The organism is Paenibacillus mobilis, assembly GCF_058267595.1.
Window position 1 is genome coordinate 517,274 of the sequence record NZ_JBZCMS010000001.1, and the last position, 57,671, is coordinate 574,944.

General features: G+C 51.5%; 50 protein-coding genes (2 of these 50 running past the window's edge). 40 read left to right on the top strand and 10 right to left on the bottom strand.

Translation table 11 applies throughout. The features are described from left to right. Window positions 1-857 carry the 3' portion of a DNA-3-methyladenine glycosylase family protein gene (locus AC3ZPD_RS02435; RefSeq protein WP_490982666.1) on the top strand. The gene continues 64 nt to the left of window position 1, outside the view, so the window shows 857 of its 921 coding nt (coding positions 65-921); the start codon falls outside the window, past its left edge; it ends in the stop codon at window positions 855-857. Between the two features lie 128 nt (window positions 858-985). On the opposite strand, the gene AC3ZPD_RS02440 is transcribed toward AC3ZPD_RS02435, so the two are convergent. After that, entirely contained in the window at window positions 986-2,341 is a 1,356-nt protein-coding gene (locus AC3ZPD_RS02440) for an amino acid permease (protein WP_490982667.1), read from the bottom strand. Between the two features lie 307 nt (window positions 2,342-2,648). Between AC3ZPD_RS02440 and AC3ZPD_RS02445 the strand changes: the two genes are divergently transcribed. The 3 genes from AC3ZPD_RS02445 (at window position 2,649) to AC3ZPD_RS02455 (ending at window position 5,144) form a co-directional block, all read left to right on the top strand. Then, window positions 2,649-3,587 carry an aldo/keto reductase family protein gene (locus AC3ZPD_RS02445; protein ID WP_490982668.1) on the top strand — a complete coding sequence of 313 codons (939 nt, stop codon included), beginning with the start codon at window positions 2,649-2,651 and terminating at the stop codon, window positions 3,585-3,587. Between the two features lie 25 nt (window positions 3,588-3,612). Next, window positions 3,613-4,461, top strand: coding sequence for an NAD-dependent epimerase/dehydratase family protein (locus AC3ZPD_RS02450; RefSeq protein WP_490982669.1), 849 nt, complete (start codon window positions 3,613-3,615; stop codon window positions 4,459-4,461). Between the two features lie 227 nt (window positions 4,462-4,688). Next, window positions 4,689-5,144, top strand: a complete 456-nt coding sequence (locus AC3ZPD_RS02455) for a GNAT family N-acetyltransferase (protein WP_490982670.1) — start codon at window positions 4,689-4,691, stop codon at window positions 5,142-5,144. 94 nt (window positions 5,145-5,238) lie between these two features. On the opposite strand, the gene AC3ZPD_RS02460 is transcribed toward AC3ZPD_RS02455, so the two are convergent. After that, on the bottom strand, window positions 5,239-5,550 hold the full coding sequence (locus tag AC3ZPD_RS02460; protein ID WP_490982671.1) for a cupin domain-containing protein: 312 nt from the start codon (window positions 5,548-5,550) through the stop codon (window positions 5,239-5,241). 183 nt (window positions 5,551-5,733) lie between these two features. On the opposite strand from AC3ZPD_RS02460, the gene AC3ZPD_RS02465 reads away from it, so the two are divergent. Beyond that, window positions 5,734-6,990, top strand: a complete 1,257-nt coding sequence (locus tag AC3ZPD_RS02465) for a DUF438 domain-containing protein (protein ID WP_490982672.1) — start codon at window positions 5,734-5,736, stop codon at window positions 6,988-6,990. Window positions 6,991-7,014: 24 nt separating this feature from the next. On the opposite strand, the gene AC3ZPD_RS02470 is transcribed toward AC3ZPD_RS02465, so the two are convergent. Together AC3ZPD_RS02470 and pdxR are read right to left on the bottom strand one after the other, a co-directional pair. Beyond that, a complete protein-coding gene (locus AC3ZPD_RS02470; RefSeq protein WP_490982673.1) occupies window positions 7,015-7,518 on the bottom strand; it encodes a Crp/Fnr family transcriptional regulator in 504 nt (167 codons plus the stop codon). 22 nt (window positions 7,519-7,540) lie between these two features. Further along, window positions 7,541-8,992, bottom strand: coding sequence for a MocR-like pyridoxine biosynthesis transcription factor PdxR (pdxR, locus tag AC3ZPD_RS02475; protein ID WP_490982674.1), 1,452 nt, complete (start codon window positions 8,990-8,992; stop codon window positions 7,541-7,543). A gap of 141 nt (window positions 8,993-9,133) precedes the next feature. Between pdxR and AC3ZPD_RS02480 the strand changes: the two genes are divergently transcribed. The 6 genes from AC3ZPD_RS02480 to cysK all read left to right on the top strand — a co-directional run bounded on the left by AC3ZPD_RS02480 (window position 9,134) and on the right by cysK (window position 17,599). Then, window positions 9,134-9,763 (top strand): LysE/ArgO family amino acid transporter, encoded by a 630-nt coding sequence (locus tag AC3ZPD_RS02480; RefSeq protein ID WP_490982675.1) that lies wholly within the window; start codon window positions 9,134-9,136, stop codon window positions 9,761-9,763. A 110-nt stretch (window positions 9,764-9,873) separates the two neighbouring features. Continuing rightward, window positions 9,874-11,229: a sodium-dependent transporter gene (locus tag AC3ZPD_RS02485; RefSeq protein ID WP_490982676.1), complete on the top strand. Its 1,356-nt coding sequence runs from the start codon at window positions 9,874-9,876 to the stop codon at window positions 11,227-11,229. 157 nt (window positions 11,230-11,386) lie between these two features. Next, window positions 11,387-12,988, top strand: a complete 1,602-nt coding sequence (locus AC3ZPD_RS02490; RefSeq protein ID WP_490982677.1) for a TerB N-terminal domain-containing protein — start codon at window positions 11,387-11,389, stop codon at window positions 12,986-12,988. Beyond that, the gene (locus AC3ZPD_RS02495) at window positions 12,985-14,394 is read left to right on the top strand and encodes an ATP-binding protein (protein WP_490982678.1); all 1,410 of its coding nucleotides are present in this window, start codon (window positions 12,985-12,987) and stop codon (window positions 14,392-14,394) included. The genes AC3ZPD_RS02490 and AC3ZPD_RS02495 overlap by 4 nt, the downstream gene beginning before the upstream one ends. After that, a complete protein-coding gene (locus tag AC3ZPD_RS02500) occupies window positions 14,391-16,610 on the top strand; it encodes a DEAD/DEAH box helicase (protein WP_490982679.1) in 2,220 nt (739 codons plus the stop codon). The genes AC3ZPD_RS02495 and AC3ZPD_RS02500 overlap by 4 nt, the downstream gene beginning before the upstream one ends. A 65-nt stretch (window positions 16,611-16,675) precedes the next feature. After that, window positions 16,676-17,599 carry a cysteine synthase A gene (gene cysK / locus AC3ZPD_RS02505; RefSeq protein WP_490982680.1) on the top strand — a complete coding sequence of 308 codons (924 nt, stop codon included), beginning with the start codon at window positions 16,676-16,678 and terminating at the stop codon, window positions 17,597-17,599. Between the two features lie 182 nt (window positions 17,600-17,781). Here the strand turns inward: cysK and AC3ZPD_RS02510 are convergent, their stop codons facing one another. Next, complete coding sequence (locus tag AC3ZPD_RS02510; protein ID WP_490982823.1) at window positions 17,782-19,215, bottom strand: DHA2 family efflux MFS transporter permease subunit; 1,434 nt, start codon at window positions 19,213-19,215, stop codon at window positions 17,782-17,784. Between the two features lie 285 nt (window positions 19,216-19,500). On the opposite strand from AC3ZPD_RS02510, the gene AC3ZPD_RS02515 reads away from it, so the two are divergent. Beyond that, window positions 19,501-20,109 (top strand): TetR/AcrR family transcriptional regulator, encoded by a 609-nt coding sequence (locus AC3ZPD_RS02515; protein ID WP_490982681.1) that lies wholly within the window; start codon window positions 19,501-19,503, stop codon window positions 20,107-20,109. A 221-nt stretch (window positions 20,110-20,330) separates the two neighbouring features. Here the strand turns inward: AC3ZPD_RS02515 and AC3ZPD_RS02520 are convergent, their stop codons facing one another. Together AC3ZPD_RS02520 and AC3ZPD_RS02525 are read right to left on the bottom strand one after the other, a co-directional pair. After that, window positions 20,331-20,882, bottom strand: coding sequence for an HPP family protein (locus AC3ZPD_RS02520; RefSeq protein WP_490982682.1), 552 nt, complete (start codon window positions 20,880-20,882; stop codon window positions 20,331-20,333). Between the two features lie 154 nt (window positions 20,883-21,036). Beyond that, on the bottom strand, window positions 21,037-21,618 hold the full coding sequence (locus tag AC3ZPD_RS02525; protein WP_490982824.1) for a CGNR zinc finger domain-containing protein: 582 nt from the start codon (window positions 21,616-21,618) through the stop codon (window positions 21,037-21,039). A 296-nt stretch (window positions 21,619-21,914) separates the two neighbouring features. Here AC3ZPD_RS02525 and murB point away from each other — a divergent pair, with 296 nt between their 5' ends. The 3 genes from murB (at window position 21,915) to AC3ZPD_RS02540 (ending at window position 25,424) form a co-directional block, all read left to right on the top strand. Next, window positions 21,915-22,805 (top strand): UDP-N-acetylmuramate dehydrogenase, encoded by an 891-nt coding sequence (gene murB, locus AC3ZPD_RS02530; RefSeq protein WP_490982683.1) that lies wholly within the window; start codon window positions 21,915-21,917, stop codon window positions 22,803-22,805. Window positions 22,806-22,989: 184 nt separating this feature from the next. After that, window positions 22,990-24,465, top strand: coding sequence for an aminotransferase-like domain-containing protein (locus tag AC3ZPD_RS02535; RefSeq protein WP_490982684.1), 1,476 nt, complete (start codon window positions 22,990-22,992; stop codon window positions 24,463-24,465). Next, window positions 24,465-25,424, top strand: a complete 960-nt coding sequence (locus AC3ZPD_RS02540) for a D-alanine--D-alanine ligase (RefSeq protein ID WP_490982825.1) — start codon at window positions 24,465-24,467, stop codon at window positions 25,422-25,424. Before AC3ZPD_RS02535 ends, AC3ZPD_RS02540 begins: the two co-directional genes overlap by 1 nt. Window positions 25,425-25,521: 97 nt before the next feature. Here AC3ZPD_RS02540 and AC3ZPD_RS02545 read toward each other — a convergent pair whose 3' ends face one another. Then, complete coding sequence (locus AC3ZPD_RS02545; RefSeq protein ID WP_490982685.1) at window positions 25,522-26,928, bottom strand: amino acid permease; 1,407 nt, start codon at window positions 26,926-26,928, stop codon at window positions 25,522-25,524. A 291-nt stretch (window positions 26,929-27,219) separates the two neighbouring features. Between AC3ZPD_RS02545 and alr the strand changes: the two genes are divergently transcribed. The 15 genes from alr to AC3ZPD_RS02620 all read left to right on the top strand — a co-directional run bounded on the left by alr (window position 27,220) and on the right by AC3ZPD_RS02620 (window position 44,038). Further along, window positions 27,220-28,383, top strand: coding sequence for an alanine racemase (gene alr, locus AC3ZPD_RS02550; protein WP_490982826.1), 1,164 nt, complete (start codon window positions 27,220-27,222; stop codon window positions 28,381-28,383). Between the two features lie 97 nt (window positions 28,384-28,480). Then, a complete protein-coding gene (locus AC3ZPD_RS02555; protein ID WP_490982686.1) occupies window positions 28,481-29,116 on the top strand; it encodes an FMN-dependent NADH-azoreductase in 636 nt (211 codons plus the stop codon). A 396-nt stretch (window positions 29,117-29,512) separates the two neighbouring features. After that, window positions 29,513-32,044, top strand: coding sequence for an EAL domain-containing protein (locus AC3ZPD_RS02560; protein WP_490982687.1), 2,532 nt, complete (start codon window positions 29,513-29,515; stop codon window positions 32,042-32,044). Window positions 32,045-32,255: 211 nt separating this feature from the next. Continuing rightward, window positions 32,256-32,834 (top strand): GTP cyclohydrolase I FolE, encoded by a 579-nt coding sequence (folE, locus tag AC3ZPD_RS02565; protein WP_490982688.1) that lies wholly within the window; start codon window positions 32,256-32,258, stop codon window positions 32,832-32,834. A gap of 55 nt (window positions 32,835-32,889) precedes the next feature. Next, entirely contained in the window at window positions 32,890-33,714 is an 825-nt protein-coding gene (locus AC3ZPD_RS02570; protein ID WP_490982689.1) for a 6-carboxytetrahydropterin synthase, read from the top strand. Beyond that, window positions 33,707-34,435: an SDR family oxidoreductase gene (locus AC3ZPD_RS02575; RefSeq protein WP_490982690.1), complete on the top strand. Its 729-nt coding sequence runs from the start codon at window positions 33,707-33,709 to the stop codon at window positions 34,433-34,435. Before AC3ZPD_RS02570 ends, AC3ZPD_RS02575 begins: the two co-directional genes overlap by 8 nt. Window positions 34,436-34,452: 17 nt before the next feature. Then, on the top strand, window positions 34,453-35,376 hold the full coding sequence (locus tag AC3ZPD_RS02580) for an ATP-binding protein (RefSeq protein WP_490982691.1): 924 nt from the start codon (window positions 34,453-34,455) through the stop codon (window positions 35,374-35,376). After that, a complete protein-coding gene (locus AC3ZPD_RS02585) occupies window positions 35,360-36,424 on the top strand; it encodes an alpha/beta hydrolase (RefSeq protein WP_490982692.1) in 1,065 nt (354 codons plus the stop codon). Before AC3ZPD_RS02580 ends, AC3ZPD_RS02585 begins: the two co-directional genes overlap by 17 nt. A gap of 3 nt (window positions 36,425-36,427) precedes the next feature. Continuing rightward, window positions 36,428-38,005, top strand: coding sequence for a HAMP domain-containing protein (locus AC3ZPD_RS02590; protein ID WP_490982693.1), 1,578 nt, complete (start codon window positions 36,428-36,430; stop codon window positions 38,003-38,005). A gap of 51 nt (window positions 38,006-38,056) precedes the next feature. Continuing rightward, the gene (locus tag AC3ZPD_RS02595; protein WP_490982694.1) at window positions 38,057-38,371 is read left to right on the top strand and encodes an STAS domain-containing protein; all 315 of its coding nucleotides are present in this window, start codon (window positions 38,057-38,059) and stop codon (window positions 38,369-38,371) included. Window positions 38,372-38,374: 3 nt separating this feature from the next. Then, the gene (locus tag AC3ZPD_RS02600) at window positions 38,375-39,166 is read left to right on the top strand and encodes a PP2C family protein-serine/threonine phosphatase (protein ID WP_490982695.1); all 792 of its coding nucleotides are present in this window, start codon (window positions 38,375-38,377) and stop codon (window positions 39,164-39,166) included. A gap of 57 nt (window positions 39,167-39,223) precedes the next feature. After that, window positions 39,224-41,287 (top strand): flagellar assembly protein A, encoded by a 2,064-nt coding sequence (locus AC3ZPD_RS02605; RefSeq protein ID WP_490982696.1) that lies wholly within the window; start codon window positions 39,224-39,226, stop codon window positions 41,285-41,287. 17 nt (window positions 41,288-41,304) lie between these two features. Further along, the gene (locus AC3ZPD_RS02610; protein WP_490982697.1) at window positions 41,305-41,643 is read left to right on the top strand and encodes an STAS domain-containing protein; all 339 of its coding nucleotides are present in this window, start codon (window positions 41,305-41,307) and stop codon (window positions 41,641-41,643) included. Beyond that, the gene (locus tag AC3ZPD_RS02615) at window positions 41,640-41,948 is read left to right on the top strand and encodes a hypothetical protein (RefSeq protein WP_490982698.1); all 309 of its coding nucleotides are present in this window, start codon (window positions 41,640-41,642) and stop codon (window positions 41,946-41,948) included. The genes AC3ZPD_RS02610 and AC3ZPD_RS02615 overlap by 4 nt, the downstream gene beginning before the upstream one ends. Beyond that, window positions 41,945-44,038 carry a putative bifunctional diguanylate cyclase/phosphodiesterase gene (locus AC3ZPD_RS02620; RefSeq protein WP_490982699.1) on the top strand — a complete coding sequence of 698 codons (2,094 nt, stop codon included), beginning with the start codon at window positions 41,945-41,947 and terminating at the stop codon, window positions 44,036-44,038. The genes AC3ZPD_RS02615 and AC3ZPD_RS02620 overlap by 4 nt, the downstream gene beginning before the upstream one ends. 232 nt (window positions 44,039-44,270) lie before the next feature. Here AC3ZPD_RS02620 and AC3ZPD_RS02625 read toward each other — a convergent pair whose 3' ends face one another. Next, window positions 44,271-44,498 carry a hypothetical protein gene (locus AC3ZPD_RS02625; RefSeq protein WP_490982700.1) on the bottom strand — a complete coding sequence of 76 codons (228 nt, stop codon included), beginning with the start codon at window positions 44,496-44,498 and terminating at the stop codon, window positions 44,271-44,273. 171 nt (window positions 44,499-44,669) lie between these two features. On the opposite strand from AC3ZPD_RS02625, the gene AC3ZPD_RS02630 reads away from it, so the two are divergent. The 9 genes from AC3ZPD_RS02630 (at window position 44,670) to rpsN (ending at window position 56,109) form a co-directional block, all read left to right on the top strand. Further along, a complete protein-coding gene (locus tag AC3ZPD_RS02630) occupies window positions 44,670-45,353 on the top strand; it encodes a response regulator transcription factor (RefSeq protein ID WP_490982701.1) in 684 nt (227 codons plus the stop codon). Further along, on the top strand, window positions 45,346-46,644 hold the full coding sequence (locus tag AC3ZPD_RS02635) for a sensor histidine kinase (RefSeq protein ID WP_490982702.1): 1,299 nt from the start codon (window positions 45,346-45,348) through the stop codon (window positions 46,642-46,644). Before AC3ZPD_RS02630 ends, AC3ZPD_RS02635 begins: the two co-directional genes overlap by 8 nt. Before the next feature lie 161 nt (window positions 46,645-46,805). Then, entirely contained in the window at window positions 46,806-47,549 is a 744-nt protein-coding gene (locus AC3ZPD_RS02640) for a polyphosphate polymerase domain-containing protein (protein ID WP_490982703.1), read from the top strand. Next, window positions 47,546-48,226 carry a DUF4956 domain-containing protein gene (locus tag AC3ZPD_RS02645; protein WP_490982704.1) on the top strand — a complete coding sequence of 227 codons (681 nt, stop codon included), beginning with the start codon at window positions 47,546-47,548 and terminating at the stop codon, window positions 48,224-48,226. The genes AC3ZPD_RS02640 and AC3ZPD_RS02645 overlap by 4 nt, the downstream gene beginning before the upstream one ends. A 19-nt stretch (window positions 48,227-48,245) precedes the next feature. Beyond that, window positions 48,246-50,513: a carbohydrate-binding domain-containing protein gene (locus AC3ZPD_RS02650; protein WP_490982705.1), complete on the top strand. Its 2,268-nt coding sequence runs from the start codon at window positions 48,246-48,248 to the stop codon at window positions 50,511-50,513. A 224-nt stretch (window positions 50,514-50,737) separates the two neighbouring features. Beyond that, a complete protein-coding gene (locus AC3ZPD_RS02655; RefSeq protein WP_490982706.1) occupies window positions 50,738-51,316 on the top strand; it encodes a TetR/AcrR family transcriptional regulator in 579 nt (192 codons plus the stop codon). Window positions 51,317-51,481: 165 nt separating this feature from the next. Next, on the top strand, window positions 51,482-54,631 hold the full coding sequence (locus AC3ZPD_RS02660; RefSeq protein WP_490982707.1) for an MMPL family transporter: 3,150 nt from the start codon (window positions 51,482-51,484) through the stop codon (window positions 54,629-54,631). A gap of 341 nt (window positions 54,632-54,972) precedes the next feature. Continuing rightward, window positions 54,973-55,812, top strand: coding sequence for an AAA family ATPase (locus AC3ZPD_RS02665; RefSeq protein ID WP_490982708.1), 840 nt, complete (start codon window positions 54,973-54,975; stop codon window positions 55,810-55,812). A gap of 27 nt (window positions 55,813-55,839) precedes the next feature. Further along, window positions 55,840-56,109 carry a 30S ribosomal protein S14 gene (gene rpsN / locus AC3ZPD_RS02670; protein WP_490982709.1) on the top strand — a complete coding sequence of 90 codons (270 nt, stop codon included), beginning with the start codon at window positions 55,840-55,842 and terminating at the stop codon, window positions 56,107-56,109. A gap of 60 nt (window positions 56,110-56,169) precedes the next feature. On the opposite strand, the gene folE2 is transcribed toward rpsN, so the two are convergent. Further along, window positions 56,170-57,120, bottom strand: a complete 951-nt coding sequence (gene folE2 / locus AC3ZPD_RS02675; protein WP_490982710.1) for a GTP cyclohydrolase FolE2 — start codon at window positions 57,118-57,120, stop codon at window positions 56,170-56,172. Window positions 57,121-57,456: 336 nt separating this feature from the next. Here folE2 and AC3ZPD_RS02680 point away from each other — a divergent pair, with 336 nt between their 5' ends. Then, window positions 57,457-57,671, top strand: partial view of a glycoside hydrolase family 43 protein gene (locus AC3ZPD_RS02680; RefSeq protein ID WP_490982711.1) — the 5' portion only. The gene runs 1,297 nt beyond the window's last position; the window shows 215 of its 1,512 coding nt (coding positions 1-215); its start codon is at window positions 57,457-57,459; its stop codon lies beyond the right edge, outside the window.

Here is a 57,671-nt window from a genome sequence, read left to right on the forward strand (position 1 = left end):
ATTTTGGACTTTGCCTGGATTATTTGGCCCGGTCTACAGACGAATGCCTGTATGAAATCCAGGGATCTGCCGTCAGAAAGCCGTTTGCTGTTGGGGAACGTATTGTTCTGCTGGAGGTGAGCAACGCCGCCGATGAAGTCTTGAAAGTCTTCGTTCTTGCCGGCGGGCCGCTTGGGGAGGCGGAGCTTCAGACCGTAACCCGTTATGTGCGGGAATGGTTTGATCTCGACCGCAGCCTGACGCCTTTCTACGAGCTTGCGGCTGAAAATGCCGTTCTGGGTCCCGTAGCGGGCCGGTTTAATGGTTTGCGGATGATCGGGATCCCGGATTTATTCGAGGCCCTTTGCTGGGCCGTTCTGGGCCAGCAAATCACTTTGTCTTTTGCTTATGTGCTAAAAAAAAGTATTACTTATGCCTATGGGCAAAAGCTGGAGCGGAACGGCTCCGTTTACGTTTGTTTTCCGACGCCCGAACAATTATTGGAGGCAACCCTGGAGGAGTTAGGAGCGATGAAGGTATCCCGCGCGAAAAGCGCCGCCCTGCTGGAAATCGCCAGGAGGATGCAGGGAGGGGGGCTGTCCAAGGAAGGGCTGCTTGACCTGAAAGACTACGACCGGATGGGCGAAGCCTTGATGAGCATTAAAGGCGTCGGTCCCTGGACGGCCCACTATGTCCGGATGCGCTGCCTGGCAGATGCAGGCGCTTTCCCTATCGGGGACGCGGGGCTCCTGAATGCCGTCAAGGCGGCGACAGGGCTTGGCGAAAAGCCCACCGAGGCCTTCATGCGGGAGCTGTTTGCGCCGTGGAGGGGCTGGGAGGCTTACGCTACTTTCTATTTGTGGCGCACCTTATATTGACAGCCTGACAGCGCTGCGGGAAACCCGGCGCAGGCATGCAAAAAAGCCGCTATTATGCGGCTTTTATATTTCGCGTTCGCTTCCATTTGGGGCTTTGTAAGGGAGGAAGCTCTCTTTTTTATTATCGTTTAAGCTTTCCTGCCGCCAAATTTCCAAATCGAGCCGACCACAAGCACAGCCAGTACAACCAGGCAAACGCCAATGCTCAGCCGGTTCTGGGCGTCAAACAGAAACAGCAGCGCGATAACGGCCAGACAGGCAACGGCCAAATAGTTGATGTAGGGAGCTCCCCACAGCTTAAAGGTCGGCTGAACCGGATAAACCTTCCGCAGCTTTAGCTGGGCTAGGCAAAACGTCATCCAGACGAGCAGCACCACAAAACCCGGAACGGCCATTAAAACCCGGAACAGCTGATCCTGCGCGAAAAAGCCCAGCAAAGCTCCGGCGATCAAAACGGCCGAAACCAGCTTCAGCGTCTGCAGCGGAACGCCGCGTTTGGAGACCTGCGCCAGCACCGGCGGGGCTTCGCCGGCCGCCGCCATCGCATGCAGCATGCGCGATGCCCCGTAAACGCCGGAGTTTGCAGCGGACAAAACGGCCGTCACCAGAATAAAGTTCATGACATGCGCCGAGCCCCGCAGACCCGTATAATTCAATACCTGCACAAACGGGCTGCTGGTACCGCCAAGCTCATTCCAGGGAATCAGGGCGCAAATGACAAGAATAGGCAGCGTGTAGAACAAAATCACCCGCAGAATAAAGCTGCCTACGATGCGCGGCAAAATTTTTTCGGCATTTTTGGTTTCCGTCAGCGTCAGGCCGATAAGCTCAGAACCCCCGTAGGAGAACGTAACTACGAGCAAGGCGGAGAAAATGGCCGACCAGCCGTTCGGAAGAAATCCGCCGTGTGCCGTCAGGTTTTGCAGACCGGGAGCTTCCGAAGCCCCGGCTCCTTTAATGATGCCAAAGAGGACCAATGCACCAAGGATAACAAAAAGAATGATCATGGCAATTTTAATGCCCGCCAGCCAAAATTCAACTTCGCCGAAGCTGTTTACGCTCATCATATTGATCAGAATGATCAGGGCTGCGCAGGCAAGGCTAAGCACCCACAAAGGAACGGATGGAAGCCAATACTGCAGGAAACTTCCTGCCGCTATGATCTCAATGACGCAGACTGCAAGCCACATAAAGCAGTAAAGCCAGCCCAGGATAAAGGACAACCGCTCTCCAAAAGCTTCCCGCACGAAATCCTTCATATTTTTCCCCGGATAAACGGTGGCCATTTCGGTCATCGCCGCCATCACGACCAGCAGCAGAAGACCGGCTAGGACATAAGTAATTACGACACCGGGTCCGGCGAGGCCTATCGTTTCCGCACTGCCCTTAAAAATGCCGGTGCCGATGACGCCCCCCATAGCCATGAAAGTGATATGCCTCGGCTGTAATTTTTTCTGTAAATTACGCTGTTCGTTGCTGCTCATAAACGCCCTCCTGCCAAAACCTCAAACTTTTATTTAGTATTTTCCAGTATACAACCTATTTTCTAAAAACAACATGACTTTCACACGATAAGGGAGTTTATGACGCCGATCCCGCCTTTTTTCTTTCAAAATGAAGCCGCTACTCCTTATTAAACAAGTATACTCAAGTATAGTATCTATCCTGGATATAATTAAGTGAATATCTTTTCACTTCTTTAAAAGCCGGCCTGTCTTTTATAAAATGTAAGCGTAACAAACCATAGGTCTTAACATTGATACGGAGCAAAGAAACGGGGAGGAATGTAATATGAAATACCGTAAATTAGGCGGCAGCGGCCTCAAGGTCAGCGAAATCAGTTTGGGAAGCTGGCTTACATACGGAGGTTACGTCGAACGTGAAAATGCGGTGAATTCAATCAAAACCGCATATGAGCTCGGCATCAATTTTTTCGATACGGCCAATGTTTATGAAAGAGGAGCGGCGGAAGAGCTGGTCGGCAAAACCCTGAAGGCTTATCCGCGAGAATCCTATGTGCTGGCCACCAAAGCCTTCGGTAAAATGGGTGAAGGTCCCAACGACAAAGGGCTGTCCCGCAAACACATTATCGAGCAGGCAAATGCCAGCTTGAAACGGCTGGGTCATGATTACGTGGATATTTTCTACTGTCACCGCTACGATCAGGACACGCCGCTTCACGAAACGCTTCGCGCGATCGATGATCTTGTCCGCCAGGGCAAGGTGCTGTACGTCGGCGTAAGCGAATGGCAGGCGTCCCAAATGGCCGAAGCGCTGGCGCTTGCCGACCGTTATCTGCTGGATCGCATCGTCGTAAACCAGCCGATCTATAACCTGTTTAATCGATACATTGAAAAAGAAGTGATTCCGCTCGGCGAACGCTCCGGGATTGGACAAGTGGTGTTCTCGCCGCTGGCTCAGGGCCTGCTGACGGGCAAATACACCTCGTCCTCCGATATTCCGCAGGACAGCCGTGCCGCAAAGCTGGAAAACATGCGTAATGGCATCACTGAAGAGAAGATCGCTAAAGTACGCAAGCTTGAAGCGGTAGCCAAAGATGAGAGCATCAGCGTCAGCACGCTGGCCCTGGCCTGGATTTTGCGCCAGCCGAATGTGGCCAGCGCATTGATCGGAGCGAGCCGTCCGGAGCAGGTAACCGAAAACGCCAAAGCTTCGGGAATCGAATTAAGCGAAGAGACCCTTAACCGGATCGAGGAGATTTTGAAATAGTTTTTGATGGGGAGGAGGAGTAACGGTGGCAAAAGTAGTGATTACGGGCGGCAGCGGCATGCTTGGACGCTGGGTCGTCAAACATTTTGTGGAGCAGGGCTACGAGGTGCTTAACGTCGACACCCGCCGCCCGGAGGAAGAGCTTTGCCGGACGCTGACAGCCGATCTGGAAAATCTGGGCGAAACCTACAGCGTATTGGCCGGCGCGGATGCAGTCGTTCATTTGGCGGCCATTCCGGCAGCGCATATCCGGACGCCTGAGGTAACCTTTCGCAACAATGTGATGTCCACCTACAATATTCTGGAGGCAGCCGCAGGCCTGGGGATCCGGAAAGCGGTAATTGCCTCGAGCGAATCCTCTTATGGCATCGTATTTGCGGTAAATCCGTTTGCACCGCAATATGTTCCGCTCGACGAAGAGCATCCGCAGCTTCCCCAGGACAGCTACGGGCTCTCCAAAATCGTGAACGAAAAAACGGCGGAAATGTTTAACCGCCGGACCGGCATGCAGGTCGTCTCCCTGCGTCTTGGCAATGTTATCCCTCCGGAGTGGTATTCGCGTTTCCCTTCCTTTATCGATAAGCCGGAGGAACGGGATCGGATTCTTTGGAGCTATATCGATACCCGCGATGCGGCGGCGGCCTGCCGGCTGGCGATTGAAGCGGATGGATTGGGCGCGGTTGCCTTAAACATTGCGTCGGACGACTCCAGCATGAATGTCCGCAGCCGCGAGCTGATGGCCGCCCGTTATCCGGGCGTAACGGATTTCCGTGCTCCGATGGAGGGCTATGAATCGTTGTTCAGCAACGAAAAAGCCAAAAAGCTGCTGGGCTGGCAGCCGCAGTTTAAATGGCGTGAAGAGGTCAAGAAATAAAAGCGGCGGCTTCCGGAATTAGAAAGCTCCAGGTTTAAAAGCTGTAGAAGGGCTTTACTAGCCGTTCTGGAATCGAATATTTATTCATAGGAAGCCCCCATTTCGGGGGCTTTCTTTTCGTGGAAAAGGCAAGTTTAAGGCTGATCCTGATCTTTTTGCTGAGGAAGGATTGCCCGCTGCCCGCTGAAACTCTATACTAGGAGCATTACATAGGGAGGAGCAGGGTTGTGGAAATTAAAATCGATGATTTGACTGGCACGGCCATTATCGGGTTATTGGAAGAACATCTGCAGGATATGTATGCCACATCCCCGCCGGAAAGCGTGCACGCGCTTGATCTTGAAGGGTTAAGAAAACCGGAAATTACGTTTTGGACGATTTGGGAGAACGGAGAGCTGCTGGGCTGCGGAGCTTTGAAAGAGCTGGACGCCGGACACGGAGAAATCAAATCGATGCGTACCGCGTCCCGCCACAAACGCAAAGGGGTAGCGGAAACGATGCTGGACCACATCGTTCGGACTGCCCGGGACCGGGGCTATAAACGCTTAAGTCTGGAAACAGGGTCCATGGCGTTTTTTGAACCGGCACGCAGGCTTTATGAGAAGCTGGGTTTCGAATACTGTGGTCCATTTGGCACGTATACGAATGATCCCAACAGCACTTATATGACCAAAGAACTGTAGTTAGCAGTCAGAGCCGGTATCAAATCGGCTTGAAAAAAAGAGACGTCCGGCAGGCCCGCCGAAACGTCTCTTTTTGTTTTATCCACTTGTTTGTTTATTGTTTAATTAAGGCGGCGTACAGGCGGGATCCGGTTTGTTCGCTGCTTCGGTAAGAGAAATCTTCCTCGCCAGACACCTGAACGACGTCTCCGTGTTTCATAGCAGCGGCCTTGCCGTCGGCATAAACCGTTCCTTCGCCTTCCAGCAGCGTTACATATAAAGTGGCACCGGGATGTTTATGGGTGGGCAGCTGCTGGCCGGGCCCGAAAGTAAGCACAAACACCGAATAACCCGGTTGCTGGAACAGTATTTTTTTCGTAAAGGTGCTGGCTGGTTTTTGATCCGCAAAAATGTTTTGAAAGTCCATGTGCATTCCCCTTCCTTTTCTTCTGTACCTTTATCCTATAAATCTCCTGACTCATCTATTGTGATTGAAATCACAAGTTTGTGGATAACCAGATGTTACTTTTTAAACAGAATCAGTAGGGAAAATCTGAGGGAAGAAATGGAAAGATCAGATGGAAAGATCACCGACCAGGAGGGAATAAACATGAGCGAGCTTATCAATAACCGCGAACAATACAAGGAAGACAACGGCAAACGGTTGGAGCTGCTGAAGGAAATTATAAAAGAGCTGCATAACGGGACGGGCGTCGAAGAGGTTCAGGCGCGGTTTTCCCAGGCTGCCGGCGATATTTCGGTGGCTGAAATTTCAGCCCTCGAGCAGTCGCTGATGGAGGAAGAGGGTATTCCGGTAGAAGAGGTGCAGCGGTTGTGCAGCGTACATGCGGCCGTTTTTAAAGGTTCGATCCAGGACATTCACCGTGCGCCGGGCAAACCGGAAGAGCAGCCGGGGCACCCGGTCCATACTTTTAAGGCGGAAAATCAGGAAATCGACCGGCTGGTGCGTTTTACGATTTCCCTGCACGCGGATCAATTCCGCAAAGACGATTCGGAAAACAGCCGCCTGAAGCTGCTGGCCGACCTTAATTTGCTGTACGATCTCGATAAACATTACAGCCGCAAAGAAAATCTCCTGTTCCCGTTTCTCGAAAAATACGGTATCTATGGGCCTACAAAAGTGATGTGGGGCGTAGATGACGGCATCCGCTTAGGCATTAAGGAGCTTAAAACCAAGCTGACCGATTACAACGGGAACAAAGAAGAGCTGTTTGGACTTCTAGAGCGGGTGATGAACGAAGTGACGGATATGATTTTTAAAGAGGAGCACATTTTGCTGCCTATGGCCTTGGAAAAATTAACGGAAGACGAATGGCTCAAAATTGCCGCCGAAAGCGAGGAGATCGGCTATTGCCTCGTTTCGCCGCAGCAGCGGTGGGTGCCGGAACGGGCCCTCGAGCCGGAGGCAGCGGAAGAGCCTGCCGCAGAAACCACCCTGCCGCAGGGGATGATCCGGATGGAGACGGGCATTCTTTCCCTGCATCAGCTGGAAACGATGCTGAACCATCTACCGGTGGACTTGACCTTTATCGACGAGCAGGATGTCGTCCGGTATTTCTCCCACGGCAAAGAACGGATTTTCGCACGCACCAAAGCCGTTATCGGCCGTACCGTACAGAACTGCCATCCGCCGCAAAGCGTTCATATCGTCAACAAGCTGCTTGAGGATTTCAAGTCAGGCGTAAAAGAGGTTGAGGACTTCTGGATTCCTTTTAAAGATAAGTTCGTTTATATCCGTTATTTTGCGGTACGGGACGAAGAAGGGAAATACCTCGGCACGCTGGAGTTTACCCAAAACATTGAACCGATTCAAAAGCTGGAGGGCCAGAAACGGATCATGTCCTGAGAGGATGTCCTGATTAAACAGCGTTTATTCGTTCGTCTGCTGCCGGAGGAGGCGGTTAATCGTCTCTCTTCTTAAGCCGATCAATTGGCCGATTTCGCTTTGGGTCAAAATATCCGTTATAGACGCAGGCTGAATATAAGCCTGAAACCAGGCCTGCAGCTGCTTGAGCTTATCCGCCGGGGCCACTTCGGTCAACTGGTCGATGCGCTGCTGCATCATCCGGAGTTTGTCCTGCAGCTGCAGGGCGACCGAACGGTACAGCTCCGGATTTTGTTCCAGATTCTGATACCATTCCGAGGCCGGAATCCTTTCCACCTCGCAGGGAATGAGGGCTACAGCCGTTCCGTAATAAGGATTGGGACTGATCAGGGAATGATGGGGGATCGTTTCGCCGGGCGTGATGACGTTCACCAGGAACTCGGAGCCGTCCTCATGCACGCGGACGATTTTCAGCATCCCGCTTTTTATGCGGTATAAAGGGCCGGATTCCCCTTGACGGAACAAAGTATCGTTTTTTTGCAGAATCATTCGGATTACCTCCAATATATCGTTATTCCATCAGCTGTCTGATAATTAGCGCCAGGCGTTTTAATCCCTGCTCGAATCCAGACATCGGGGCGTAAGCGAAAGACAGCCGGAGATTGCGGTTGTGCTGCTGGTCATAGATATGGCCGGGGTTGAGCAGAATGCCCTGCGCCAAAGCCGTTTCGAACAGCTTGTGCATGGACAGGGAAGGGAGCAGGCGCAGCCAAATGTAAAACCCGCCCTGAGGAATGCTCCACTCCGCCAGCCCTGTCAAATGCCGTTCAAGCAGCTCAAGCATGTAGTCCCGGCGTGCTTTCAGCTTGTGGCGCAGCTCTGTCAGATGCTTCTGATAGAATCCGCCGGACATCCATTCGGCCACGGTCAGCTGGGACAACGAGCTTGAACCGTAGTCGGTCTGCATTTTAATATCGGCCAGACGGTCGATGACAGACTCGGGTCCGGCCACCCATCCGATGCGGAGACCGGGGCTTAGCGTCTTGGAAGTGCTGCCCAAATAAAGCACAAGCCCGTTTTTGTCCATCGCCTTAAGCGTAGGCGGAGGAGGGGCATCGAACCACAAGTCCCGGTATACGTCGTCCTCTATAATAGGGAGCCGGATTTGCTCGCACAGCTTCAGCAGCTCCCTGCGTCTGGATTCCGGCATCATAAGCCCTGTGGGATTTTGAAACGTCGGAATCGTGTAAAGCAGCGAAACTTGCTGCTTCTTTTTTTGTTCCGCGTTCAGCCCGGGGAGAAGGCCGCTTTCATCCATCGGCAGGCCGAACAAACGGATTCCCGCAGACTGAAAAACATTCAGGGAATACAAATAGGACGGGTTCTCCAGCCAAACGGAGGTTCCCGGCTTCAACAGGCCGACCGCTACCAGCTGCAGCGCCTGAAGCGCTCCGGACACGATCAGGATTGAAGATGGGGAGACGTCCATGCCCGCCGTTTTCAGGTGTTTGCTGATTTCCTCTCTTAAGGCGAGGAGACCTTTGGGTTCCTCGTAGCCCAGCGGACCGATACGTCCAGAAAGCTTGCTTAACGCCTGCCGCATTTTGTCCTGCGGGAATAATTCAGGGGAAGGTTCTCCTGTTCCCAGACGTAAAATACCCGGATAAAACTCCGCTTTGTTAATGACCTGTATGGTCGGCAGATTCGGGGCATGGCTGCCGGATTGAACATAGGAAGGCCAGTCGGGCGGAGGAGTGGAGCTCAGCAGGGACCAGCTGTTGTTGGCGATCAGCGTGCCGCTGCCTCTTTTTCCCTCGAGAAGCCCTTCGGCAACCAGTTCGTCCACAGCGGTTACGATGGTGCTCCGGTTTACCTTCCAGCCGGCTGCCAAGGACCGCTGCGGCGGAATTTTGCCTCCGACGGGCCACTCGCCGCTTTCGATTTTTTGTTTAATAAACAGCTTGATCTGGACATATAAAGGAATCGTTGACAGCTTGTCCGGCTGCCAGTCGGGAATAAACAAGTTCAGCCACTTCCTCGGATGCCGTTTTTTCCATTGTACCCTTTGGTTGGGTTGGCGGCAATCCAATTGGTTGGATACGGAGCTGCGGATTGCGGTTACAATGAAGCCCATCCTTAAACTTGGTATTGGAGGCTGTTTCTTGTGTTGACCGCATTTCTTCACGGTTTTATCCTGGCTTTCGGGCTTATACTCCCGCTGGGGGTTCAAAATGTTTTTATTTTTAACCAGGGGGCGCGGCACAGCCGGTTTCTGCATGCCCTTCCGGCTGTGCTGACCGCCGCTATATGCGACACCGTATTAATTTTTGCCGCGGTGATGGGCATCTCTTTGGTGATTCTGGACATCGCTTGGCTAAAAAGTGTTCTTTTAGCGGCAGGATTTATATTTTTGCTGTACATGGGCCTGCAAACCTGGAAAAGCGGGGCTGCTTCGGCAGAAGCCGGCGGATTCGAGACGGAAAAAGGGCTGCCGATGTTGCCGCGCAAGCAAATGATTTTTGCAGCCTCGGTTTCACTGCTGAATCCCCATGCCATTTTGGATACGATCGGCGTGATCGGCTCCGGTTCGCTTGCCTATTCGGGAATGGAAAAAGTCGCCTACGCCGGGGCCTGTATCCTGGTCTCCTGGATTTGGTTTGCCGCTCTGGCTTATGTGGGTAAAAGATTAGGAGAGCTCGACGCCAGCGGGCGCCTGATGGCCTTGGTCAATCAAATATCCGCACTGATCATTTGGGGAGCGGCTCTATTCATTGGATATTCATTTTTGAAATAGCTCTTTCATGAATATACAGAAATAAATTACTGACATCTGACATGACATGAAATATAATGAGGAAACTTATACAGATTTGGCATTTCATATGCAAGGAAGGGTGTTAGAAGTTGAAAAACAACAACCAGACCGGAGCTTCAAAAGGGGACCGCTTTTCTTCCGCCGGCTTTATTTTGGCCGCGATCGGCAGCTCGGTGGGACTCGGCAACATGTGGAAATTTCCTTACATAACAGGGGAGTATGGCGGAGCCGCCTTTTTTCTGCTGTTCATCGTCTGTCTGATCGCGATCGGCCTGCCGGTACTGCTTGCCGAGCTGGCCATCGGCCGGGCAGGACGGGGCAGCGCCTCCACTTCGTTCGTAAAGGCGGGAGGCGGTAAGCTCTGGCAGCGCTTCGGCCTGCTGCAGGTCCTTTCTCCGTTTATTATTTTGTCCTTTTACGTTATTGTGACGGGCTGGACGCTTCATTACGCGGTGCTGTCCTTCAGCGGACGTTTGTTTGATACGAATGATTTTTCAGGAAAATTTGCCGGTTTTACCGGAGGTTATCTGACGATCGTGTGGCAGATCGTGGCGATTGCACTGACCGGGCTGATTGTAGGCGCCGGCATTTCCAAAGGGATTGAACGTTTTAATAAAATCGTCATTCCCGGGCTTGTGATTTTGCTGCTGGTTTTGCTGGTGCGTGCAGTCACGCTTCCCGGGGCGGGAGAAGGGGTTTCCTTTTTCCTTAATCCGGATTTCTCCAAGCTGACGTCCGAATCCGCGCTCGTTGCGCTGGGACATGCCTTTTTCTCTTTGTCGCTGGGGATGGGGGTACTGATTACTTACGGCGCCTACGTGGACAAGCGGCAGTCGCTTGGCACGGCTACGCTTGCTATCGGAGCGGGCGACCTAATTTATGCGCTTATCGCCGGACTGATTATTTTTCCGACAACCTTCTCTTTCGGAATTGACCAGACGCAGGGACCCGCGCTGATCTTCATCGCGCTGCCCGCAGCCTTTTCGGCTATGCCGCTGGGCGCTTTTTTCGGCGGTTTGTTTTTCATCCTGCTGGCGATTGCAGCGCTGACTTCCGCCGTCTCGCTGCTGGAGGTTCCAGTCGCTTATTTCATGGACCGCTGGGGCTGGAGCCGCAACGTATCGGTGGTAGTGCTTTGCGTGATCTGTTTCCTTCTGGGCGTACCTTCGGCCTTGTCACTTGGCATGGTGCCGGCGCTTGGAGATATGGGGGGCAAAGCCTTTTTCGACTGGATGGATTTCGTCGCTTCCAATATTCTGCTGCCGCTCGGCGGACTGATGACGACGATCTTTGCGGGCTACTTCTGGAAAAAAGCCGGGGAGTCCGCCGGCCTGACCTCCGGCTGGTTCCGCGTATGGGTGTTCACGCTCCGTTACATCGCGCCGGTCCTCGTCGTGCTGGTTCTGCTGCATACTTCGGGCATCATCAAATTCTCAAACGAATAATCTTTAAATCCTTATGGGCTAAGAGCCTGCCGGATAGTCCGGCGGGTTTTTTTGCGCTCGCTAGAATGCGAACGTAAGTTTCTAATTTCACCATAAACAGCCGGAAATTATGCTATAATACGGAAATAAGAAACTGCCGCCAGGGGCTGATAGAGGAATGATGAAAGATCCAATTCAATTTGCAGTGATAGATTTGTTCGAAGAAGAGCCGGGAATGGCCATTCCTTCCCGCGAAGAGGCCGGACTGCCTGCCGAGGTGACGGATGCCGACCCTTTAGAGGCGCTGAAACGCGAACGGAAATTTGTGAAGGAGGCGGAAGCTCGGGTTTTTGAACAGGGGAAAGAAACGCCGTTTGTGCCCTTCATGAGTTATTGGCCGACTTATGACCAGATGAGCGGGGCTCAGCGCTCCTGGTATTTTTATTGGCGTGCGGAGGTTCGTTCAGGCCGCTATCCGCGCACCGATCTGTCCTATTTGTTTGTGCACATTTATGAGCTGATCAACGGCGTTGGCTTCACCGATTCTGCTGACGGCTTCGAACAGCTGAACAGGCTGTGGGATGCATATGCGGCGGATTATCCCCGGCTGAGTCATTACATGAAGGACTGGCTGTTTGATTTTGCGCTGGTCCACCGGCTGGAGGTTCCATTGTCCGGTATTCTGGAACGGGCCGGCGGTCAGGCTCCGGCTGAACTGGCGGCGTTGGAGCTTATGCGGGGCCTTGGCGATCCGCCGGGTCCGCTACCGCTTGCCCTGCTGCTGCAGGCGAGCGATTACGACGTGCGGCGCAGCCGTTTTTTTCAGGCGGAGGGGCAGGAGGAAATGACCGTTTATCTCCCGAAGGCGGTATCGCTCGCGGATGCTTACCTGCGCAAAACAGCCGGCTCCTCGCTTGAGGACCGGTATGGCGACGTAGAGAAGAAGGCGTTCCGCCGATATCTTTTCCGGAGTGCGGTTTATGATCAGTCGCTTTATGGAAGCACGGTGGAAGTTTATACGAAACCTTTACTAGGCCATCCGCCATTTCGAAATATCATTACCGCAATTATCCGTTATACGGAAAATAAGCTGCGGGAGCTGCGGTCGTTTAAAGGCCGGTTGAAAGACGTAGAGTTGGACTCTGGACTGGCTAAAGTCATCGGACGTTATCTGGAACAGGAGATAAAGGGGATTGACGCTGTCAGCCGTCCGGAGCCTATCCGGATTGATCCGCAAAGGCTGTCGGTTTTGCAGCAGGACACGGAGCTCGTTCAAAATATGCTGACCCTCGAGGAACGGCAGAATGAAGAATCGACTGAAACAGGAGAGTGGTCCGAAGGGGAAGAAATCGGGACACCGGATGTGCCGGAAAATCGGGCTTTGACTGTGGGGGAAGGAGTATCGGAAAATCGGGATTTGACTGCAGCTGAAGAGGTTGCTGCAAATCACGCCGGTACGTTCGCAGCGGAACCAAGTTTTTCTGCCGAGGTTTCAGTTGCTGCTCTGCTATGGGATACAGACGGGCTGGACGCAGAGTGGAAGGACTTTGCGGGGATGCTGAACGTATGCCAGATCAAGGCGCTTCAGGTTTTGCGGGAAGGGGCCGCCGCACAGGAGCTGGTCCGGATTGCCGGCGAATACGGCACGATGCCGGAGCTGATCATCGATGAAATTAACGACGCAGCGATGACGGCAATCGGAGATCTGGTCATTGACGGTTTGGCGATTGTTGAGGAATATAACCCGAATTTCGAAGGGTTGAAAGGATGGGCGGAATGAACGAAAGAGAAATGAACTTGACTGCGGGAGCAGCAGGAACGACGGAAGCAGCAGGAAGGACAGGGGCCGCCGCTGCGGCACCGTCTGCGAGCGCCTCGAAAATTCCGAAACGCCTGACCACCGCACTGGTGAATTCCCTGACGGCCGGGGTTGTGCCGCGCGTCGGTTTGGAGCATATCACGGTCGGGCGGCGTACCGAAATCGAAGCCGTGCTGCGGGACATGGAGAACATCGAGGAAGGCGGGGCCGCCTTTAGGTTCATTACCGGACGTTACGGCAGCGGAAAAAGTTTTCTGCTCCAGACGATTCGCAACTACGCGCTTGACCGTGATTTTGTAGTCGCCGATGCCGATCTTTCGCCGGAGCGCAGGCTGGTCGGCACCAAAGGACAGGGACTGGCGACCTACCGGGAGCTGATGACCCATTTGTCCACGCGGACCCGCCCGGACGGCGGCGCGCTGGAAGCCATGCTGCAGCGATGGATCGCCGCCATTCAGCAGGCCGCCATGCAGGAGAAGGGCCTGCGGCCCGAAGATCCGGCCATGCAGCTGGAAATGGAGCAGCGGATCTTTGCCGTGATTACGGAGATGCAAAGCATGGTGCACGGCTTCGATTTCGCCAAGGTTCTGGCCGTTTACTGGAACGGCTTCCGGCTCGGCGATGACGACAGGAGGCAGTCCGCGCTGCGCTGGCTGCGCGGGGAATACGCCACCAAAACCGAAGCGCGCAAGGCGCTGGAGGTGGGCGTAATTATCGACGACGACAATTGGTACGATTATATGAAGTTATGGTCGGAGTTTACCGCTAGGATCGGATACAAGGGGCTGCTTTTGTTTGTGGACGAGGCGGTGAATTTGTACAAAATCACCAACAGCGTTTCCCGTCAAAGCAACTATGAAAAGCTGCTGACGATGTTTAACGATACGATGCAGGGCAAAGCGGGTCATTTGGGCATTTTTGTCGGCGGGACCCCTCAGTTTATAGAAGATGAACGAAGAGGGCTGTTCAGCTATGAAGCGCTGCGTTCACGGCTGGTGGAGGGCCGTTTCGCGGGCAGCGGTTTCGTAAACTATACGGGACCGATTTTAAAGCTGGAGATGCTTTCCCATGAGGAGATTTTAATCCTGCTGCAAAAGCTGGTCCGGATTCATGCGCTTCATTTCGGTTACACGCCGCGGCTGAGCGACGGGGAGCTGGTGGATTTCATGCAGTCGGCCGTTAACCGGCTTGGCGCCGACGAACTTTTGACGCCTCGTGAAGTCATCCGCGATTTTATGGATGTGCTGCATACGCTGCATCAAAATCCGGGTTTGTCGTTCCGGGAGCTTACCGGCGAGTTGGCCCGGCAGCCGGTGAGCCGGCAGACGGATGAAACGGACGATTTTCTGGCGGAGTTTGAGTTATGAGCGGAAATCCGTTTTATCGGCTAGCGCCCTTTATCCAGGAGTACATTTATAAGAAACGCTGGGACAAACTCCGTATGGCGCAGGTGGAGGCCTGCCGGATCGGCTTTGATACGCTGGATCACCTGCTGATTGCCGCCGGGACGGCGTCGGGAAAAACGGAAGCGGCTTTTTTTCCGGCTCTGACCGAGCTTTATGAAAGACCCTCCAGGTCCGTCGGGATTTTGTACATCGGTCCGCTCAAGGCGCTGATTAACGACCAGTTCGAGCGGATCAAGGATTTGCTGGCGGAGTCCGGCATTCCCGTCTGGCATTGGCACGGCGACGTGTCCCAAGCCGAAAAAACGAAGCTGATGAATAAACCTTCGGGCATTCTCCAGATTACGCCGGAATCGCTGGAAGGACTGCTGATGAACCGGCCGAATGCGATTCCGGCTTTATTTCAGGATTTGCGTTACGTGATTATCGACGAGGTTCACGCTTTTATGGGAGTGGACCGGGGCATTCAGGTATTAAGCCAGCTTGCGCGCATAGAGCGGATGGCCGGCGCCCGTCCGCGCCGGATCGGCTTGTCAGCCACGCTCAGCGATTATGACGCCGCCAAGGCCTGGCTCGGAGCCGGCACCGAAAATGCCGTATCGGTAGTTGCGCCGCCCGGCGGGCGGAAGCTGAATCTGCGGATCGACCATTTTTCGTTCCCGGACGCGCGGGACGAAGAGCAGGCGGAGCAGCTGCAAAACGCACGCAAGGCTTATTATGATTTTATTTACGATGCGACGCATTTGAAAAAGGCACTTATCTTTACCAACAGCCGCACCGATGCCGAAGTGACGACGCTGGAGCTTAGGCGGACAGCAGCCAAACGCCAGCAGCCGGATGTTTTTTACGTGCATCACGGGAGCATATCGGCCATGCTCAGGGAAGAAGCGGAAAATGCGCTGCGAAGAGGACCCGGTCCTGCGGTTGCGGCGGCTACATTAACCCTGGAGCTGGGCATTGACCTAGGGGAGCTGGAGCGTGTCGTTCAGCTGGGCGCTCCCTACAGCACCTCAAGTTTCGTCCAAAGAATGGGAAGATCGGGACGGCGGGAGGATACGGCTTCCGAAATGCTGTTTGTCGTCCATGAAGAAGAGGACGAGGAAGCGCCTTTGCCGGCGCGGATGCCTTGGACGCTGCTGCGGGCCATTGCGGTGATCGAGCTGTACGTCCGAACCCGATGGGTGGAGCCTGTGGAGGTCCGCTCCCTGCCGGTCGGCACCTTGTATCACCAAACTATGAGTTCGCTAAAAAGCATGGGGGAAGCGGAGCCGGCCGACCTGGCCCGGTTTGTGCTGTCACTGCCCCCGTTTTGCGAGGTGAGTGCCGACCAGTACAAAATCTTTTTGAATTACCTGTTGCAAACGGACCATCTCCAGTGGACGGAAGACCAAACGCTGATCATCGGGCTGACCGGCGAAAAAATCGTTAACAACTTCCGGTTTCTGGCCGTTTTTAAAGATGACGAAGAACACGCAGTGTATAACGGTTCCGAGGAAATCGGATCGATTACGACGGTGCCGCCGCCGGGATACTGTTTCTCCTTGGCCGGAAAGCTCTGGAAAGTCGTCGAGGTGGATACGAAACATAAAGCCGTTTATGTAAAAGCTGCCAAAGGCAAGGTGGATACACTCTGGCTTGGTTCCGGCGGGGATATCCATACCGAGGTTGTCCGCAAAATGAAGGAAGTGCTAAGCGAGTCCGCGATTTATTCCTATTTATCGCCGCAGGCGGTCAACCGCCTGGAGCGGGCGCGCCGGCTGGCCAGGGAAAGCGGGCTGCTCAAGCAGACGGTTATTCCGGCCGGGGGCGATTCCGTGTTTATTTTGCCCTGGGTCGGAAGCAAGCCGTTCCGGACGCTGGAAAGGCTGATTAAACACAACCTGATGGAACGTCTATACCTGAGATCCGTCGTGCCTATGGAGCCCTATTATATGACTATTTCGGGCTGCCGCGACCCGCAGCTGCTGCAGAATGAAATCCTCCAGATCTGCGCGGAATCCAATGAGGAACAGCTGCTGGACCCGGAGGATGCGCCTTATTTGGGCAAATATGATGAATTTGTAGCGCCGGAGCTGGTGCGGCAGGCTTATGCGGCGGACGGGCTGGATCTCCGGGGGCTCAGGGAGGGTTTGGCCTTGAACCTGAAGCGTAGCGCAGACTTTGCAGAATCTGCGGAATAGTTCGGGAAATAGAGGCGGAACCTTTTCATAAAGCTTTTATTATTTACCTAAGGAGGGTTAGAGCATTGGCTGTCAAAATAGTGAACCGGATCACCGACCTGATCGGCGACACTCCTGCCGTAAAGCTGCGGCACCTTACAGGAGAACAGGATGCCGAGGTTTACGTCAAGCTGGAGTATTTTAATCCGAGCGGCAGCGTCAAAGACAGGGCGGCAAGAAACCTGATCGAGCAGGCGGAGAAGGACGGGCGGCTGCAGCCTGGTGCCACGATCATCGAGCCGACCAGCGGCAATACAGGCATAGGTCTCGCCATGAACGCTGCGGCGCGCGGTTACAAGCTGATCATTACAATGCCTTCGAATATGAGCAGGGAACGGATCAATATCATGAAGGCCTACGGTGCGGAAGTGATTTTGACGCCGGCTGAGGAAAGAATGCCGGGGGCAATCCGCAAAGCAATGGAGCTGCAGGCAGCTATTCCCGGCAGCTTTGTGCCGCAGCAGTTTGAGAATCCGGCCAACCCGGATGCGCACCGCGGCACCACCGCCCGTGAAATTCTCGAGCAGATGGACGGCCGGCTGGATGTGTTTGTGGCGACTTCAGGTACGGGCGGGACCATTACCGGAACAGGGGAAGAGCTGCGCAAAAATCTGCCGGGCGTCCGTGTGGTTGTCGTGGAACCGAAAGGTTCGCCGGTTTTGTCCGGCGGGGAGCCGGGCCCGCATAAGCTGGTAGGGACAAGCCCGGGATTTATTCCGACTATCCTGAATCAGAAGGTGTATGACGAGATCGTCCAAGTAGCGGACGAGGACGCGATCCAAACCATCAAGCAGCTGGCCAGGCTTGAAGGTCTGCTGCTGGGCCCGTCTTCGGGCGCTTCCGTTTGGACCGCGCTCCAGGAAGCCAGACGCCTGGGTCCCGGCCATAGAATTTTGTGTATCGCCCCTGATAATGGGGAGCGGTACTTAAGCTCCGGCATTTTTGACTAACGCAGCGCAAATGAGGTGCTCCGCAGGCTGCCTTCCATTCGTTTGTTGATCCCAAAGCCAGTTGCCAGAAACTAACAGCGCCAACTGCCAGCCTGGATCAAAGCTAAAGCCCCTTGCTCATCCAGGTGGAGAGTAAGGGGCTTTTTTGAGTCACGATGGAATATTTATAGTGCGGGCTGCTATTAAACTTCCGTTTTGGCGACGTTTTGTACCCGGATTTCAGATTTTTCCTCATCCGCAGGTTTAACCCGTTTAATGAAGAAGGAAAGCAGCAGACCCAGAAGGCCGATCCCTAAGATGACCAGATAGGCATCGTTAATCCCTTGAATGGTTGCTTCCATAATCAAATGCTGCTGGTCTGTACCGGCGGTGCCGGAGGCCATCATGTCCGTCAAATGCGTTTTCGTGCGGCTTGTCATAACGGTAACCAGAAGTGACGTGCCGACAGCACCGGCCACCTGTCTTACTGTATTGGAAATCGCGGTGCCGTGCGCGTTCAGCTTGGCCGGCAGCTGGTTCAAGCCGGCGGTTTGAATCGGCATCAGGAACAGCGCCATGCCGATTCGGCGACCGGTGGACATCAAGATTAGGTATACATAACTGGTTGAATCGGACAGATGGGTAAAACCGAGTGTCGTGAGCAGCGTAATGGCCAGACCGATCACGGACAGCCATTTTGCGCCAAACCGGTCAAACAGCCGGCCGGTAACAGGCATCAGGAAGCCCATAATTAAGGCACCCGGCAGCATCAGCAGGCCGGATTCCAAAGCGGTGAAACCGCGCGCATTTTGCAGATAAAGCGGGAGCAGCATCATGTCCGCATACATCATCATCGTAGCCGCAATGTTAATGATGATCGTCAGGGAAAACATATTGTACTTGAACGCCCTGAGATCAAGCAGCGGAATTCGGGAAACAAGCTGCTTCCAGGTGAACACCGCCAGGGCGGCGATACCGGCTACGATCGACCAGATCACTTCCGCGCTGGACCAGCCTTCGCTTCCTGCCCGGCTGAAGCCGTAAAGCAGTGCCCCGAAACCGATGGTAGAAAGAACGACGCTTAACAGGTCAAGCTTGGATTTTTGCGTTTCCGAGACGTTTTTTAAATAAATAAAGCCGCAGGCAATGACGATCACCGCGAACGGAATCATGCCGTAAAACATCGTTTCCCAAGCGTAGTTCTCCAAAATATAACCGGCAAGCGTCGGGCCGATCGCCGGGGCAAAAATGATCGCAAAGCCGACCATGCCCATGGCCGCGCCTCTTTTTTCTACCGGAAATATGGTCAAAATGACATTCGTCAGCAGCGGCATGATGATGCCCGCGCCCGCGGCCTGGATCAGACGGCCGGTCAGCAGGACGGAAAAGCTGTCGGAGAAAGCCGAAACGATTGTCCCGATCAGGAACACGATCATGGAAACCTGGAACAGCTGCCGCGTGCTGAATCTCAGCATCAGATACGCCGTAATCGGGATCAGAACGCCGTTCACCAGCATGTAGCCGGTGGTCAGCCACTGAGCCGTTGTCGCCGAGATATTAAAATCACCCATCAGCTCAGGGGTGGCAACGCTCATGATAGTCTGGTTCAATGTAGCCAGGAAGGCGCCCAGAATCATGACAAACAAAATGGGGCCCCGCTTGACGGAGCTGTTTTGGGCTAGGTCGCTTTTACTCAAGTACAATCATCCTTTCAAATCTCGAGACTAAATTTACAGACTGTTGTATACTTAACAGGGTATGAATTAGATTATAGCGGGGAGCCCCGCTTTTACAAGCGACGGATTTTTGCAAATTGTAAATTAGATAACGAAAATTTCAAAAACTGTCGTTCATGCGACAGTAAATCAACAGATTATTTAAAATTGTAGTTAATTCAAGGAAAAAGAAAGGAACGAGGCGGCATGGAGAATAAACCGAACCGGGTGGACCCCCGTGTTCTGAGGACGCGGCAGTTAATCAAAGAAGCTTTTATCGACCTGCTGCGCGAAATGGATGTTGAAAAAATATCGGTGAACCGGATTGCCGAACGGGCTACCATTAACCGGGTGACTTTTTATTTGCATTATCAGGACATTCCGGATATGCAGGAAAAGCTGGCAGCCGAAATGAGGGAGGAGCTCAGCCGGATTCTGCTGAAGCCTCGGGCCTCCGAAACAACTGCGACTGACGACCATTCCGATTGGCCGATGATGGCCGATTTACTGGAGCATATCGCGGAGAATGAAAAATTTTACAAGGTGATTCTCGCCTCCAAACGAATTCCTATCTTTTTGGATGCTTTGCTGAATCCCATTGTAGAAATGATTACCGATAAAATCGAAAACATGGAGGACGGTTCTTTTCTGGCCAAAGCGAACATCCCCAAAGATATAGCGGCCTGGTTTTGCTCGTCGGCCCTCATGGGAACGATCAGTGCCTGGCTGCGCCAGGGCATGCCTTATTCGCCTAAATATATGGCCAAGCAGTTTTCGCTGCTGCTGCCGTATTATTTTAAGCTGACCGACGAGTAGAAGCGAGTACGGAGAGCGAACACACAAAAGCGGGTACGCAAAAGCGAGCGTGTAAAAGAGGGAGAAAATCCTAAGGTTGTGAGCGACGTTATTGCGGTGAATGGGGAGCTTACAACATGGGGCCTCTCGATTGAGGTTATCCGGCTGGTTAAGCCCTTTTTAGCTTGGACAGGCAATGAAACAGGCAGCTGCATCGCAGCTGCCTGTTTGCTTTTTTACAATTAAAACCAGAAGGTCGGGTACTGCCGGCTGCTCCGCAAATTGTTGATGATTAACGCCAGGAGCACGATCACGACAGAACCGGTCAGCACCGGGAACAATAAATAACCGAACGTAAAGTGTCCGAGAATGACGACGATCGGATCCGCACCTGCCGGCGGGTGCGTTGTTTTGGTCAGCATCATAATTCCGATGGCTAACCCTACGGCCAAAGCGATGGACCAAGGGTGGTCTCCGAAAGCGTAGAGGACAACCAGACCGATCAGCGTGGAAATAAAATGTCCCCCGATCAGGTTCCGCGGCTGGGATAGAGGGGCGTTCCACAACCCGAACGCCAGCACGCAGCTGGCGCCAAAAGGGGCCATCAGCCATTCGGAAGAGGTGAAGTTCGTCAAAAGGATCAAAGCCAGGATGGCCGCAAACCCCCCGATACAACCGGTTAAGGCATCCTTGTAATTGACCTGAAGGGGACTTTTTCCCTTTCCCTTCATTTTTGCAAAAAATTCGATTTGTTTTGCTTCTGTTTTTTCAGCGCCTGCGGCTGTGTTTTCCACTCAGTTGTCCTCCTTAAATCTGCTACAGCCAATTTACAACACCACAAACTAACCTGTCAACATAAAATTAATAGGTTAGTTTAGAAAAACGCAAAAAACGGCTTCCACAAGAAATCGTGAGAAGCCGCAAAAAGACCTAAGAAGACGTTATGTGTCATTGATCGTTTGAGGTTTTCCGGATTTGGAACCGTGCAGCTTTGCTGCGGTTGCCGCATATTTTCATGGAACACCATTTCCTTTTCCCCGTCTCATCCATAAAAAGCAATACGCAATCGGGGTTGGAGCACCGTTTGAGCGTGGTTAGCTTGCGTTTGGCGATCAGCGATAAAGCGTCATAAGCGGTCAGGGCAATCAAGGCGTCCGCAGTCCCGCCAGCCGGGACGGGAACGAGTTTATCCAAGACCAGCTTGTACCGAAAAGGAGCTTGCCGGATCGCATGTTCCAGATAAGCGGTAAACTCGGCGGGAATATCCTGCCCGTCTGCAATCGATTCAAAATGTTCCCTGAGGACGGCCCGAAATTCCAGCATCCGGCTGAACATAACTGTCTCTATATGGAATGCGGGGAGGCTGTCCCTTTGAAGGGTGCCCTCCTCCAGCATCGTTTCCACCCAGCGGTTCAAAGCTTCTTCCGTCTGCAGCAAATCCTGACGCCGGCCCCGCCGGACCAGTTCCGTATTCACCAGATCAAGAGCAAGAGAACCGGAAAGCAGCGGGAATTTAAGGTTTGCGTTCATCATATAATCTCCTGTCTATATTAACGTCGGTCTATCGATTTATAAAAAAGGCCACAATTATATCTTAATATACATCAATAAACGCTCCAAATGAATAAAATGAGTACAAGAGAAGGGTTTATCTGCACCAATGGGGCTGCCGCTACATTTTATATAATGAAAAAGCCCAGGTCTTTTCTTCTCCCCGCTAACAGTGTACTATTGGTGATGCTGTATAATCTTTTTATGACAAGCGGGTAAAACGCAAAAGCTTCCGATGCGGAGCTTAATGAACGAGATTGGGAGTGCGCAAGTGTATGTACGATTTGGAAAAATGGATTCCTCAAGACAAAATCAAATACAATGAACCTTTAAAAAACCACACCTTTATAAAACTCGGCGGACAGGCGGACATCCTGGTTCAGCCTACTGCAAACGAAGAAGTGAAGGCCGTTGTCGATATTGCGCGAGCAAACCGGTTGCCGCTGACCATTCTGGGCAAGGGCTCCAATACGATTATCAAGGATAACGGGATTAGAGGCATTACTTTATCCTTAAGCGAGTTTAAGCAAATCCATGTGAGCGGCCATAAAATCATAGCCCAAAGCGGGGCCGACATTATCGAGGTTTCCAGAAGGGCTTTGGAGTATTCCTTAACCGGGCTGGAATTTGCCTGCGGAATCCCGGGAAGCGTCGGGGGGGCTTTGTATATGAACGCCGGGGCTTACGGCGGCCAGGTTTCCGATGTGCTCGAGAGCGCTAATGTGCTGACCCGGGACGGCGAGCTGCTCGCTTTATCGAAGGAGCAAATGGAGCTGGGCTACCGGAAAAGCATTTTCCGGAGCGACCGTTACGTCATTCTGGATGCGACTTTCCGGCTGGAGGATGGCGATCCGGCAGCGATCGCGGAGAAAATGAAGGAGCTTACCTTGGCGAGAGAGTCCAAGCAGCCGCTTGAGTATCCTTCCTGCGGCAGCGTATTCAAACGGCCGGTGGGGCATTTTGCCGGGAAGCTGATTCAGGACTGCGAGCTGCAGGGAACGCGGATCGGCGGGGCGGAAGTGTCGACCAAACATGCGGGTTTCATCGTGAATGTCGATAACGCGACTGCCCGGGATTATCTGGATCTGATCGAGCTGATTCAGCGCAGGGTCCGCGAAAAATTTAAGGTTGAACTTGAAACCGAGGTTATCACCTTGGGAGAGTAAGAAGTCATTAAAGAACAGCGGGAGCCGGCAAGGCTCCTGCTGTTCTTCTTTTTCTCAGCTAATTCTCACGCTGCCATATTTATGCCAAAGCGGTATGACCACGACTCCGTTTTAACGGACGGTTCGTGGTTCTTTTCATTTTTAGCAGGAATATGTCATGATGGATGGCGGAGGGCGATTCAAGATGTATAACGATTTTATCTTGCTGGACCGGGACCGTCCGGCTCACATTCAGGTCAAGGATTACGTAAAAAGGATGATCACGAAAGGGGCGCTGCAGACGGGCCAAAAATTGCCGGCCACGCGCGAAATGAGCAAGCTGCTGGGCGTCAGCCGGAACACGATCCTTGCCGCGTATGCCCTTTTGGAGGACGAAGGTTTGATCTACGCGGTGCAGGGTAAAGGCAGCTACGTGGCCGACGTGCACGCTTCCGCCGAGCCGGGCACCTCCTGGCAGACCGATTGGCAGACCCGAATAAACGGTTATGCCCAAATGGCCGTGGAGCTGGACCGGATGAAAAACGGCATCCGCGCGGAGAAAGGCGCGATATCTTTCACAAGCATTGCGCCGGATGAGCATTTATTCGATTTGGATAACGTCAAACGGGCGTTTCTGGACCGGATGTCCCTCGAAGGCCATGTGCTGCTTAATTACGGGTACGCCAAAGGATACAAGCCCCTTATCGAATATTTGATGCGGTACATGGAGCAGAAGGGGGTGGACCTGAAGGGGAAAGACATGCTGATCACCAGCGGTTTTACGGAAGGTTTTGATATCGTCCTGTCCGCTCTCGGGAAGAAACACGGCCACATCCTTTGCGAAAACCCAACCCACCAGACGGCGATTAAAAATTTGAAGCTGAACGGCTTCCGGATTACGGGCATCGAAATGGAGCACGACGGCATCCATTTGGGCAAGCTGAAGCAGGCCTTGTCCGAACGCCCGTACGATTGCGCTTATTTGGTCCCTTCTTACCACAACCCGACCGGAATCGTCACCTCGCCCGCCAAAAGAATCGCGCTCATGAAGCTGATGGCCGAATATCAGGTCCCGGTAATCGAGGATGGATTCAACGAAGAGCTGCGTTACTCCAGCTCGCATGCCCTGCCTTTAATGTCCCTTGCCGGGGAAGGGAACGGAGTTGTGTACCTCGGCAGCTTCTCCAAGGTGCTTTTTCCCGGACTCCGGGTAGGCTGGGTGATTGCCGACAGGCAGCTGATCGATTATCTGGAAAGCATCAAACGCGCGCGCAGCATTCATACCTCCACCCTGGATCAGGCCGTTTTATACCAATATTTGCACAACGGGCATCTGGACAAATATTTGAAGAAAGCCCGGTCGGAATATAAAAAGAAATACGAATGGACGCGGCTTTGCTGCGAACGTTTTATCCCTTTTGCCCGTGTATCGGGCGATGGAGGCCTGCATTTGTTTATGGAGTTTGAAAAAGGGTTTGATACGCACAAGCTGCTGAATACCTGCAGCGATCAGGGCGTTATTTTTACGCCGGGTGAAATGTTCTACACGGATGGCGGCGGGAGAAATACGCTGCGGATCGGTTTTTCCCGGTTGGAGAACCACGATATTGAAAAAGGGCTGCGCGTCATTGGTGAAAATGCAGCCAAACAGCTTCAGAACGACAAGGAGGAGCAACGATGATGAAGGTTGGCGTTTTGATGGGAGGGGCTTCGTCTGAACGCGAGGTTTCTTTGTGGACGGGGAACGAAATGCTGGAAAATTTGGACCGCAGCAAATATGAGCCTGTGCGGATTGAAATCGGGAAACCGGAGGAGCTGGCGGCCCAAGTCGAGGATATCGATTTTGCGCTGCTGGCTCTTCACGGGAGCTACGGGGAAGACGGGACCGTTCAAGCCGAGCTGGAGAAATTGGGCATTCCGTATTCCGGCAGCGGGGTGGCCGCCAGCAGGCTTTGCATGGATAAACAGATTTCCAAAACCATGATGCAGGCGAGCGGAATTCCGACGCCTAACTGGCTTCACTGGGAAAAAACAAAGGACTTCCCCGCGGCCGAAGTACAGAAGCTGGGTTATCCGGTGTTTGTCAAACCGAATGCAGGCGGATCAAGTGTCGGAACTCTGCCAGCCCTGGATGAACCCTCGCTTCGTATAGCCGTGGAGGAAGCCCTTTGCTGGGATTCTTCCGTATTGATCGAAAAATATATCGAAGGCCGGGAGATCACCTGCTCCATTCTTGGCGGTGAAATGCTCCCCGTGCTGGAAATCCGCTCAAAAACGTCGTCCGGCTGGTTCGATTACAAGGCGAAATACCAGCAGGATGCCGCGGATGAACAAGTCATTGAACTGCCTGTCGAAACGGCTGAACGGGTTAAAAAAGCAGCGCTGGATACTTACCGGATCCTGATGTGCAGCGTTTATGCGCGCATAGACATTTTGCTAAGGGACGGCATCCCCTACGTACTCGAAGCGAATACGCTGCCAGGCATGACTAAAACGAGCCTGATGCCCAAAAGTGCGGCCGCGGCAGGCATCAGCTTCACCCAGCTGCTCGACCGCATTATCGAGTTGTCCGTCCGGGAACGCATGGAGGAAAAGGGGCTAAAAACGATGTTCATGTCCGGTTATAATACCAGCCTCTAATGCCCCGGAACGATCATCGGGTACCTGCTGGGTTCTCCTCCGTAAGCGACAACTATCCTATCCCTTCTACTTTGCTAGAATAAACGGCTGCTTCTGATCAAACGTTTTTCTCCTGTTTCCTGCCTCGCAGCAGCAGCGGGTAAAACAGAATTCCGACCACAATCAGCGCCAGCCCCAGCAGAAACGTCTTCAAATCCGCCGTACCCGCCACGATCACCCAAAGCGAATAAATGGCCGCAAGAACAGCAATAATCCCTTCCGTCCAACGCTCCTGCTGACGCAAATACGTTTCTCCGGTCACAATCAGCTTTAAATGATAGACGGCTGCAATCAGGTAAGGAACCAAATAAGCCAGCGTAGCAATGTAAATAATGAAATCGAAGGCAGCCGAGATGGAGCCTGAAATCGTGGACAGCAGCAGCATTTGCCCGAGTACATTGGAGACCCACAGGGATACTTTAGGCATGCCGCTGCTGTTTTCTTTGGAAAAAGTGGGCAGGAACACGCCCAGCTTGGCGGCCTGGAACGGGACTTCGGCGCTGAGCAGCACCCAGCCTACCGTCGAGCCCAGCAGACTGATCAGACCCAGCCCGGCAAGCCATTTGCCGCCGGAGCTTCCAAGCACGGCGGAAATTCCGTCTACCAGCGGATTCGGGGAAGCGATCAGCTGCTCCTGCGTCAACAGCCCCATAGTGAGCAGGCTGATCCCGACATACAGCACCAGCGAAATCAGCAGTCCCGCAATCGTTGCCCGGCGGATATCCTGCTTCCGGCGGGCTCTGGCCGCAAACACCATGGCGGATTCAACGCCGATAAAAGCCCAAAGCGTCGCGACTGCCGCGGCATTCACCTGGGAGAGCATGCCGAGCGTCTCCCCGTTTTCGTTGGTGCGCGGCGCTACCATCGGCCCGATGTTGCTCTGCTGAAACGCGAACAAAGCAATGACGATAAACAGCGCAAAGCCGATGACCTTGGTTGCCGTTGCTATAAAGTTCAGACGTCCTGCGCCTTTTATCCCTTTCAGGCAGATGGCGTGCGTTCCCCACAGCAGTACCGAGCAGACGATAAAACTTAGCGCGTTGCCCGCTTTTAAAGATATGCCTCCGGCAGTCTGCCATACCTTGTCACTGGTAAGCATGGGGAAGAAGGTAGACAGATAACTGGTGAAGGTTGTGATGACCGCCACGAACCCCGCGATATTTCCGACCCAATAGCCCCAGGTGGACATAAACCCGGCCAACAGCGAACCGTGCGTTCCTTTACGGAACAGTTCTTTGGCATAAATCTGCGGCCCCCCGCTTAGCTCCGGCTTCCGTACGGCCAGGCTGCCGAAGACCAAGGCCAGCATAAGGACGCCAAAACCGGTGGCGGCCCAAGCCAGCAGGACACCAGCTGGACTGGCCGCTTCCGAGAGGGAGCGGGGAAGCATAAAAATTCCGGAACCGACCATATTCCCTACGACGAGGGCGGTCAAGACCCAGAAGCCTAATTTGTGTCTGGACATGATGCGTAAAAACTCCTTTTACTTAGCTTAATGACTTTACCTTATTAACAGGATAAACCGACAAGTATCTATCATACTCTTTCTTCTGGTAAAGCACCAGAGTATTTTTCATATTTTTTCGAATTGGCAAAAAATACTGAACCACGTCTGCCTTCAATCCGGCCGCCCGTGGTTCTTTTCGCCTGCGCTGCCGTTATGACATGATGGAATGGACCAAAGTCTCGAAGGAAATACAGAGATAGGAAGTGGATGGAAATGGAATCACAAGAGGTAAAGGAAATCATGGACCCGATGGCTGCACGGATAGAAGCCCATATCGAAGCAGCCGGACCTTTCTACAGGGATGCCTGGGTAGAGGTGAATCTGAGCCATATTGCCTGGAATATAGCTCAAATCAAACAGCAGCTGCCCGAAGAGGTGGCTTTTATAGCCGTGGTGAAAGCCAACGCATACGGCCACGGCGACGTACAGGTTGCGGCCACCGCCCTGGAGGCGGGTGCTTCTTATTTGGCGGTTGCTTTCCTGGACGAAGCGCTGGCCTTAAGGGAAAAAGGCATTACGGCGCCGATTCTGGTTTTGGGGGCAACGCGGGCCAAGGATACCCCCTTGGCCGCCGCTCACCGCATTACGTTGACCGTCTTTCAAAAAGAATGGGTGGAAGAAGCGAAAGTTTATCTGCGCGAAGGAGACCGACTGTCCGTGCACGTCAAGCTTGATACGGGCATGGGCCGGATCGGCATCAGAAGCCGAGAGGAGCTGGCCGCTCTCGAACGGAGCCTTCAAAATGACGGCAGGCTGGAATGGGAAGGCATTTATACGCATTTCTCTACCGCGGATGAACCGGACACCTCTTATTTCGAGCGCCAGCTGGGATTGTTTCAGGAGCTGATGAATGGATTAACCCGGCTCCCTAAATATATTCATTGCGGCAACAGCGCAGCGGCGTTAAGGTTCCCGGCAGCCCGGTTTAATGCCGTGAGGATCGGCCTGGCCATGTATGGACTGTCGCCTTCGGAAACCGTTGAGCGAGAGGTCCCGCTAGAGCTCAAAGAAGCTTTTTCCTTGCATGCCAAGCTGATTCACGTCAAGAAGCTCTCGAAGGGCGAAAAAGTCGGATATGGAGCCTCTTATGAAACCCCAGATGAGGAGTGGATCGGCACGCTGCCGATTGGATATGCGGACGGCTGGATCCGGAGACTCCAGGGGCAGGAAGTGCTGGTGGACGGCGAAAGAGCGCCGGTCGTAGGAAAAATCTGTATGGATCAGTGCATGATCCGTCTGTCCGGCCAAGCGGCGCTTGGAACAACGGTTACCCTCATCGGCCATGCAAGCTCCGGCTCCGGGTTCATCTCGGTGAATGAAATTGCGGAGAAGCTCGAAACGATTGCTTATGAAGTTCCCTGCCTGATCGGCTGCCGGGTGCCCCGAATATATAAACGGACGTTTTTTGCATGATCCGCCCTTCAAAGGAACATAATACATCTCGATTTGATCTTGCTGAAATGGAACTTGCGACATACAACTTAAACCTTATGAAGGAGATAAACGATTTATGGCACAAGTGTTATATATTACCGCACATCCGAACGACCATCACAGCTCTTACAGCCTGGCTGTCGGCAAAGCTTTTATCGAAGCTTACAGGGAAGCCCATTCCGGCGACGAAGTGGTTCACCTGGATCTGTATAAAGAAAATATTCCCCATATCGATGCGGATGTTTTCGGAGGCTGGGGCAAGCTGAGATCCGGTTCCGACTTTGATCAGCTGAGCGCCGACGAGAAAGCCAAGGTAAGCCGGCTCGGCGAGCTGGTCGATCAATTTGTTGCCGCCGATAAATATGTATTTGTTACGCCGATGTGGAACTTTTCCTACCCTCCGATTATGAAGGCCTACATCGACTCCATCTGCGTGGCGGGAAAAACGTTCAAATATACGGAAAACGGCCCGATCGGACTGCTCGGCGACAAAAAAGCGCTGCATATCCAGGCGAGCGGAAGCGTTTATACGGAGGGGCCTATGGGCGATTTGGAAATGGCTCACCGGCACTTGAAAGTCATTATGAGTTTTATTGGCATTCCGAACCTGGAAGGTTTATTTGCCGAGGGAATGGCCGCTATGCCGGACAAGGCGGAATCCATTAAGGAACAAGCGATCCAGCGTGCGCGCGAGCTGGCCAAATCGTTTTAATCCATCCCTTTACGCGTTAAAGGAACAAGGCTAGCCCTCTAAACCGGGCCGGAACAAACAACTTGCCTGTCCGTTAATTTTCAGCCCAATATAAATCCTTAATGGCACGTCAGAGATCGATTTCTCGGCGTGCTTTTTTGTTGTTTTTTTAGAAATCATTGGAGAAACCGTCGAAATTCTTGTTTTTCTGGTTTTTCATTCGCTATAATAGCTATCGTGATTTCTAAGGTGGACGGATCCGTCCCTTGTCCGAACGGATATCTTTTTTTATGTTAATAGAATGGAGAATCTTTTATATTCATTATTTATTCGTTTTTGGAAAAAAAGTTTATGTGGATAGTAACCAAGTAATGCGTATGTCGCCGGTACTTTTAAAAGCAGGTAAGGGGGGGTTCCATGGAATGCAAGTCCAAAATTTATATCTTGCTGGTCGATGAAAATCCGATAAGTTTACTTACCTTGCGAGCCATTCTTGAACATGAATTCTATCAGCTGATGTCGGCCCGGACAGGGGAAGAGGCTATTGTTAACGTTCTGAAGCACGATTTTGCGGCTGTTATGCTGGATATTCACCTGTCGGGCATAGACGGCTTTGAAACGGCTAAAATCATTAGGGCCGGCGACAAAACACGCCATATCCCAATCCTTTTTCTTACGTCAGGGGATCTGAGCAAGGAGGAGCTTGTTAAAGGCAATTCCCTGGGTGCCGCGGATTATTTGCTGAAGCCATTGGATCCCCTCATAGTAAAAAGCAAGATAGAGAAGCTGGCGGAGGAATACCGGACGAAGCAGGAAATTCGCAGGCAGGACGAGGCCCTTAGGGAACAGGCGATGGAATTGAAAAAGCTTAACGACGAGCTGGCCGCTGCTTCTTGCGAACTGCAGGAAGCGGACGTTCTGGTGACCGCCGTGTTGGAATCCGCCCAGGACGGGATGCTGATCCTTGATGAGCAAGGGCATATATCGAACGCAAATCCCGCAGCAGAAGAAATGTTCCTTTATTCGCAGGAAGAATTGCTGGATTCCTCCGTTGATCTCTTATTTTCATGCGGCACACCGAGAAAAGGCTTTAATGGTTTTTTTGACCTGTTGGGGAGAATGAGGGACGCTCAGCCTAAAGAAATAACGGCCGTTCGCAAAGGTGGGGAAACCTTTCCGGCGAAGATCCGGGTCGGGACCCGCCTGACCGGAAACAAGACCCATCTGATATGTACGATCCGCGATATAAGCCACATAAAAAGGGCGGAGCAGCTCATAACTCATATGGCTTATCATGATCGGCTGACGGATCTGCCGAACCGATCTTTATTTTTGGAACAAATGCACAAGCAGCTGCATGAAGCCAGACAGAATAACCAGCCGTTTGCGCTTCTTTACCTGGACATAGACCGTTTCAAGTACATTAATGATTCCCTGGGGCACAAAATCGGCGATATCCTGCTTCAGCAAATTTCCAAGAGACTGGCGGGAAACATGAGGCCGGGAGACTTTCTTGCGAATGTTGGCGGCGACGAATTTAACATCATACTGCCGGACACCAACCGGGAACAGGCGATTGCACTGGCCGAGGACATCATGAACGCATTTAAAAATCCGTTCCAAATCGACTCCTATGAACTATACATGACTACCAGCATGGGCATGAGCATCTTCCCGTTTGACGGCGAAGACGTGTACAGTTTGCTGAAAAATGCGGATGCGGCTCTTCACCGTGCCAAGGAGCAGGGGAAAAACAGCTTTAAACTGTATCATTCCGGCATGAACATCCATTCTTACCGGGCCTTCATTTTGCAAAACGACCTCAGGAAAGCGATAGAACGTAAAGAGCTCTCACTCTATTATCAGCCCAGACTCGATCTTGAGACAGGGAATTTAACCAGTGTAGAAGCCCTAATCCGCTGGAACCATCCCAACTGGGGGCTTATCCTTCCGACCGAATTTATCCGGATTGCCGAAGAAACAGGCCTTATCGTCGAAATTGGAGATTGGGTGCTCAGAACGGCCTGTACCCAGATTAAGAAGTGGAGAGATACAGGGTTTCCCAAGCTGAAAGTGTCCATCAATTTCTCGGCAAGGCAATTTATGCAGCGTGATTTCCTGGAGAAGTATAAACGGCTTCTGAACGAAACCGGCGTTACCCCGAATGAACTCGAAGCGGAAATTACCGAGGACACTCTGGTGGACGGAAATAAGCAAATTTTATATGAGCTGCGGATGATGGGAACGGCCATCAGCATGGATGATTTTGGTTCCGGCTACTCGTTCCTGAATGATCTGATTAATTTCCCGATGGACACTCTAAAGATTGACAGGTCTATTATTCAAAGGCTTTCCGAAAAGTCCGCCGAACGGATCACCATGGTTGCCGCCATCATTTCGCTGGCCGGCAGCCTTAAAATGTCGGTCATAGCGGAAGGAATAGAAACCGAAGAACAGTTAGCCATTTTAAAAGGGCTGGGCTGTAAAGTTATTCAGGGTTACTTGTTTTGTCCGCCCGTCCCTTCCGAAGAGTTGGAGCTGTTCATTGAGAAGTATGACAAGCAGCGACATCGAGCCCCGGAACCCTATCCTTATGGGGAAAAAGCCGCATCGGCCCTGTCGCCTGATCGAAAAGCTGTATTTTATTCGCAGCCGGATCTGAATCATACCATCATCAAAGCCGCCATTATGCGCACCAAAGAACGATATGGCATTTCGGCCCGTGAGACGGAGGTGCTGGAGCTGCTGGTAGAAGGCCTAACCAACCGGGAAATTTCGGACAAACTGTTTATCAGCGAGCATACCGTGAAAAACCACATCTCCCGGATATTCCAAAAATTAAACGTGACAGACAGGGTCCAGGCCATGTCCTATGTCAATCAGGCCTGCCTGGAGGAAAGCCAACGCCTCGGCATTGGCGGCAAAACAACAAAAGGTTATTCGATTTAATCCCTATCTTATATAACGGTCTTTTGGACTGGTTTTTTCTTAGGAATATATGACTAGTATTACTAGTTATATATTCCTATTTTATTTGGGGCTATTAAGAAGAGCAGCTGATAGTTTCTTGTCGGATTTAGGAAGATAATGACAAATATCAAGAGAGTTACAAATTTTAAGTAAAATTCAAAACTTTTAGAGTCACCAGGGGGTAGTCTTCATGAAGACAGAAATGAATCTCGGCACAACCAACGAAATGCTGGAACGCTATATACGAGCCATATTAAGCGAAATCGGTGAGGATCCTGACCGCGAAGGGCTGCTGGAAACGCCGAAACGGGTCGCCAAAATGTACCGGGAGGTTTTTGCAGGAGTAGGCGTAAATCCGGACACGGCGTTAACCACCACCTTTGAAGAACATTATGAAGGGACCATCATCGTTAAAGATATAACTTATCACACCTTCTGCGAGCATCATCTCATTCCTTTCTACGGAAAAGCGCATATCGGCTACATCCCGGACGGCAGAATAGTGGGACTCAGCAAGTTTGCCAGGCTGGTAGAGCTGGTTTCGGCCCGCCCTCAAGTGCAGGAAAGAATGACCACGCAAATTGCGGCTTCCATTCTGAATGTGCTGAGCCCGAAAGGGGTTATCGTTTCGGTAGAAGGCACCCACCTATGCATGTGCGCCAGAGGGGTTAAAAAGCCTGGGACCGTCACGGTGACTACGGTGAAAAAAGGGGTTTTTGCGGAAAACGCCGCGCTCTGCGAAGAATTCGAACGTTCCCTGGCCCGATAGTCAAAAGGTTGGACAACCCCAAGAATCATCCGAATTGAAAAAGGAGCGGTATCTAATGCTTTATCTGTCCCGAAAGCTTGATTTCTCAGCCTCCCATGTCTATCAGGTTCCGGATTGGAGCGAGGCGGAAAACCGGCGGGTATTCGGCAAATGCAGCAATATTCATGGCCATGGGCATGATTACAAGCTGGAAGTCATCGTTAAAGGATTGCTGGACGAAACGGCCGGGATTGTAGTGAATACGACAGAGATCAAACAGATCGCCGGATCCTTTCTCCGCCGGGAGCTGGACGGCAAGTTCCTGAACCGCGAGCACGCTTATTTTCAGGAGCACATGCCGACCACGGAAAATCTCGTTCACTATATTTGGGAGTCTCTGGACAACCGTTTTCCGGGATGCGAGCTTCATCGGATCCGATTGCATGAAAATCATTATTTAAGCGCTGAAAAGGAGAGGGATTCCTTGCTAAAGCTAACCAGAAAATATCATTTTTGCGCCTCCCACCGCTTGCACAGTCCCAAGTTGACCCTTGAGCAGAATCAGCAGCTGTTTGGAAAATGCAACAATCCGAATGGCCACGGACATAATTATTACCTGGATGTGACGGTCGAAGGCGAACCCGATCCCGTTACGGGTATGATTTTGAACCTTGCCGAGCTGGATCAGACGGTAGAAAACACCGTATTGGAGAAATTGGACCATAAAAATTTGAATTTGGATACGGAAGAGTTCAAAGAATTAAACCCGACTTCCGAGGTGGTGGCCATGGTCATTTTTGGCATGTTAAAGCCGCACCTTCCCCAGCTCAGCCGGATCGGGTTGTGGGAGACCGATAAAAACTATTTTGAATACGGCGGTCCGGGAGGAAAGCATGTTTGATTATAACCCGGCTGAGCAATTAAAAAATCAAACGATTGCGATCACAGGCGCCAGTAAGGGGATCGGCCTGGAAACGGCGCGCCTTTTGGGGCAGCTGGGCGTCAATCTTGTCTTGGGAGCACGAAATAATAGCAGCTTCCCGTCTCCAGCCGGCGGCTTCCAGACCGAACCTTTGTGGCTGGAGCTGGACGTGATCTCGGAGGCCTCCATAGCGGAGTTTACCCAAGAGGCGGTATCGCGTTTCGGAACAATCGATGCCCTGATTAATTGCGCGGGCGTTGGCGTATTTGAGCCGATCCTATCTTTATCCACGGAGGATTTTGACCGGATGCTTTCCGTCAATTTGCGCGGCACTTTTCTCATGAACAAATATATTGGACGGCATATGGTGCAAAACGGGAAAGGAAAGATCATCAATTTGATCTCCATTGCCGGGTCGACGGCTCTGCCCGGATGCGGCGGTTATTCGGCGTCCAAATTCGGACTTCTGGGCCTATCGAGAGTCATGCAGGCCGAACTCCGCAGCCAGGGCCTGGAGGTCATTTCCGTGCTGCCCGGAGCGGCCGCTACCTCTTTCTGGGACCGGATGGAAAGCAAACCGGATATGGAGCAAATGATTCCCGCCGAATCGCTGGCTAAACACCTCATCTATCTGTTAGGTCAACAGAAAGGGGCATTTGTAGACGAAATCACTATCATGCCGACATTAGGAATCTTGTAGGGGGTCGCCAATACTTTATGAAAACGCTGTTGCATAAAATATTTGGCCAAAACGAGTCTGATGTTCAGCTGCAGGCTCAAACCCAAGGCGAAACCCAGGTCCAGACCCAAATTCATCCCCAAACCCAACACGTATTTGCCCCATCGTTATCCGAGCACCATAAAAACGCGCTTATAAGCTGGATAGCGAACCGTTTAGGGCAGCTTCTCCCTTTGGAGCAGCAGGACCAGGAGGAGTTGAACGGTCTAGCTGTCCGGTTGTACCGGTGGATGGAAAGCGGAATGGATGCCTATTTGAAAATCCGCGGACTGAGTTTAGGCAGCCTGCATACGGAAGCTTTGCTAGCGGTTTACGAAGAAATCCGGGAAGACGCATATCTTTTTACCTCCAGGAAAAACGCAGAGCTGTCCAAAGCGGAATTTGATATCGAAGTCTGGGAAGTGTACCGGGATGTCATCTATGCGGCTACCCAGCAGAAGTTTCTGCTGATTCAGGAAGACGAACTCCTTCCTTACAAGCTGGGAGAGCTGATTTACGAAGCTCCGATCAAGCAGCGCTCGGACATTCCGCAAGCCCGCCAAAAGGCAAAAGAAAGCCTGCTCGGCATCGGGCAGCCCCTTCCCAGGGTAATGAATGAAATTTTGCTCATATCCGAAGCCATTACCAACGTGCTGAAGCATGCCGAGGAAGGAAACCTAAGTATTTTCAAGATGCCGTCAGCCATTCATGTCTGCATTACGGATACAGGACCGGGATTCGAGCTTAAGCTGCTTCCCTATGCCGTTTTGATGGAGGGCTACTCGACAAAAAATTCATTGGGGCAGGGTTTTACTTTAATGATGAAAATGGCAGACCAGATGCTGCTATCTACCTCTGACAAGGGGTCAACGATCATTCTTATTTTCCGTGAAGAAGGTGTACAACTTGAGAACTCCGTTTAATGTGGATGAAATAATAAACAGGACCATGCGGACTTCCGTTTTAATCGATGCCTTTTGGGATCGCTGGGTCGTTCATGGCCTTCCATTAGAAGAAATTGAAGCCGCAAGAAGCACCTTCCATTCCGTGCAGAACTGGCACGAGGCCTGGTCCGGGGCGGCGGCAAAACAGGAGCGGCTTGCGGAACAGCTCAGAGAACAGCATTTTCCGGCTGAAGCGGATTCCGTCTACCGTACCGCTTCCCTGACTTATAATCTTTTGCAGTGGATTTATCCGGAGCGTAATAAAGACAAAATTGACGGATATAATGAATGTCTTCGGCTTCTCCGGTTAGCGGATTCCTGTTCACCGATCGAAACCCGATATGAGGCCATAGAAGTGGACGGCGGTTTATGCCCGGGAAGGATTCGGATACCGGAACGCCCGGTTGGCTGCGTGATCATCATAAACCCCATTGATTCTACCAAAGAGGAGTTATACAAATATGAGCTGGATTTCCTCGAACAGGGTTTCATTACGGTCAGCTTTGACGGACCGGGGCAAGGCGAGAGTTATATTTTAAACGGGTTAAGAGGGACAAAGGAACACTGGGAAACGTTTATGGACAAAGTAATCGTTTATGCGGCCAAGCAATTTCCCGAACTGCCCATCAACTTGTTTGGCACAAGCCTGGGAGCTTCTTGGGCGGTTTACGGCAGCTGCCATCCTCTGGTTCATAAAACGGCTGCGGTCAGCCCGGCCGTGGATTTCGACCGGCTACAGCTGCCGGGTTATTTTCTGGAACGGATGGATTATTCCTGCACGCTGGTTCCTGAGCAAAGGGCGATCCCGAATTTTGACAACATGCGGTTTCGTTCGCCTGTATACATTTTCCATGGTAAAAAAGATTTAATGGTGCCGGCCGCCGACATCGAGGAGTTATTTCAGCGTCTGCCGGAAGGCAGGAAGTGGATGGCGTTTGAGGATGAAGGGCACTGCTGCAATTACCGTCTAGGCGAGATCAGGAGAGAGGTTTCCGGATGGTTCCGCGACACCCAGGGAGGAAACTGAGAAATGATGACTTCAAAAAGCTCGCTTCAGCGGCAATTTTTAATCCGTGTGTTTATTGTCCTTCTTGTCATCATTCTGCTTTCCGGAGCCACCCAATTTTATCTCATTCATCTGCAGATTAAACGGGAAACCCAAAATCAGGCCAACATGGTGGCAAGCAGCGTTAACAATGGGGTTAAAGAAACCCTGGTGGCATCCGATTCGATTGAGCATCAGATTGATCTGAAGCTGGTGGCTTATGCCAAACATATTGCCGAACTGCTGCGCGACAAAAAGATCGGCGATCTTTCCTCGAACGAGCTGCTGAGCATCCAGCGGGAGCTGAATCTTTCGGGAATTACGATTTTTGAGCCCAAAAACGAAGATATCGTAGGCGTCGCCTCCACGGATCCAAACGAAATCGGCTTCAGCATGAAGCAGATCGGATTTTACGAAGCCGGCAAACTTCTGCTGTCAGGCGGAAAACCTCCCATTCCGGGAGCCACGCTCATCGAAAATAACATGGTAGTGCTGCCGATTGCCCAATCAGCCAGCCATAATCAAGAGTCCAGCTTTTATAAATACGCTTATTATCATCCACCGGGAACGAATTATGTCATCAATCCCTTTATTGAAGCGAACGAGGTTAATCAATTTACGGAAGAAATCGGTCCGGATGCCTGGATCGCCAAAATCGAAAAGGAGAATCCGTATCTGGTGGAAGCTGCGGTTTTGACGCCTAAAGTATATGCGGACCCCTCTTTAGAGGAGAAGATTTATCCGCCTTTAAAGAAAGTCGTAAACGGAACCTTTAACTATCAGACGGACTCGGATATCCAAACGCTAGTATCCATGGCTGAGAAACCCGTAAAGCAAAGTGTCGTCGGCAATGTCAAAGGGAAAAAGCTGTATAAGCTTTTTGTACCGATCGAATCGGATCAAGTCATTTATATTGCGCTGGATTACGGAAAAATAAGCGGCCCGCTTTACCGGCATTCGGTCATTTCCCTGCTGTTCGGACTGCTTTCCCTTGTTGCGCTGTTTATGCTGACAGCCCGCTTTTTTACGCAGATATATAAATATATCCAAAAGATCATCTGGCAGATCAAACAGCTGGAAAAAGGGGATCTGACGGCAAAAAGCAGCCTAAAGGACAAAGGGGAGCTCGGGGATTTGTCCAGCTCGGTAAACGCGATGGCGGACTCTCTCCATCAATTTTTGGCGTCTACGCATGAAAAAGCGACAATGATGCAGAGAGTGGCCTTTATTTTGGAAGCCGAAGCCAATCAGTCCGTGGACAAAGCTTTAACCATGTCGATCAACGCAACGACTGAAGCGAGAGTTTCGATAGAGGAGATCGAGTTTTTTCTCGAGCAGGTTAAAGACAGGCTGGAGCTGCAGACAGAAAACATCGAAAGTCAAACCCTGATTCAACAAATCGCCGATATCCGCAAGGTATTCCGCGAGAAAACCAATGATGCCACCTTGATTTCGATCACCTTGTCCGATCTTCTGAAATCCTTGCACGGACAGTCCAGCGAGCTTTCGGGCTTATCCCAGTCGCTGCTCCGTCAGCTGGAGAAATTCACTTATAATAAATAGCTTTATTATCCGAGCCGCTTTCATTTTCGGCTAGATAGGGGAGGGCCAAAGATGACCTTAAAAGTAGAAACCACCGTTAAGGAGTCGGTCTTTACGATCTTCCTCAAAGGACTTATCGATTATTCGACCGTTGACGATTTTTTCTCCTTCGAGATCCCTGAGCAGGTCACACAAATCATCGTTTGCTTTAAAGAATTGGACTTTATTGACTCGACGGGCATAGGCTCCATCTTAACGCTCATTCGTTATGCCAGTGAAAAAAACCTCCGGGTGGAGTTTGCGGATTTGGATGAAAGCACCCGGGAGTTATTCGAAACATTAGGGGTATTCAAAGTCATGGAGGCTCTGTTAAAGGAGGGACGTTAAAAAATGGTAGGTTATGATATGGCGTCTCAAACCCGTAACGAGAGCGATCCGGATTATACAACCCTGCTGAGGGAGATCCATCAGGCCAGGAACATCCAGCGGAAGCTTCTGAACGGAGAGAAACCTGCTCTGGCCAGCGGTGAAATTTCCGGGATTTCCATTCCCGCAAGATTAATTGGGGGAGACTACTTTGATTTCTATCCGCTGGAAGACGGGAAAATCCGCTTTATTATCGGGGATGTCATGGGGAAAGGAATACCTGCCGCCATGCTGATGATTTTAACGAGAGGGGCTTTCCGCAGCGCCGCCGATTCAACCGGCAGCCCCGGAGAAACCTTAACGGCCATGAACAATGCGATGTATAAGGACCTAAGGGTATTGAATTCGTTTGTGACGGTATGCTGCGCGGACTGGGATCCCCGCTCGGGGCAGTTTGTTTATGCCAACGGGGGGCACAATTCCCCGATTCTGATCCGGTCGGAGTCGGAAACGATGGAGCTTCCCAATTCCAAAGGCGTTATGCTCGGCGGATTATCCGGACAGGTTTATATCGAGAAAGAAATCTATCTGAAAGAGGATGACCTGATCTTTTTTTACACCGATGGTGTTATCGAGGCCCAAAACCGGGCCAAACAAATGTTTAAGCTGGACCGGCTTGTGCCTTTATTAAAACAACATGCGGACAAGAAGGTTTCCGAAATCGAACCCATCGTTGTGGAGGAGCTTGAACATTTTACAGAAGGACTGCCGCAACGGGATGATATCACGATAGTCATGCTCAAGATGGGGCAGTGAAAGGACGGAATACCGAATTAAGCGGGATCGGGATGCTTAGCTTGGGAGGAAAAAAGAATGGGGAAAAAAATTATTGCTAAAGGAAGGTCCATTCAGGAAGCCGTCGTGACGGCGCTTGATTTGCTAAGCGCGGACAAAAACGAGGTAGACATCGAGATTTTGGAGATTGAAAAAAAAGGCGTACTCGGCTTCCGGGCCAAACCGGCCGTTGTTCAGGTCACCGTAAAGGATTCAGCTCCCGGTCCGGGCGCCGAAGGACAACCTCCAGCACCTGCTGCGGACCAGCTTCGCGATCTGGTTGCTTCGCTTGAACTGCAGAATCAGACCGCACTGGAAGCAGCAAACGTTTCCGCTCCTCCGGAAGAAGATCTAACAGGCAAAGTATGGGTGCAGAACAGCCTCATCTTCAGCAAGGACGCGGAGGATAAATTTCCGGTCCTTCAGCCCGGCAAAGGAGTAAGGCTGTACAAAAATGGGCAGCCGATTGACCGGGCCATTGTAGTTTATGAAAAAGATCAGCTGCAGGCCGAAACGGAAGATGAAGAAGTGCAGCCGGTTTGGGAAATAAAAATAGCCGACGATAAAATGGAAGCTTATTTAAGTGTGAAACCGGGATACCGGATACGCCGGCGAATCAGGGATATGGAGCCCTCGAATTTTATATTGCTCGAAGCGGAGGAGAAACGTTATCCCCTCCTGCTGGACGACGTTGAGGTTATGCATAAGCTCCGTGAATTGGGGATTGTGCACGGCGTGGACTACGCCCAGATCGCCGGCGCCTGCGTCAGCGAAGAGCAGGACACCTTTTTGATTGCCAAAGGCTCTCCTTATATGGAAGGAAAAAACGGCTTTTTTATGCCCTATCAGCAGATGGAGATTCTTAAGGGACTCAAGGAACGGCCCGATGGAACAGTCAACTACCGGGATATTCAGGAATTTCCTTCGGTGGACAGGGGCCAAATTATCGGAATTGTTGTTCCTGCAGAGTCTGGATATCCCGGGGTAACGGTGACCAACGAACCTTTGTTTCCTCCCGAGGTGTTTCCTCTGATCCTTAAAGGAGGCCATGGTGTCGAACTGGTCGAAGAAGACACGAAAGTTGTGGCCCTCGAGTCCGGACATCCCGACATTAAGCAGGTAGGGCGGGAGGCCAGAATCTCCGTCGTTCCGAAGCTGACTATCGCCAAAGACATTAATCTGGAGACCGGGAATATCCGCTACATCGGAGAAGTGGAGATCAGCGGTTCAGTTCAGGACGGGATGACGGTGCAGGCAGACGGGAACCTGATGATTCGCGGCAATGCCAATATGGCCAACATTATGGCCGGTCAATCGATCATTATCAAAAACAATATCATATCCAGCGAGGTTACCTCCGGCAAAAGCAATTTGGTCAAAACGGAACTTCAGGCGCCGCTGCAGGAATGTATACTGCAAATGAAAAAAATCGTGACGGCGATTCAGCAGCTGTCGCTGGTATCGGCCTTTAAAGTTTCTACCTTTGAGAGAACCGGGCTTGGCCCGCTCCTGAAAATTTTATATGACGGCAAGTTCAAAGCTTTTTCAGCATTAGCTGGTTCCCTGGTTCAACAGTTAAATGAGCACGCAGCCGTGCTTGAACCGGAATGGGAAGATTTCCGCAAGAAACTTTACCGCGGTTTTATAACCTTAAACGATTCAACGCTAAAATCCTCCGATGACATCCTTTCCGTCATTCAGCTTGCGGAGCGTCTTATTTTGTCCGCCGAGGAGACTGCGGAAGAGCAGCTGTTCGTCAGCGCCGGGTTTGTCCAGAACAGCCAGATCTATTCGGCCGGGGATATTTGGGTAACGGGAAACGGCATCTACAATTCAAAAATCTTTGCCCGGGGACATGTAGACGTCAAAGGTCATGTACGCGGGGGCGAGATTTTCGCCGCCAAAGGAGCAACCATTGAGCAGGCCGGAACTAAAGGAGGGATCCTGACTAAAATCAGGGTACCCGAGAACGAAAAAATCCATATTAAGCTGGCGATGGAAGATACTTATATTCAAATCGGCGGCTATCATCACAAATTCGCCTATCCGCAAGTCGATGTGACTGCCTCCTTGAGCAGCGAAGGCAAACTTATTTTATCTTGATGCAAGGGAGACCCGAGATGTTCAATTACAGTCTAAAACATAATGAGTCCATGGCAACCGTGTTATTGTCAGGGGATATGGATATTGAAGTGACAGAGGTGCTGCAGGAGGAAATCGCTCCGATGCTTCACGAGCCGGATAAGATCGAACTAGATTTTGAACAGGTTGATTTTGTTGACTCATCCGGCATCGGGCTGCTGATTACCCTTATTAAGGATTTAAAGGCTCAGGGGAAAAAAGTACTCATCAAAAATTTGAGCGCGGAAGTTGAATATGTATTTTCCCTTTTGCAGCTTTCTTTGATTTTGGGCAACGACGTTTTTGAAAAACCTTTAAAAGCCGGAGACCTGTCATGATGGAAAAACGCAGATTCGAACGGAAGACGATCGAATCATTGGAGGTGGAGATTGAGGAAATTGAATATGGTACAGATCAACGTCTGAAACATGTTATTCTTATACTGAACGAAGTGAGTGAAGAAGGAATCCGTTTTACTTCAACCATCGACTTGAGCGAAGGAGAAGGGGTTCGTTTTCATATCCCCAGCTTAGAGGTTAAATCACTGGTTCATGGTAAAATTGCCTGGAAGAAAGCTTTGGGGCAGAACCATTACGAATATGGACTGTACGTAAAACCAGAAGGGAGGGACCCCGATAAGTGAATTTTGAAGCAGAAGCCCTTCTTCGAAGTTTATTATCCGCTTTGATGGAGGAAACGGGGGCGGTTGTTGGAGATGTGCGGTTAAGCTTACCCGGGAATGAGGTTTTGGCTTATTCCTTTTATCCGGAGGATTTGTTCCAGCAGAAGGGCTGGGAGCGGGCGAGAGCCGCCATCCGGAATCAAGGCATGCATCCCAAAAATCAGGAACAGCCGGCGCACTGGATTGAACTTGAAACGGATCATGCTTTCGAAGAGTTGTACAAGGCAGGGATTCCTGCGGGCGTATGGATTCCCTGCTCCAGCAAATCTTTATTAAACGGATATGTGTTTCTTGGCGGCCCTAAAACCGGCGTGGAAGACCCATTAGAGCTGCTTTCTTCCAAAGCGGGTTTTGTCGTGGAAATGTTAGGCAGAGCCCTCGGAGGCGGTTTGAACCTCCCGCAGAAGTCGAGAAATGAAATGCTGGAAGGCGTCATTAGCGCCTTTATTGCAGTGGATGCCGACTGGAGGATTACGGTCTGGAATTCGGAAGCCGAAAGATTAACCGGAGCCGGCAAAGAGGTCTGCCTGGGGAATAAAATTTTTGAGGTGTTTCCGGACATCGTAAAAACATCGGCTTACAAGAAGCTGAACACGGCGCTGCACGAGCAAAAGCAAGTTCGGTTCGACATCTATTCCCATGCTTGGGATAAATGGTATCTGGTTCATGCTTCTCCTCATCAAGGCGGAATTTACTTGAATATCGAGGATATAACGGGAGCCAAAAAAGCGGAGCAGCAGATCGAATACATGACTTATTATGATTCGATGACCAAGCTGCCTAACCGAAAGCTGTTTATGGACCGGTTGGACCATATCACCCAGCGGGAGCTGACCGTTGAACGCTCCATTGCCGTCATGCTGATCGATCTGGATCAATTCCAAAATGTTAATGATCTTCTCGGATACAGTCAAGGCGACCGGATCCTGATCGAGGTTGCTGAAAGGCTGGCCGCTTTCCTTGGCGAAGAAGATTTGCTGGCCAGGTATGAAGGAACGGTTTTTTCCGTTATGCTTTGTCATGTCAGCCGGGTCCAGGTGCAGCAAACGGCACAGGAGATTCTGGAAAATTTCCAGCTCCCCTTTGTCATGAACAACGAAGAACTGACCTTAACGCCGAGCATAGGAATAACCATGCTTTCCGCGGCGGCTGCAAACAGCGATGAAGTGATGAGACAAGCCAATGCCGCCATGAGGCTTGCCAAACTGAAAGGCAAAAACAATTATCAGTTTTATAGCGAGCAAATAGGCGACCTGAGCAAAAGCATCAAGCTGATTAAAGAACTGCGCAACGCATTAAAACGGAACGAACTGAGTCTGGTTTACCAGCCTAAAGTAGACATCAAAAAAGGCGGTATTACGGGGAATGAAGCTCTGCTGCGGTGGAACAGCTCCGTGTTTGGTCCCGTTTCGCCCGCCGAATTCATACCGGCAGCCGAAGAATCGGGATTGATCGGACCGATCGGAAAATGGGTGCTGGAAACGGCATGCGCCCAGAATAAAGCTTGGCAGCGAGCCGGAATCAAGCCCATGCGGATGGCGGTTAATTTGTCTCCCCAACAATTGATGCAGCCGAATTTTATTCAGGAGGTCCGGGGCGTCCTTGAGAAAACAGAAATGGAGCCGCGGTATCTCGAATTGGAAATTACAGAAAGCATGACAATGGATATTAACCGGGTTCTTCCTATTCTCAACGAGCTTAAGGCACTGGGTATCCAAATTAGTATGGATGATTTTGGGAAAGGCTACAGCTCCTTGTATTATCTAAAGCAATTACCCATCGACACGCTCAAAATCGATCAGTCCTTTGTCAGGGAGTGTACGACGGATGAGAATGGTGCGACTATAGTAAGAACGATTATTTCCATGGCTTTGAACCTCGGTTTAAACGTAATTGCCGAAGGCGTTGAAACTGAGGAGCAGCTGGATTTTCTGCAACGGAATTCATGCCATGAAGTTCAGGGATTCCTGTTTAGCAAACCTCTGCCTGCTGAGGAATGGCTGGAGAGTCTTCCCCGGATCCTGGAAAAATCCCAAAGCCTGGGAGTCTAAAAACATAAGCAAAACCTTACATAATAATACAATTAAGCATGCGGAGAAACCGCCTTGGAAGATACATTTTCCAGGGCGGTTTTACTATTTAAACGGGAATGGAAGTTTGTTAACCAGTGGAAAAGGAGAAGCAGCATGCAGGACGGAACACAAAACCTGGCCTTCTCCTTAAGGCCGAATCGGAAAAAATACGTTTTTCACCAGTTTGGCTTTTTGGTTCTATTACGTTGTATTACGTTGTAGAGGACGAAGCTTTAACGGTTGTTATACCGTTGGTGCGGAATTCCTCGCAGGCCTCTTTCAAATGCCGGATCTCGAGCAGGTTGTGAATACCGGCGCCGAGTCCTGCATACTGGCTGAAAGAGCGTCCCCCGAGCATCCAGCCCAGCCCGATCAGCCCAACAGCACCGGCCGCGGCGATGAGAATACCTCCGATCCTTTTTTCGCCGGATTGTTTCATATAGATCCACCCCCAACCGTTAATGAAACTTAAATGTGCCTGCTAAAGAACGCTATAATGGAGAAGAAATCCGGTTAACGAATATTTAGGGGAATTCTTTAGGAAAGTTAAGGTCCATTAAAGGTTTCCGGTTTAGGATCAAGACAAGACATGAAATGAGGGGCCGCATAGATGAGAATATTGATCGTAGAAGATGAGGCGAATTTGGCGGAGGCGCTTTCCCAGATCCTGAAGAAACAACATTATTCGGTGGATACGGCTTATGACGGGGAGGAGGGGCTGGATCATGCGTTAACCGGCATTTATGATCTGCTGCTGCTGGACATTATGCTTCCCGGCCTCGACGGGATCAGCCTGCTCAAATCGATTCGTGCGCAGGGCATCCAAACGCCCGTCATTCTTCTGACCGCCAAAGGAGAAGAACCCGATAAAATTGCCGGCCTGGATTACGGAGCCGATGATTACGTCGCCAAACCTTTTTCTACCGGTGAGCTGCTTGCCCGAATCCGGGCTGCGCTGCGGAGGAAAGGGCAAGCCGTACAGGAGGACAACCTGAAATTCGGGGATATTGAGCTGAACACCGCCCATCTAAAGCTGACTTGCAGAAACAAGGAGCTAAAGCTGATCTTAAAGGAAAGCGAGCTGCTGGAGTTGTTGATTACGAGAAAGCAGGCGGTTTCGTCGAAAGAGCAGATCATTGAGAAGCTGTGGGGATTCGATTCGGAAGCCGAACACAACAATGTGGAGGTCTATATCTCTTTTTTAAGGAAGAAGCTGGCCTTTCTGCAATCATCCGTCCGGATTAACACGATCCGCGGCGTCGGCTACGTACTGGAGGAGTTCTCTGATGTTTAACCGACTTCGCAGCCGTTTTCTTCTGATGAATATGGTGATCATCTCTGTTATCATGCTGGTGGCCTTCGCCACGATTTACACCATTACGTACCAGAATGTCCGCCGGGACATCGATAATCAGCTGCACCAGGTGGCGGATGTTTCCCGGAAAGACATGGGCATGGGTCAAATGGCCGGCGGGGACGGAGGGCGTGGGAGTGGAGTTTGGGGCGGAGGTTCCCCGATGGGACCCATGCCCCCCGGTGAAGGAGAGGCCGACGATTTCAGGGTCCGGTCTGTATTTTTCGAGCTGGAGACCGACGATCAGTGGAACCTTACGGACACCCATTCGCGTTATGACCTGGATACCGATTTTTACGAATCCGTCGTTAAAAAAGCAGCCGCTCACCCGTCCGAGTCCGGACGTTTCACCTTGGGGGGAACTCGCTGGGCTTATACCGTCTTCAAGATCCCGTCGGGCTACTCCATAACGTATATGGAAATAACCTCCCAGCAAAACATTCTGGTCAACCTGATCTACACTTTTTCCGCAGTAGCGGTAGTGATGTTGATTGTGATCTATTTTGTCAGCCGGTATTTTGCGGGCCGGTCCATCGCTCCTGTCAAAGAGGCGTTCGACAGGCAAAAGCTGTTTATCGCCGACGCATCGCATGAGCTCAAGACGCCGCTGGCGGTCATTAACACCAACGCCGACGTTTTGCTGGCCAACAGGGAGGATACGATAGAGAACCAGATCAAGTGGGTTCAGCACATCAAATCGGAAACCCAGCGGATGAAGACGCTCACAAACGACCTCTTATATTTGACCGAAATGGATGAGGCCCGAGCAAGGACGATCCAGGTTACCTTCGACCTGAGCGAAGCCCTGGAAAGCGTAATACTGACGATGGAGCCTGTTATTTTCGAGAAAAATCTGTCGCTCGATTACCGGCTGGAGCCCGGTCTGACGGTTACGGGCAGCAGCGAGCAGATGAAGCAGGTCTCTATGATCCTGCTGGACAACGCAGTCAAATATGCCGGTCAAAAAGGCTCGATCGAGGTTCATTTGGGCAGGCAGAAAGGACATATACTGCTGACTGTCAGCAATACGGGACCTGGCATTCCGCCCGAGCATCTGGATAAAATCTTCGACCGTTTCTACCGGGTCGATGCCTCTCGTTCGCGGCAGAAAGGCGGTTATGGTCTCGGGCTCGCCATTGCCAAATCGATTGTGTTGCAGCACCGCGGCAAAATTTACGCAAGAAGCACCCCAAACGAGACAACAACTTTTTATGTGCAATTGAACGGATGACTGGAAAAGCCCGAAGAGCTGCCTGCAGGCAGCTTTTTCTTGTGTTCAGCCATTAAAATTTTACACTGCGTTAACCATTTAAGTTTCATTAAAGGTTCGCTTTATAAGATACAGACATGAAAAGCGGGACCAAAACCCGCAGGGGAAGGAGAGTTATAGAAATGGCGATTGAAGTCTTTAACCGTTACGAGAACAAATACTTAATGGACACGGAAGCCTTTAACGGCCTTTACAGCCGGTTGATGGAGCATATGGAGCCGGATTCGAATAACAAAGGCGGCCAGTTTTATGCCATCAGCAATTTGTATTACGACACCGATCAGCATACGCTGGTCCGCAGCAGTCTTTCCAAACCCAAATACAAGGAAAAGCTGCGGATTCGGGCGTACGGCGTTCCGGCTCCTGACGCGAAAGTGTATCTGGAGCTGAAGAAAAAGGTTTTTGGGCTGGTCAATAAACGCCGGACCTCGCTCAATCTGCAGGAGGCTTACGAATTTGTCCATACCGGACAACCTCCGGCTTTCCGGGAGGAGGGGATGAACCGGCAGGTGATGCAGGAAATCGAATATTTCCTGTCCCGGTACCAGCTTCGCCCCATGGCCTATTTGGCTTATGACCGGATTGCGATGTTTTGTAAAGGGAACCGGAATTTGCGGATCACCTTCGACACCAACATCCGGAGCCGCCGTTACGATCTCAGACTGGAGGCCGGCGATCACGGCGAACAGCTGATGGAACCCGGCCAGTGGCTCATGGAGGTAAAGGCGGAGAAGACGATTCCGGTCTGGCTGTCCAGGCTGCTGTCCGAACAGCAGATGTACCGGACCAGCTTCTCCAAATACGGCAATGAATACAAAAAGTCCATCCGCTACGCGAATCAGGAAAAGGAGCGCATTCTCATATGATCGAATCGATTTTTAGTTCTTACGCAGCAAGCACCGAATTAACCCTGGCTCAGGCCCTGCTGACCTTTGTGGCGGCCATTGTGGTCGGAGGCATGATCAGCTTTACTTATATGAAAACCCAGACGGCTTATTCGCAAAGCTTCACCTTGACGATGATGGTGCTGCCGACCATCGTGGCGATCATCATCATGCTGATCGGCAGCAATATCGCGCGGGCCTTCAGCCTTGCGGGCGCCTTCTCGATTATCCGGTTCCGCAGCGCGCCGGGAGATTCCAAAGACATTTCCTATGTTTTGTTCTCCATGGCTGCGGGTCTGGCCTGCGGCGTAGGAGCCTATGGTTACGCCGTGGTCTTCACCCTGCTGCTGTGCGGGCTGATGTTTGTGCTGAAGGCGCTCAAATTTGGCACGAGAAAAGACGCTTTGAAGCTGCTTAAGGTTACGATTCCTGAAAATCTCGGGTACGAGGAAGCTTTTGATGAAATCTTCAAGAAATTTAATGTCGGTTATGAGCTGAAAAAGGTGCGGACCACCGAACTTGGCAGCTTGTATGAAGTGGTCTACGCCTTGCAAATCGGTCCGGATACGAATCAGAAGGAACTGCTGGACGCCGTTCGCACACGAAACGGCAATCTGGATATCACCTTAACCATGAATCCTGTCACGCAGGAAAACTAATAAAGAGAGGTAGATTAATATGAAACGATTCAAGAAAAGCCGGGTAGCCGGAATAATGCTCTTCAGCGCCGTATTGGCGGCGGGCTGCAGCGCCAACTCCACGAATGCCGGAGTGGCCGGCAGCGCTTCTTCAGACTCCGATTCCTCGGCGGCTGTACAATCGAGCGGTGCCGCTGCGGCAGCAGCTGTCAAACTCGCCAGCGTGGACGTCTCCAAGCAGGCCGATTTTGACGACAATGACACTTTGACGGCCTGGAGCACGGACGACTCTACGGCGATAAAGCTTAACGCAACAAGCGCGAGCATCTCAGGGGATGGGGCAAAAGCTGCGGGAAGCACGGTTACGATTACTAAAGCGGGCACTTATGTGCTCAGCGGAACCTTGACGGACGGAGAAATCATAATCGAAGCAGCGGAGGATGCGGTTGTTCATCTGATCTTGAACGGCGTGCAGATCAGCAATGCCAACGGACCGGCCGTCCAAGTGAAGCAAGCCGATAAGGTGATCCTGACCCTCCAGGAGGGTACGGACAATACGCTGTCCGACGGAGCCGCTTATGCGGACACTTCGGACGAAGCGCCTACGGCGGCTGTTTACACCAAAAGCGATTTGACAATCAACGGCACAGGTACTTTGAACGTTAAAGGCAACAACAATGACGGAATGACGAGCAAAGACGATCTGAAAATCATGAGCGGCACGATTAACGTTAAATCCGCCGACGATGGTCTGATCGGCAAGGATCTGATCGCCGTGAAAGACGGCAAAATTACGATTGATGCCGGCGGCGACGGCCTTAAGACGACCAACGATACCGATGAAGAGAAAGGCAGCATAGCCATAGCGGGAGGCACTTTCAATATCACTTCCGTCAATGACGGCATTCAGGCGGAGATTTTGCTTTATATTGCCGACGGCACGTTTAACATCGTATCGGGAGGGGGCAGTGCCGCTTCCACCAAAACGCATGAAGAGCAGCCGGGATTTGGATTTAAGGGTCAGCCGGGAGATATGGGCCAGCCGCCCGCAAATATGAACCCATCCTCAGGAGAGTTGAACCAGCCAACCGGGAATACGGACCAGGATCAGCAGCCTGTGCAGACCAAGCCTTCAGCTTCTGAAGGTAAGGCGAATAACGCTGCCGGCACCACAGGCAGCGGAGATTCGGCGGTGGCAGAAGAAACCGAATCGGTCAGCGAGACCGAATCAACCAGCGCCAAGGCGCTGAAAGCCGGGGGAGACCTCGCGATCCAGGGAGGCGTGTTCACCATCGATGCCGCAGACGATGCTATTCACAGCAACGCAAACGCCGCTATTATGGGCGGGGAGTACACCTTGTCCTCCGGCGATGACGGCATTCATACGGATACCGCGCTCTCCATCTCAAAAGGGACCATAAACGTAGCCAAAAGTTATGAAGGCCTGGAAAGCGCAGATATCGAAATCTCCGGGGGAACGATCCATGTTACAGCCAGCGACGACGGGGTGAATATCGGCGGAAGCAACGACGACGCATCGGCTTCGGAACCGGCCGCAGGAGGACCCGGCGGCGGAGGCGGCGATATGTTCGCCGCAACGGACGGAACGTTGACGATCAGCGGCGGTTACCTGGTCGTGGACGCTGATGGAGACGGGCTCGATTCCAACGGTTCGATCGTGATGTCCGGGGGAATCGCGATTGTGAACGGACCTACGAATTCAGGCAACGGCGCGCTCGACTACAACGGCACTTTTGAACAGTCGGGAGGCACGTTAATCGCAGCCGGCAGCTCGGGCATGGCCCAAGCCCCTTCAACGGATTCCAAGCAGCTTGCCGTGCAGATGACATTTCCGGATACGCTGGAAGCCGGTACGCTTGTTACCTTGGCGGACAGCACCGGCAAAGCGGTAGTGGCCTTTGCACCGTCGAAAACGTTCAACAGCATCGTAATTTCTTCGCCTGAGCTCAAAGCGGGAGAAAGCTACACGATCTCCACAGGCGGAACCTCTTCCGGCACGGAGAAAGACGGGCTTTATGACGGCGGTACAACGAACGGCAGCACTAAAGTAGTTACCTTTACCCTTGGCGACAACGTCACCTATGTGAATGAATCCGGCGTAACAGCGGCCCCATCAGGCTTCGGTGGCGGCGGCCCTGGACAACCTGGACAGCGACAAGGTCAGGGAGGCGGCAGAAGAGGCATGCCGGGTACAGACGGGAACAGTCAGCAGGTGCCTGGCTCCGGAACGGGAGATCAGCAGGGAACTGGAAGCAGCAGCCAGCCTGGGACGAAGGTAAACGGGTAAGCTGTTCTTTATGAAATGAAAGAAATTCAAATTCAATGTATACAGTTCACGTAAACAAGTGTGTACCATGGGGTTCTCATCCTTTCCGGATGAGGGCCTTTTTTTAAGAACAGGGAAAAAAATTCAGCAAATGAGCCTCAAACTTATAACAGATGTTGCATTTTCCTAAAATATAATTATAATGACTTTAGTAGCGGAATGACTATTCATTCCGAATGGAGGAAATGAAATTGGCACAATTAAGCAAGAAAGAAGCCATTTTGGAGGCCGCCTTAAAGCTGTTTGCCGAACGCGGATTCGATGCTACAACCATGCCGATGATCAGCGAACTGGCCGGCGTTGGTGCAGGCACGATCTACCGGTATTTCGAGAGCAAGGAAGTCCTGCTGAACGTGCTGATCGTTGAAAGCATGCAGGCTTTTGCGGAAGCTTTGAATCAGACGGGGACAGGGCAGAGAACAACCGTCAGGGAAGAGTTCCACCTGCTGTTCACCGGACTTTTTCAATTCGGGACACATCAGCCCAACCGCCTGCAGCTGATATGCTCAAACGCTAACGAGCTGTATCTGGACGAACGCAGCCGGGCGGAAGTATCGACTTTCTTGAATCGGATCATGGAGACCATCTCTTGGGGGCAGGAACAAGGGGTCATCCGAAAAATGCCAGCAAACGCACTGATTGCAATCGTGCTGGGCGCTTTTTTTCAAGTCTCGGATGCTTTTCGGAAAGGGCTGCTCGAGGAATCCAAAGAACTGCTGGACGAAATCGAAGATTGCTGCTGGAATGCTGTAAGGATCCATTAGGATGGATCTTTGTCTTAGTAGGAATGAATATTCATTCCCAAGCATTAAATTTAAAGCTTTAAGCAGGTTCGCACGTATCCTTAAAACTCGATCAAACACCTTTGATCTTTCATATACACGGAATGAATATTCATTCCTGATTAATACAGTTGGGGGTTCCAAACGATGAAAAAGCTACTTAATGCCAGAAGTTTATCCTTCTTGGCCTGGATTTTAATTACGATAGCAGCGCTCCTCACAATGCCTGATCTGAATCAGCTGGTGAAAGAAAAAGGGGCAATCACCATGCCGGAAACGGCGCAAAGCAGCAAAGCGGCTTCTTTCATCAAGCAGATGAATACGGACGAAGAAGAAGAACAGTCGATCGTGCTCGTCTTTAACAGCGGGAGCGATAAGGTCTTAAGCGGTCCGCAAAAAAACGAAATCAACCAGGTCCTTCATAAGCTGCAGCAGCAAAAGGCACAGCTTGGTTTAAGGGATCTGGTGACCTACCTGGACGGGGAGGAGCAGGAGAAACGCCTTGTTTCCGAAGACGGGACCACGATCTTGACCCAAATTTCCTTTGTCTTAAACGAAGACAGACCTATTGAACAAATCACCTCGGATTTAGATCAGATGGTCCGAATTTCCGACGTTCCTACTTACCTGACCGGTTCGACGCTGGTCACAAACGATTTCAGCAAATCCGTCGAAGAAGGCGTTAAGAAAACCGAAACGATTGCCATCATTTTTATTCTGGTCATTCTGATTATTGTGTTCCGATCGCCGATCATCCCTCTGGTATCGCTGCTGACGGTAGGTATTTCTTATCTGGTGTCTTTGGCCATCATCGGGCATTTAGTGGACAGCTTCAATTACCCGTTCTCGAACTTTACCCAGGTCTTTCTGGTTGTCGTACTGTTCGGCATAGGGACGGATTATAATATCCTGCTGTACACGCGCTTCAAGGAAGAACTGAACAAACAGGACGATGTGCTGGAAGCCGTAAAAGTAACCTTTAAAACCGCCGGCAAAACCGTCCTGTTCAGCGGACTTGCCGTATTTATCGGATTTCTGACGCTGCTGCTCGCCAAATTCGGCTTGTACCGTTCTTCCTCGGCCGTTGCCGTCGGCGTCGCCGTTTTGATTATCGTATTGAATACGTTAAACCCATTTTTCATGGTGCTTATGGGAAAAAGAATGTTCTGGCCGTCCAAATCCTTCAGCGGCCACGCCGACAGCCGGTTGTGGGGCTGGTTATCCGGGCGTTCGGCGCTTCGTCCTCTGCTCTCCCTGCTGATCGTTGCGATCATCAGCGTGCCGCTGATCATGGGATACAGCAAGCAGCTGGCTTACGACGATCTGGCGGAAGTAGCCGATTCTTACGAGTCGAAACAAGGTATTAACGTGATCGCCGATCATTTTGCACCCGGATTTTCGGCGCCAGTCACCCTGGCTATCCGCTCGAATGAACCTTTGGACAATCAGGAATCGCTGAAGGTCCTCGACGAGCTGACCAATAAAATATCCAAAGTGAAAGGCGTATCCAAGGTCTACAGCGCTACCCGGCCAACCGGGGCGCGGATAAACGATCTTTACATCAATGATCAGACAGGCAAGGTAAACGAAGGCGTCGGCGAAGCCAACGGAGGCGTGGGCACCATCAAGGACGGGTTGTCTTCCGTCACCGATCAGCTCAAATCCACCGGCGATCTCAGCAATGTCCAGCAGCTGATTGAAGGGACCGGACAGCTGCAGGAGGGAACGAAAGCCCTTGAACAAGCGATGAACCAGGTAACGGCGGGTTTGAACAACGGGACATCCGGAGCAAAAACGCTCGGCCAAGGTTTAGCCTCCCTGAAGGCAAACGTGCAGAAGCTGCAGGCCGGGACTGCGCAGCTGCAGCAGGGATATGCCCGGCTGGAGCAGGGACTTGGCTCGTTCGGCGACTTTTTCGCCACGGTCAAGACGGCGGTCAAAGGGGCTATGGACGGGTATGCCCAGATACAAACCAGCATGTCGGCGATTACGGCAGCCCATCCTGAAATGGCCGAGGATGCCGAAGTCCAGAAAGTCATGGGGATTACGGTTTCGGCCCAGAAGCAGTTAAATGAGCTTTACAGCCAGATTGATCCTTTGACGGCGCAGTATAATTCCGCGATGGACAGCTTTAAGCAGGCGAACGGTTCCCTGGGTCAAATCAGCGACGGATTGGAGCAGGTCGTTAGCGGAGCAGGCCAGCTTCAGAAAGGCGCCGATCAGCTGACGACCGGCTTGGATCAAGGAGCCAAAGGTTCCGCCCAAATTGCGGATAAAACCTCGGAGGTAACGTCCGGCCTGGATCAGCTTGGCAAAGGCCAGCAGCAGCTTTATACAGGACTGCAGGAGCTGCAAGGCAAAATGAACGATTTGAAAAATGGCTTAACCCAAAGCACGGAAGGGCTTAGCTCGATTTCGGAGGGCTTGAATTCAGCTTCCAGTTATTTGGCGGGCCTCAGCAAGTCCGAGGCTTCGGAAAGCTTTTACATTCCCGATGATGTGCTGCACGGAGCAGAGTTCCAGCAGTCGCTGGATACCTACATGTCCGGCAACCGCAAAATTGCCGAAATCAGCATCATTCTGGATGATAATCCCTACTCCCAGCAAGCTATGAAAGTCGTTCAGGACTTGAATGGACAGCTGGATTCGGCGCTGAAGGGAACCAAGCTGGAGAACGCCGATCTGGCGCTTGGGGGCGTGACCCAGCAGAATCTCGACCTTAAAGACATCGCAGGCGGCGACTTTAACCGCACCTCGGCGATTATGCTGATCGGGATCGGCATCATGCTGATTTTGATTACGCGTTCCTTCTGGCCGCCAGTGTTCGTCATAGGTTCCTTGTATTTAACCTATCTGATCACGCTGGGTGCCAACGAGTTTATCAGCAAACAGCTGGTCCAGGTCGATGATTTGAGCTGGAATGTTCCGTTCTTTACTTTTATTATGATTGTCACTTTGGGCGTGGATTACAGCATTTTTCTGCTGATGCGCTACAGGGAAATCGAAGCAAGTCCTACGGAAGCGATCAAACAAGCCTCCAGAAACCTGGGCGGCGTCGTGATTTCAGCGGCCATCATTCTGGGCGGCACCTTTGCGGCACTCATTCCATCAGGCGTTATTACGCTGATTGAAGTGGCGATTGGCGTTATGATCGGGCTGGTACTGCTTAGTCTGATCATGCTGCCCGTTTTGTTCCCGGCTCTGATGAACCTTCTGGATCGTGCGGGCCGCTTTAGCCGTAAAGAGAAGGAGGAGAACGCCGGACAGCAGGAGGACAACAACAGCATAAACGGTTAACAAATTAGCTCTAAAAAACAAAGCCCGAAGCGCTTAGCCGCTCTGGGCTTTGTTTGCTTGTAGGGGCTGCTAGAAAAAGAAGCGCAGCACCTTCATGGCCAGCATGCAAACAATCCCGGTAGCTTACCAGACAGATTGAACACATTATCCTCCAATGCAAGCCGGAGATAAAGGAAAGCGCGAAGTGAATCGGCCCAAAGTTGACGGGAAAACAAGAAAGGGTTACAATACTAATCGTAATATTTACGATTAAAATAGCGGCAAAAAGAGCGTTTCCAAGGATCAAGTCTAAGGTCTTTTGGCCGCTTTGAACATGGATGGAGGAGCAGGTTTAGCAGATTATGAGCAAAAGCAATCGATACAGCACTACCCGCCTTCCTACGGCAAAAGGCATGGACATGGCATCGGTGTATTCCCCGAAGGAATGTGCCCGCAAGGCCAAGTCCATCGTTTTATCCCCGGCAAACAAGACGATCATAGAAGAGTTTCAGGCGATTTTGGCTATGAAGGAACAATTCGACGAGCATGAAGTGCCGATACCCAACAAGATTATGATGTTTGGGCCTCCGGGGACAGGCAAAACGTTAACGGCTTTTTATCTGGCCGAAAGGCTGGGACTTCCGCTCGTGCTCGCCCGGCTCGATTCCCTGATCCATGCCCATTTGGGGGAGACGGGCAGCAATGTGCGGAAAATATTTGAATATGCCAAGGCTGTGCCTTGCGTTTTGTTTCTCGATGAATTCGACGCGATAGCGCGCACACGGGACAATAACGATGAAGTGAAGGAGATGTCCCGGGTGGTCAATACGCTGCTGCAGTGCCTGGATGAGTTCAGCGGCGAAAGTATTTTTATGGCGGCTACCAATCTGGAAACAGAGCTGGATCATGCGGTTTGGCGCCGATTCGATACTAAAATGAATTATTTGCCGCCTGATCGAAGCTGCCGGGAGACGTATGTACGCCTGCTGATCGATAAGTTTGAGACGGAAGAGGTTGTCCATGACCGCGCCGTTGACCTGCTCCAGGGCTGCAGTTATGCCGATATCGAGCAAATTCTGCTCAAGGCCAAACGAAAAGCGATTATCGGCGGCCAAAAATTAACCGTCCAGCTGATCGAAACCTCGATCGGCGAATATTTGCCGCAGCGGGCTCAGCTGAGCCGGCAGGAAACAGGTTCATAACCGATTTAAACCGAAAGGATGTTGAAAATGGCCAAAAAATCCAAAGTAGTAAAAGAACTGAAACGCCAAGCCATGGTAGAGAAATACGAAGCGAAACGCAGAGAACTGAAAGAAAAGGGAGATTATGAAGCTCTGCAAAAGCTGCCGAGGGACTCCTCGCCAACCCGCCTGCACAACCGCTGCGCGGTAAGCGGCAGACCACGCGGCTACTTAAGCAAGTATAAAATTTCCCGGATTGTGTTTCGGGAGCTGGCCCATCAGGGGAAAATTCCCGGCGTGAAAAAGGCGAGCTGGTAAGCGTTCCGGAACCTTAAGACCTTAAGCATACGGTTAAATCAAAAATGAAAAGCAGCGGTGCTAACGCACCGCTGCTTTTGTTTTATCAAAGCTGATTACCGCAAGCGCGTCATGAAGATGAATGGATTCCTCATTGCGGCATTCGACTCTAAAGGCAGTCACAAAATCCATTTCGTATAAATCGGCGGCTACAAGCCTTGCCATGTCCTCAACAAACCGGGGATTTTCGTACGCCTTTTCGGTGACGGCTTTTTCGTCCGGACGTTTGAGGACAGGATGCAGCGGAGCGCTCGCGTTGGATTCGATGGCTTCAAGCAGAAGTATTTTCCAATCCCTCTCCGGCAGCAACCGGCCATCCAGGTCCACGGTCACCTTAACTACGCCCCGCTGATTATGGGCGCTGTATTCGCTGATCTCCTTCGAGCAGGGACAAAGGGTGGTAACCGTCGTTTGCAGTCCGGCCTGAAAGGAGAGGGGGGCATCCTGCTTATAACGCGCTTTTACAGAAACAACCGAATGATTTAAACCTGTTTGTCCCAAAGCCGGGGAACGGCGTTCATAAAACCAGGGGAACTCCAGTCGGAGTTCGGCTTCGGTTTGGGCCATACGTTCCGCCATTTCTTTTACCAGCTGTCCGATCTCCTGAAAGTTTGCTTCCCAGTTGTTCTGTCTGTACTGTTCAAGCAGCTCCGTCAAACGGCTCATATTAATGCCTTTGGATTCCCGCTTCAAATTGGTCGTCAACGTCAAATCAGCAATGGTCGTTTGAACTTCCGGCATAAGCTCCGAGCAGATTTGAATAGGGTGTCGGACTTTGCAGATGCCAACTTGGCTGATTTCGAACAGATAATCATGATTCCGGTTCTGAAGATCCGGCATTTGCTCCTTGGTTGTCGGTTTGCTGCCCGGCTGCGGAGGAACGGAACCAAAACGGATCAGGCGTTCTTCCTTGGAAGGAAAATGTGTTTTTGAGTTAAAGCTAAAGTCCTTTGATGTTGGGTTTGAATTCATGAGTAGGCTCCTATATGTAAAGGTTTGGCTGCTGCTTGTGTTTAATCGTAATAATTACTAATAAAGTATAATGATGCGGCTCTTTATTGTCAATTTGCGGGTATGCTCTCAGCCGGCTTGAAGGGAGAAATAGAGATGTCCAAATCGTGCTGTTCGTTGACTTGAAAATGAAGGTATTCCTATCCAAAGTGACCTACAATGTGAAATGGAAAGTAGGGGTACAGCCTAGCCCCGTCTGGAACGCGAGGATGCCAGCCAGCTCATTCGCTTCCGGGACTTTCCCCCTTATCCGAGTTCAGCAGAACTCATCATTTTGACAAGACAGGAGTGCGAAGCATGCAGTACACCAATCCCGTTATTCCGGGTTTTTATCCCGATCCGAGCATTTGCAGGGTGGAAGACGACTATTATCTCGTTACGAGCACGTTTGAATATTTTCCGGGCGTCCCGATTTTTCATAGTAAAGATCTTGTTCATTGGCGGCAAATCGGCCACTGCCTGACAACCGGCAAGCAGCTTCCGCTTGAAAAAGCCTGGAGCTCGGGCGGCAT

Excerpts from the sequence above, each read along its gene's own strand:
- AC3ZPD_RS02440 (WP_490982667.1), bottom strand. The coding sequence starts at position 2,341 with ATGAGCAGCAACGAACAGCGTAATTTACAGAAAAAATTACAGCCGAGG.
- AC3ZPD_RS02445 (WP_490982668.1), top strand. The coding sequence starts at position 2,649 with ATGAAATACCGTAAATTAGGCGGCAGCGGCCTCAAGGTCAGCGAAATC.
- AC3ZPD_RS02460 (WP_490982671.1), bottom strand. The coding sequence starts at position 5,550 with ATGGACTTTCAAAACATTTTTGCGGATCAAAAACCAGCCAGCACCTTT.
- AC3ZPD_RS02465 (WP_490982672.1), top strand. The coding sequence starts at position 5,734 with ATGAGCGAGCTTATCAATAACCGCGAACAATACAAGGAAGACAACGGC.
- AC3ZPD_RS02470 (WP_490982673.1), bottom strand. The coding sequence starts at position 7,518 with ATGATTCTGCAAAAAAACGATACTTTGTTCCGTCAAGGGGAATCCGGC.
- AC3ZPD_RS02490 (WP_490982677.1), top strand. The coding sequence starts at position 11,387 with ATGATGAAAGATCCAATTCAATTTGCAGTGATAGATTTGTTCGAAGAA.
- AC3ZPD_RS02495 (WP_490982678.1), top strand. The coding sequence starts at position 12,985 with ATGAACGAAAGAGAAATGAACTTGACTGCGGGAGCAGCAGGAACGACG.
- AC3ZPD_RS02500 (WP_490982679.1), top strand. The coding sequence starts at position 14,391 with ATGAGCGGAAATCCGTTTTATCGGCTAGCGCCCTTTATCCAGGAGTAC.
- AC3ZPD_RS02510 (WP_490982823.1), bottom strand. The coding sequence starts at position 19,215 with ATGATTCTGGGCGCCTTCCTGGCTACATTGAACCAGACTATCATGAGC.
- AC3ZPD_RS02515 (WP_490982681.1), top strand. The coding sequence starts at position 19,501 with ATGGAGAATAAACCGAACCGGGTGGACCCCCGTGTTCTGAGGACGCGG.
- AC3ZPD_RS02525 (WP_490982824.1), bottom strand. The coding sequence starts at position 21,618 with ATGAACGCAAACCTTAAATTCCCGCTGCTTTCCGGTTCTCTTGCTCTT.
- murB (WP_490982683.1), top strand. The coding sequence starts at position 21,915 with ATGTACGATTTGGAAAAATGGATTCCTCAAGACAAAATCAAATACAAT.
- AC3ZPD_RS02535 (WP_490982684.1), top strand. The coding sequence starts at position 22,990 with ATGTATAACGATTTTATCTTGCTGGACCGGGACCGTCCGGCTCACATT.
- AC3ZPD_RS02540 (WP_490982825.1), top strand. The coding sequence starts at position 24,465 with ATGAAGGTTGGCGTTTTGATGGGAGGGGCTTCGTCTGAACGCGAGGTT.
- AC3ZPD_RS02545 (WP_490982685.1), bottom strand. The coding sequence starts at position 26,928 with ATGTCCAGACACAAATTAGGCTTCTGGGTCTTGACCGCCCTCGTCGTA.
- alr (WP_490982826.1), top strand. The coding sequence starts at position 27,220 with ATGGCTGCACGGATAGAAGCCCATATCGAAGCAGCCGGACCTTTCTAC.
- AC3ZPD_RS02555 (WP_490982686.1), top strand. The coding sequence starts at position 28,481 with ATGGCACAAGTGTTATATATTACCGCACATCCGAACGACCATCACAGC.
- AC3ZPD_RS02560 (WP_490982687.1), top strand. The coding sequence starts at position 29,513 with ATGGAATGCAAGTCCAAAATTTATATCTTGCTGGTCGATGAAAATCCG.
- folE (WP_490982688.1), top strand. The coding sequence starts at position 32,256 with ATGAAGACAGAAATGAATCTCGGCACAACCAACGAAATGCTGGAACGC.
- AC3ZPD_RS02570 (WP_490982689.1), top strand. The coding sequence starts at position 32,890 with ATGCTTTATCTGTCCCGAAAGCTTGATTTCTCAGCCTCCCATGTCTAT.
- AC3ZPD_RS02575 (WP_490982690.1), top strand. The coding sequence starts at position 33,707 with ATGTTTGATTATAACCCGGCTGAGCAATTAAAAAATCAAACGATTGCG.
- AC3ZPD_RS02580 (WP_490982691.1), top strand. The coding sequence starts at position 34,453 with ATGAAAACGCTGTTGCATAAAATATTTGGCCAAAACGAGTCTGATGTT.
- AC3ZPD_RS02590 (WP_490982693.1), top strand. The coding sequence starts at position 36,428 with ATGATGACTTCAAAAAGCTCGCTTCAGCGGCAATTTTTAATCCGTGTG.
- AC3ZPD_RS02595 (WP_490982694.1), top strand. The coding sequence starts at position 38,057 with ATGACCTTAAAAGTAGAAACCACCGTTAAGGAGTCGGTCTTTACGATC.
- AC3ZPD_RS02600 (WP_490982695.1), top strand. The coding sequence starts at position 38,375 with ATGGTAGGTTATGATATGGCGTCTCAAACCCGTAACGAGAGCGATCCG.
- AC3ZPD_RS02605 (WP_490982696.1), top strand. The coding sequence starts at position 39,224 with ATGGGGAAAAAAATTATTGCTAAAGGAAGGTCCATTCAGGAAGCCGTC.
- AC3ZPD_RS02610 (WP_490982697.1), top strand. The coding sequence starts at position 41,305 with ATGTTCAATTACAGTCTAAAACATAATGAGTCCATGGCAACCGTGTTA.
- AC3ZPD_RS02615 (WP_490982698.1), top strand. The coding sequence starts at position 41,640 with ATGATGGAAAAACGCAGATTCGAACGGAAGACGATCGAATCATTGGAG.
- AC3ZPD_RS02625 (WP_490982700.1), bottom strand. The coding sequence starts at position 44,498 with ATGAAACAATCCGGCGAAAAAAGGATCGGAGGTATTCTCATCGCCGCG.
- AC3ZPD_RS02630 (WP_490982701.1), top strand. The coding sequence starts at position 44,670 with ATGAGAATATTGATCGTAGAAGATGAGGCGAATTTGGCGGAGGCGCTT.
- AC3ZPD_RS02635 (WP_490982702.1), top strand. The coding sequence starts at position 45,346 with ATGTTTAACCGACTTCGCAGCCGTTTTCTTCTGATGAATATGGTGATC.
- AC3ZPD_RS02640 (WP_490982703.1), top strand. The coding sequence starts at position 46,806 with ATGGCGATTGAAGTCTTTAACCGTTACGAGAACAAATACTTAATGGAC.
- AC3ZPD_RS02645 (WP_490982704.1), top strand. The coding sequence starts at position 47,546 with ATGATCGAATCGATTTTTAGTTCTTACGCAGCAAGCACCGAATTAACC.
- AC3ZPD_RS02650 (WP_490982705.1), top strand. The coding sequence starts at position 48,246 with ATGAAACGATTCAAGAAAAGCCGGGTAGCCGGAATAATGCTCTTCAGC.
- AC3ZPD_RS02655 (WP_490982706.1), top strand. The coding sequence starts at position 50,738 with ATGAAATTGGCACAATTAAGCAAGAAAGAAGCCATTTTGGAGGCCGCC.
- AC3ZPD_RS02660 (WP_490982707.1), top strand. The coding sequence starts at position 51,482 with ATGAAAAAGCTACTTAATGCCAGAAGTTTATCCTTCTTGGCCTGGATT.
- AC3ZPD_RS02665 (WP_490982708.1), top strand. The coding sequence starts at position 54,973 with ATGAGCAAAAGCAATCGATACAGCACTACCCGCCTTCCTACGGCAAAA.
- rpsN (WP_490982709.1), top strand. The coding sequence starts at position 55,840 with ATGGCCAAAAAATCCAAAGTAGTAAAAGAACTGAAACGCCAAGCCATG.
- folE2 (WP_490982710.1), bottom strand. The coding sequence starts at position 57,120 with ATGAATTCAAACCCAACATCAAAGGACTTTAGCTTTAACTCAAAAACA.